This window comes from Pseudomonas sp. CCI4.2, from assembly GCF_034350045.1.
Taxonomy (GTDB): Bacteria; Pseudomonadota; Gammaproteobacteria; order Pseudomonadales; family Pseudomonadaceae; genus Aquipseudomonas.
Window position 1 is genome coordinate 230,687 of record NZ_CP133781.1, and the last position, 55,997, is coordinate 286,683.

Genomic DNA, 55,997 nt, shown 5'->3' on the forward strand with positions numbered 1-55,997 from the left:
GATTGAACTTCTGCAGGCCGTCCGGCCGCTGTCGGGTGCGCAGCTGAGCGACCCCACGAAAACGTTGGTTGTTGCCTGATGTGCAATAGTCATTGTCGCAAACCGCTCTGTTTCATAAACCGAAATGTCCTTATTCTTGCCGGGCTTCCACAGCAGTTGGCCAGAATCATTAAAAGCCGCCAATTATGCCTTACCGCTCCAACCGATTATTGCACCACGTAGACCGTTGCCACTCGATTGTCTACGCGCTATTTGCTCCCCTGGTTGACCGACGTTGATTTTAGAGCTCCTGGATCCGCGTCTTATTTGGCCGCTGTTAATACAGCGGCTTTTTTTTGCGTGCGATTTTGTCCCCAGCGCATAGCCCAAAGCGCCAAATGCCGACCCGATTCCAAAATATCTCTCGCAGAGTAAAAAGAAGATTCCTACAGCGAATTTACCGAAGGATTACGCTCGGACTTTTCTTACGCAGTTCTCGGGTGCAGGACTACAAACAAGTGTGATTAACCTGTTGATGCCAAGTCGGAATTCAACAAGCGTTGAGCCGAAATAGGACAAGGCGTATGCCTTGACACTTTGATACATCACAGGAGCTTCATCATGAATAAGAAAATAAGTGCACTGGTGCTGGCGTTTGGGTTGGTACAAATGAGCGGTCATGTGGCGGCTGAGCCGATGCAAAGCTGGCTGACGCCGTTGAATAAAATGTGTTTTAGTCATAACGGCAATATTTACCGAGGTGTAGCGGCTCCGGGGGAGTTAAAAATAATTTATGGCCCGTATACGGCTAAATGCGCGAATACTTATCATAAGTTCCGGCTGGGATTGGTGCTTGTGAATGTCCAGCAGTTGAAAAATGGAGTATGGGTGGACCGAGCTACAAAAGACATCAGCCCCGCTGCGCAATATGGGTCGGGAACCTTTCGAGTCGTCATCGACAATACTAAAAATCAAACACCCATACCTTACAGCGGCGGAACATTTTCTGTTCCGCTTTAACACCCGATTGTAAATCATGATAGGTGGGTCGTTGCCGCTTAGGTCACGACCCATGCCAATGATCCGTTTGACCTTATGCATGAATATCAATCAGCGATTTATCACTGTCCATCTGCGCCCGTTCCTGCAACGCTCGCAACACCGAAATAGCAGTCATCAAGCTTGACTGAACATCTTTTACGTCGTCGTACCCTTCTGCTATCTTCTGCTTATAAAATGCAAGGCAGAGATCAAAGTGAGCTATTATATTAGTCGGTCGATCTTTATTTATCTCATTACCTAAACTGTTGTGCTCCGTATTGATAGCGTCTAGAAAACCCAAGCTTGAACCGTCCACTAGCCCTTTATCATACAGCTGCTGACAAAGGACACGCATTTTTAAATTACTTGTACTTCGCGGATCAAACGTCGATAAATCAATATCAAAATCGGCTAGTTTCTCTTCGTTAGAGATACTTTCATCTGCCCAATATTGCCTGATTTTTTGCTCAACATCTTTCTCTAGCGACGGCAAATCCGAAGTCCCTCTAAATTTCCTATCGGGAAAACAAACGTAACTGTCCAGGCGCTTACTTACCAGATCAAAATTACTTATCATAAAAACCTCCACACACGACGTCATTGTTCTCGTCTTATCGGAGACAGCCTAAAAAACTTGAACGAAATCGATCTATAAATGGAAATCAAGAATAGTCCTACATGCCCCATCAATAAACTCCCTACAAAATACCTCGCTAATATGACCGAACCTATCCATCTCCTCGTTGCTTTTGATATAAATCCCTATAGGCTTTTTAACCGTCAACGCTTTAGCCAAAGCGCTAAATACTGACTCTATTCAAGCCATTTCCTGCAGCATAAAAGAAGATTCCCACAGCGAATTTATCGAGTGGCTACGCCCGGACTTTTCTTACGCAATTCTCGGGCACAGGACTACAAACATGTGTAATTAAACTGTTGATGCCAAGTCGGAATTCAACAAGCGTTGAGCCGAAATGGGACAAGGCGTGTGCCTTGACACTTTGATAGACCACAGGAGCTTCATTATGAATAAGAAAATAAGTGTACTGGTGTTGGCGTTTGGGTTGGCGCAAATGAGCGGTCATGTGGCGGCTGAGCCGATGCAGAGCTGGCTGACGCCGTTGGATAAGATATGCTTTGTCAATAACGGCAGGGTCTATCCAGGGGTGGCGGCACCGGGTGAGAAGAAAGTTATCTATGGGCCCTACACGGCGAAATGCGCCACGACTTATCACAAGTTTCGGCTTGGGTTATCGTTTGTGGACGTAGAACAACTGATCGGCGGTGCATGGAGCGTCGTCGAGAGAAGAGCCTTTAATCCAGCCAAACAGTATGGTTCTGGGACGTTTCGAATTGTACTAAATAATGAACGCAGTCAAACATCCACTTCCTATAAAGGTGGGACATTTTCCGTCCCACTTTAACATCCTGACTGAAGTCACAAATATGTGGGCCGCTGCTGGTATGCAGCGGCCCACTGCCAACAGCGTATAGAAGCCCATCAATGGCAATGCTACCAGATCAAAGCAACCTCACCTATTGAATAAGATAATAGCCGCACAAGTGTTAAGCGTGCGTATCAATTAGTGTCTTATCCCGAGTTATCTGCGCGCGATCTTGCAACGCCAGCAAAACCAAAAGAGCAGTACTCAAGCTTCTCTGCACGTTTTTCAGATTGGTATTCCCAGCTGATATTTCCGTCTTGTAAAACTCCAGACTTCTGTTAAAAGACGCAAACAGATCTTTTTTCCTGCCTTTATTTATTTCATTACCCTGACTGTTAAACTCAACGTCAAACCCCCCTAGCCAGCTGGCAGTACCCGCATCAATTATCCCGCGATCACAAAGCTTCCACGCAATAGCGCGCATTTCTATATTACTGGTATTTTCCGGATCAAAATTGGACAGATCATATTCAAACCCAGCCAACCTTTCCTCGTTAGAGATGGATTTATCAGCCCAGTATTGCCCAACCTTCTGCTCGATATCTTTTTCTTCGGGAGGCAAATCCGTTTCGACTCTAAAATTTTTATCGGGCATTACTGTATAGCTTTCCAACCGTGCTTTCACAAGGTCATAGTTATCCATCATAAAAAACCTCCACACTCGACGTCACTGTTCCCGTCTTATCGGAGGCCATTTTAAAAACTTTAACGAAAACCACCTCTACTGCAAAGTTTCAGAACCGCCCTACACACTTGCAAATAAACTTCCTACAACAAAACAACTCAGCCGATCAAATGATCGGCTGAGTTAACAACACAACACGCACTAACACGTCAAACTGAATACTTTTGCAAGTTCGCCATCATCTCTTTCAATGCTTCGATCGTGTCTTTGGGATGTGAAGCGCCTTCAAAGTCTCCGATTCTTTCCCAGTTGGCCGCAACGTCTTCCGGACTGAACCCGTCGCGCGGGTCAAATCCGGCGCCCACACTGCGCTCCCAACGGGTTTTGCCGATCCAGCCGCCGCCTACTTCAAACAGGCCAGAGGTTTCTTCGCACTGTTCGCTTCCGAGGAATACAACTAGTGGGCTGATCAGCTCTGGCTTGAGCATGTCGAACACGGCGGCAGGGATGAGGCCTTCGGTCATGCGTGTGCCACCGGTTGGGGCAATGGCGTTAACCAGGATGTTGTTCTTGCGCCCTTCTAACGCCAAGGTACGGGTCAAGCCATACAGACCAAGTTTGGCCATGCCATAGTTGGATTGGCCAAAGTTGCCGTAGATACCGGAGGTTGAAGCGGTAAAAATAACGCGGCCATAGTTCTGCTCGCGCATGTGCGGCCAGGCAGCGTGGGTTACTTTGTAGGCGCCTTCAACGTGGACGCGATACACCAAGTCCCAATCAGCGTCGTCCATCTTTGCGAAGGTTTTGTCGCGCAGGATGCCCGCGTTGTTAACGACTACGTCGATACGGCCGAACGCGTCCAAGGCGTTCTGGACGATTTTGTCGCCGTCAGTCACGGAGTCGTGGTTGGCGATGGCCGTGCCGCCCGCTTCGCGAATCTCAGCTACCACCCGGTCCGCCGCCGACGCATTCGCGCCTTCGCCATGAGCCGAGCCGCCAAGGTCGTTGACCACTACGCGAGCGCCATGCTTAGCAAACAGCAGGGCATGGGCACGCCCTAAACCGCCGCCCGCGCCCGTGACGATGACAACTTTCTCTTCAAAACGCACAGGCTCACTCATGAACAACTCCAGCGGAAGGTAGGCTATGGCATCAGTGTCAATCACCCGACGCCGAGTCACAATCAACACGGTTCGTGCTGAATACTGACTAATAAGGCCAGCAGATGTGTGCGTCTATCTGCCCTAAACCGTTTATTGCCAGACGAATAACGGCGGGAGCGAATTGACTCGCGAATATGGATTATCAGGCACAGAGGATGGTAAATGTGCTGAGACCTTCGCGAATGAATTCGCTCCCACCGGGATTTAAGCGCTGTTCTATGCAGCGCTATTCCTTGTAACTCGGGTCAAGCTTATCGACCTTGCGCAACAACGCCGGCCACGCCAACGCACCGCCCATACCCTGCGCACTTTTAGTGACCCCGGCCATCATCGCTCTGGCACCGGCCAGAATCTGCCCGTGGATGGGAATCAGCTCGGCGCCGCCGTTCTGCGCCAGTACCTGAATGTCGCAGGCACGCTGGAAGGTGAACATCATCAAGAAGGCGTCGGCGATGCTACCGGCACAGGTCAATAACCCGTGGTTATTCAGCATCAGGAAGTTGTTCTCACCCAGGTCGGCTTGCAGGCGCGCTTTCTCCTCATGATTGAGGGCGACGCCTTCATACGGGTGATACGCCAGGCTGGAGAGGATGAAGATTGATTGCTGGCTGATGGGCAAAACACCCTGCTTCTGCGCAGACACTGCAACCCCAGCCGCGGTGTGTGTATGAATGACACACGCTACATCGTGCCGAACTTCGTGGATAGCACTGTGGATGGTGTAACCAGCGGGATTGATCTCGTAAGGACTGTCCATCAATTTGTTACCAGCCTGATCGACTTTGACCAGGCTCGATGCCGTGATCTCGTGAAACATCAGACCGTAAGGGTTGATCAGGAAGTCTTCGGTGCCCGGAACCTTGGCGGAAATGTGGGTGAAGATAAGATCGTCCCAACCGTGCATCGCAACCAGCCGATAGCACGCGGCCAAATCAACCCTGGCCTGCCATTCAGTGGCACTGACTTGATCCTGGACATTTCGGGTGGGCAAAACTTGAGCGACATTCACGGCGTTCACCTCGGCACTATTATTATGTTGGCTTTGTGGATGGTGTGCCGATCAGTCTAGTTCAGAGCCGAGGATCCCCGTAGTTGCATTGGCAGCCAGCTTACTGGCCGAGCGAGTCATCTCAGAGTAAAGCGGACAATAACGGTGCCGCAAACAAGTTGAGCAACCCGGTCAGCACCATCACCAAACCGGCCACCGACCCTTCCTCACCGCCGACCTCGTGTGCCCGGCTGACCCCCGCGCCGTGTGCGCCCACACCAAATAAAGCGCCTCGGGCCAACGCGCTGCGCAACGGCAGCCATTTAAGCAGCACGCCACCCAGCAGTGCCCCAAAAATCCCGGTGAACATCACGAATACCGCCGTGAGTTCCGGCACGCCACCCAAGTCATGAGCCAAGGGCATTGCGAACGGTGTGGTGATCGAGCGCGGCACCAACGACAGGGTGATTGAAGTGTCCAGTGACAGCGCCTTGGCCAGCCAGAATGAACTGCCCATCGAGACCGCGCTGCCAGCCACCATCCCCAGTAATAACGCCGACCAATGCCGCATCAACACGTGCCGCTGTTGCCAGATCGGCACGGCGAAAGCCACGGTTACCGGCCCTAATACCAGCATCAGCCAATGGGTGTTGGTCGAATAATCGGCATACGCGGTGTGCAACGGCACTGCTACCGAGAACACTAACGCCGGAGCGAGAATGAGCGGTGACAGCAAGTAACGCCCCGTGCGTTGATAAACCCAGCGGCTGAAGGCATAAGCAGCAATCGTCAGTGCCAGCCAGAACATCGGCATGGGCTCAAGCCTCATGACGCATCCTCCAGCGACACATCGCCTCGACCGTAAAGGCCGTCACCAGCATCACCAATAAGGTGCTGACACCGATTACCAGCATGATGCGCCAGCCTTGGTTGCGCATCAGCGCACCGTAGTCGAGCAAGCTCATCAGTGCGGGGATAAAAAACAACAACATTTCGGCCAGCAGCAACCCCGCGCCCAATTGCAAAGCGGCGGGCTTGATCCAGCCAAAAGCGAACGCCAGTAACAGCATGGCCATGCCAATGACGCCGCCAGGAATGGGCCAATGCCACCACGCCGCCAATTGACAGCCGAACAAATGGATCGCGAGCAGCACGCCCAGCTCAGAAAATAGACGGCCAAGATGCTGCAAGGTTAAGCGTTTCATACGTGTCTGCCCCTCTCTGACAAGGGTATTTTAAGGACGGCGCTGTCATCCCAAAAGCGAATTGTTAGACTAGCATCCATTCCAAACTGGAATTTTAAGAGTGAAAGGTACGCCTCATGGAATTCAAACAGTTGCGCAGTTTTGTGGAAGTGATGCGTCAGGGTGGTTTTACGCAAGCGGCGAAGACACTGCACGTGAGCCAGTCAGCGGTGAGCAAGCAGGTGGCACAACTGGAGCAAAGCCTCGGCGTGCCGCTGCTGGATCGACTGGGGTCGCAAATCCGACTGACCGCCGCTGGAAGCGTGGTCCTGCAACGCGCGGAGGAAATGCTGCTACTGCGAAACGAATTGCTCAGCGAGCTGGACGACCTGAGCCAACTGGTGCGGGGTGAGTTGCGTCTGGGATTGCCGCTGCTGGGAAGCGACGCACTGTTCGCCCGGTTATTTGCGGAATATCGGCGGCGCTACCCCAATATTTCGATTCAACTGCTGGAAGGTGGCAGCCTCAGCATCGAGCAAGCGGTTTTGAACGGCGAGCTGGAACTGGGGGGAAGTTTGACGCCGAGCAATCCGGGGTTTGCTTATCAGCCTTTTTGCAATGAGCCACTGGACGCCCTGCTGGCCGCCGATCACCCATTGGCCGGGGCGGATCAGGTTCAATTGGCGCAACTGGCCGACACGCCCTTTCTGCTTTATCAGCGCAGCTTCATGCTCAATGATCGATTGATACAAGCGTGCCAGCAATCCGGCTTCACCCCAAAAGAAGGCGGTCGCAGTGGTCAGGCGGATTTTCTGGCGGCGCTGGTGGCTGCTGGCCAAGGGGTGGTGTTATTGCCCAGCATCGTGGCTCGCGCATTGGTGCGACCTGGCGTCGTACGTGTCGCGTTGATTGCCCCGGCTTACCTGCGCTGGGACATAGCCTTCATCTGGCGCCAGGGCGCGTACTTATCAAAAGCCGCGCAAGCCTGGCTGTCCTTACTGCGTGAACAGCCGAATCAAGCCTCGAGCTGAGCTATGAACGCTGCCAGCCAAGGTTCTGCATCCGCTTCGGGGTTGACTGTTTCGCTGGCGTCAAGGCGCAGCATGGGCTGTATTTCACGAATACCCAACTCACCGAACAGTTCGCGGACCTGCTCCCCCCCACCACAGTACGTATCGCCATAGCTGGCGTCGCCCAAGGCAATCACGCCGCCAGGCAAACCGCGCCAGGCCGCAGGCAACACGTCGCGAATCTGTGAATACAGCGCCAGAAAGTTATCCGGTAACTCCCCCAGACCAGTGGTCGAAGTCACCACTAAAAAGGCTTCAGGCGCATAAGTCTGCAATTCGGCAAGCGTGGCGCGAGGGTTGTGCCAGACTGGGTGACCAGCACCGCGAAGGATGCTCTCCGCGTGCCGGGCAACCTCTTCAGCTGAGCCATAGACCGATCCGGAAAGGATAACGACTTTCATACACTGATCCTGTAACACGGTAAAAAGGACGGCATTATGCCCCAACCGGGCACGATGTTTTAGAATGCGGACCTAGCAATCATGTCGGAAGTTTTCAATGATCAATGCAAAGCTACTGCAACTGGTAATCAATGCGTCGAACGACGGCATTGTGGTCGCTGAGCAAGAAGGCGATGACAACATTCTTATCTATGCAAATAAAGCGTTTGAGGCCCTTACCGGCTATCAAGTAGACGACATTCTGTATCGTGACTGCCGCTTTCTGCAGTCAGGTGACCGGGATCAACCTGGGTTAGAACTGATCCGCCAAGCCATCGCCGCAGGGTCGCCCTGCCGAACAGTGCTGCGCAATTACCGTAAAGACGGCACCGCTTTCTGGAACGAATTATCCATTACGCCCGTGTTCAATGCTGCGGATCAACTGACCTATTTCATCGGTATCCAGAAAAATGTCACTGAGCAGGTCGAGGCTCAGCTACGGGTTGTCGAACTGGAAGCCGAGCTGGCATTGGCACGAGCAGAAATCATAGTGCTTAAATCGATAAGCGGTCCTAACTAACAGCTGAACGAGTTGTCTGTTTCTCATTAATCGCACACTAGAGCTTCAACATGCAGCGCGATACCTTGCTGACCCAAGACGAGCTGGAATTCATTCAAAACATGCAGCACAACCCGAAACTGAACGTGCGTGATACGTCGCGTAGCCTGTTGGTCAATGGTGGTGTGCAGATTCATGAATTGTTGACGCGTCTGGCCGCCCACGAGCAGGTAACCCTCCAAGCACAGTTCGAAAATCAGCAAATGACCTTCCCGCTGCACTTGGTGGAAGATGAATTCCACGCCATGCACTTGCAGTTGGGCGCGCCCAGCATCTATGAAGAAAAAGACTCAATGAGCCGCCCATGGCGCTTGAGCTTGCCTGAGCCGCTGCCATTGAGAACCGAGAAAGGCTCACAGTCGGCGATGTGGGTTCACGAGATTTCGTTCAAGGGCGTGCTGGTGGAACACCGCAAGGCGACTAAACCCCCACACTACTTTTCGCTGTGGTTTTGTCCGGCAGGACATGCACCCATCGCTTTGCGCGGCACGTTCGAACGGCTCACAGACCAGGGACTGGCGGCTTACCGTCTGAGTCAACGAAACAAAGAAGGCACCGAGTTGCTGCGTCAGTACATCCTGCAGCAGCATCAATTGGTTCATCCCGCACCGCTTGAGTGACCTCGGCTTGCGGCTTAGACGGACAGTCAAGCCAACCGGCTACGAGTCCAGATGCCCTGCCAAAAATTGCTGTAACCGTCGCTGCATCACAAGCCCGTCACTTCCAAGACACGCAATGGGCGAACCTACCAAACTGTCTTGCGCCAGATCCGATGCCTCGCCAGCCAACAACACCGGGCAATCCAGCATTAACGCCAAGCGCTGCAAGCGTCGAGGCAGATCAGCGGTGGGTGGGTGGTTGGAATACAGCACCAAGACCTGCGGCTGAGTTTTTTCGCATACCAGGCTTAACTCTTCCAGCGGCTGACCCAAGGCCAATACGCTAATTGAGGTACCGGTCGTTCCCAACAACAGACCCGCCACCCACAACTCCAGCTCCCGGCATTCTCCAGGTAGGGCGGCCAGCAACACGGCTGTTTCTCCGGTACCGCGGGACATCTGCAGACGTTGCAGGGTTCGTCCCCGCAGAAACGCATCAAGAAATAGCCATTCACTCGCTTGGCCAAACTGGTCCTGATGCAACAAGAACTCTTGCCACACGGGCATGAAAATAGCTTGGAACACCACGATCATCGGATACGTCGAGAATATTTGACCGTATAACTGCTCCAGACGGCGCTCGTCGAACGCTCGCGTCGCACGGCGCACCTGTGATTGCCATTCAGCCCACTCCTTGAGTGACCCATCTTCCCGGACAGCACCGGGCACGCCTATGACGACGCTGGCTTTGGCGAGGATTTTACCGACCTTACTGACCGCTACGCCGCGCTCGATCCAGCCAAGAATGCTGCGAACTTCTTCAATATCAGCTTGGGAATAGAGGCGATGGCCGCTGTCGGTACGGGTAGGCTGAATAAGCCCGTACCGCCGTTCCCATGCGCGCAAGGTGACGGGATTGATCCCGGTCATGCGCGACACTTCGCGGATAGGAAATAATTCTTCTTGCTTCAAGCCGTCTAGCTGCAGGCCGCCATCTAGAGCGGGGCCGTTAACAGAATCAGTCATGGCAGGCATCAATTGAAAACAATCGAGCATTGTACTCACAACGCTGCCGCTCACAAACAGTCCTGCGGCGACAAGCCTGTGGCTTTATTTCCGATTTAAGGAATAATCCTTGCTTGTCATTTGAATGCAGCCCACCACCCCGGTGCTGCGTTATGCGCGCTCCCTACCCGGGAGTTTCGCCCCGTCTTACGGAGATACACAATGTCTACCTCCCCTGTAACCCTTATGGTTGCTCGCCGTGTCGCCCATGGCCGCTATGAGGAACTGATTGCCTGGTTACGTGAAGGCGAACAATTGGCCACTGATTTTCCCGGCTATCTGGGCTCTGGCGTCCTCGCCCCGCCCCCGGATGGGGACGAATTCCAGATCATCTTCCGATTTTCCAACCGGGACACCATGCACGCCTGGGAGCACTCTGCATCCCGAAGCACGTGGTTGGTGCGTGGCAGCGGCCTGTTTGCTCAACCTTCCGAGCATCGAGTCAGTGGTATCGAAGGCTGGTTTGGTGGCGCGGGTCAGCGCCCACCACCACGCTGGAAACAGGCGGTGGCCATCTGGCTGGCGTTCTTCCCGGTTTCTTTAGTGTTCAACTTCGTACTCGGCCCGCTGCTGGGTGAATTGAATCTTCTGGCGCGGGTGCTGGTTAGCACGCTGGCCCTCACGCCGCTCATGGTGTTCCTGTTTATTCCGTTGTCGACGCACTTACTCGCGCGCTGGCTGCACAGTGCGCCTCATGCACCTATCCGCACGTCTGAAACCGCGCCCGGCCGCTAGATAGTCCACCACGGAATGCCCGGCGCCTCGCCGCACGGGTTGTTCGGTCATAGGCATTGGTATAACTTTGCTCCAGAAGATAGCCAATTGCTGGCTTCGTTGGTTCGAGCACGAAGCCCGTCTATCGGCCTCTGGAACGACCTTTACTGATGCGCGAGTTGCCCATGGTTTTCCCCACCCCACCTGTCCTGATTACTGGCGCCAGCCAGCGAGTCGGCCTGCATTGCGCAAAACGCTTGCTCGCGCACGGGCAGCCCGTCATTGTCAGCTACCGCAGCGAACGCCCTGGCGTGCAGCAGTTGCGCGACTTGGGGGCCGTGGCCATTCATGCCGACTTCACCTCGCAAGCGAGCATTCTGACGTTCATCGAGCAACTCAGCACTCACACCGACAGCCTGCGAGCGATCGTCCATAATGCATCGCAGTGGTTGGTGGAAACGCCAGGAGATGAAGCCGCAGCGTTTGCCCACATGTTCAACGTCCACATGTTGGCGCCGTATTTGATCAATCTGCGTTGCGCCCACTTATTGCACCGTTCACCCACGGCCGACATCGTTCACATCAGCGATGACGTTACCCGCAAAGGCAGCAGCAAACACATTGCCTATTGCGCCAGTAAGGCCGGACTTGAGAGCTTAACGCTGTCATTCGCCGCAAAGTTCGCACCCCGAATCAAAGTCAACGGCATCGCGCCAGCGCTGTTGATGTTTCAACCTGACGACGACGCGGCGTACCGCGCCAGCACCCTGACTAAATCCGCCATGGGCATCGAGCCCGGAGCCGAGGTGATCTATCAGAGCCTGCGATATCTGCTGGACAACCCTTACGTTACCGGCACAACTTTGACTGTAAACGGCGGTCGGCACCTTAAGTAAGTCGCCCCGTGAGGATCCTTGATGACCTTGTCCCTGCCACAGCATTACCGTGAAATTCTTGTTGGCCTGGGTGAAGACCCAGATCGCGAGGGCTTGGCGGACACACCGAAACGTGCCGCGAAAGCGATGCAGTATTTGTGTCGAGGCTACACGCAGAGCATCGAAGAAATCGTCAACGGCGCACTGTTCGCCTCCGACAACGATGAGATGGTGATCGTCAAAGACATCGAGCTGTATTCGCTGTGCGAACATCATTTACTGCCGTTTATCGGCAAGGCCCACGTGGCTTATATTCCCACGGGCAAAGTGCTGGGTCTTTCCAAGATTGCACGTATCGTGGACATGTTCGCCCGCCGCTTGCAGATCCAGGAAAACCTGACCCGGCAAATCGCCGACACGATTCAAGAAGTGACCAACGCCGCGGGCGTGGCCGTGGTGATTGAAGCGCACCACATGTGCATGATGATGCGCGGCGTCGAGAAACAGAACTCGACCATGATGACTTCGGTGATGCTCGGTGCATTCCGTGAATCGAGCACGACCCGTCAGGAATTTTTGCAATTGATCGGACGGAGCAGGTAAGCATGCCTAGACTTGAACCAGGAACCGCGCGGATTCGGGTCAAAGACCTGGGGTTGCGTACTTTTATCGGCATCAATGAAGACGAGATCCTCAATAAACAGGACGTGTTGATTAACCTGACCATCCTCTACGCGGCCCAAGATGCAGTGCGTGACAATGACATTGATCACGCACTCAATTACCGCACCATTACCAAAGCCATTATTCAGCACGTGGAAGGCAATCGCTTTGCGCTACTCGAACGCCTGACTCAAGAAGTCCTTGATTTGGTCATGAGCCATGAGGCGGTGCTGTACGCCGAGGTCGAAGTTGATAAACCGCACGCCCTGCGTTTCGCCGAATCGGTGTCGATCACCTTGGCTGGGCAGCGCTGATTGAAGACATTTACGATCAAAACCATTCAACTTCCTGCCAGAGCCCATCATGACTGACCAACAACGCCTTGAACTCGAAGCCGCATCCTTTCGCCGGCTGGTCGCGCACCTGGACAGTCGCAAAGACGTCCAGAACATCGACCTGATGAACCTTTCCGGTTTCTGCCGCAACTGCCTGTCCAAATGGTACAAGGCCGCCGCTGACGAAAAACACATCGACCTCAGTCTCGACGACGCCCGCGAAGTGGTTTATGGCATGCCGTACGGCGAGTGGAAAAGCAAATTTCAGCAAGAAGCCAACGCGGAACAGAGCGCTGCGTTCGCTAAGGACAAAAAGCATGACTGACTTGAACACCCTGCGCGCCAGCCTTCGCAGCGGCCAACATCCTTTCGCCGATACCTTGGTGTTCATCGCTGAAGGCTATGCTTATCAACCGCAAGCCTTCACCAACGGCAACGTCGAAAACGCCGCCGGGCAGAACGAAGGGTCGTGCAAGATCGTCGGGCTCGCAGTGCTTGAAGGGTTAAGCGACGAAGAAACCCTGCTCGCGTTCGGCGAACACTACCGCTCGGTACAGGCCACGCCAGAGGGCAGCGACCACGCCAACATTCGGTCGTTGATTGTTAACGGGCTGGCGGGTGTGACATTCGCAGGCAAGTCGTTGACGCGCAAAGAGTGAACTCAGGGGCGTTAAAAAACCGGCCTAGGCCGGTTTTTTTGTTGCAGAACGAATCGTCTTAGAACGCAGCGTTCTTCAGACCATCAAGATAACGCTCGACGTCCAATGCCGCCATGCAACCTGCGCCAGCAGAGGTAATCGCTTGGCGATACACATGGTCAGCCACGTCGCCCGCAGCAAACACACCGTCAATGTTTGTTCCAGTGGCATTACCTTCGCGCCCGCCTTGAACCACCATGTAGCCGTCTTTCAACGTCAGTTGGCCTTCGAACAACGAGGTATTGGGCGTGTGGCCGATGGCGATAAACACACCATCCACCTTCAGCTCGTCCCGGGTACCATCGTTGTTGCGCAACGCAGCACCGGTCACGCCCATCTTGTCGCCGAGGACCTCTTCCAGTGTCGAATTGAGCTTGAGCACAATCTTGCCTTCGGCAACACGCACAAATAGCTTGTCGATCAGTATTTTCTCGGCGCGGAAGGTTTCGCGGCGATGCACCAGCGTTACTTTGCTGGCGATGTTGGCCAAATACAGCGCTTCTTCAACGGCCGTGTTACCGCCACCGATCACAGCCACTTCGCGGTTGCGATAGAAGAACCCGTCGCACGTCGCGCAGGCCGAAACGCCCTTGCCCATGAACGCTTCTTCCGACGGCAAGCCCAGATAACGAGCACTGGCACCGGTCGCAATAATCAGCGCGTCGCAGGTGTAAGTCGCGTTGTCGCCCTTAAGGCTGAATGGCTTACCAGCAAGATCCACCGCATTGATGTGGTCGAACACCACTTCGGTTTCGAAACGCTCAGCGTGCTCCTTCATCCGCTCCATCAACACCGGGCCGGTCAGACCGTGAGGGTCACCCGGCCAGTTATCAACCTCGGTGGTGGTGGTCAATTGACCACCCGCCTGCATACCGGTGATCAGCAACGGCTTGAGGTTGGCCCGTGCGGCGTAAACCGCAGCACTGTAACCGGCAGGGCCGGAGCCGAGAATAATCACTCGAGAATGACGTACTTCAGACATGACACGCTCCTATTGACCGGCCATTGTGACGCGTGGTCGGGTCGCCGGCGTACCGGCTGGAATAAAAAGGACCGCACAAGCACTTGGGGAAGGCTTTAAACACGGCGGTCCTGAAAACTGAGGCGGCGACCGGAGCCACTGCCAGGTATTGCCAAGTCGATAAGTTGTTGAGAAGACTATCGAGGAGGCGAAGATTAAGGAAATATGGATTCACAATCCAGCTCATAGGCCACCTCTATACCGACACATCTGTAACAACCGCTGACCTAGACTTTACCTTGCCGCGATTGTTACTGCGAATGTCGCAGCTTCCGCCCGTCTCGCAAAGCCGGTAAGGTCTGCCCGATTCCACTCATCGGAGGCTGCCATGCCTGCCCCTGTACTCTCCGGCCCACAATACCTGCGCGAAGGCCTGAGATTAGTCCTTACCCCTGGTTTGCGGCTGTTCGTTTTGCTGCCATTGACCATCAATCTGTTGCTGTTCGGCGGGCTGATCTACCTCGCCATGCATCAATTTGGTATGTGGGTCGACACCTTCATGCCAGAACTGCCGACATGGCTGAGCTTCCTGAACTACATCATCTGGCCGTTGTTCGTCACGCTAGTGATACTGATGGTGTTCTTCACCTTCACCATGATCGCCAACGTGATTGCCGCGCCCTTTAACGGCTTTCTGGCGGAAAAAGTGGAAGTGGTCCTGCGGGGCACCGATGACTTCCCCACTTTTAGCTGGGGCGAGCTGTTCGCCTTGGTGCCGCGCACCTTCAGCCGCGAGATGCGCAAGCTGGGCTATTTCTTACCCCGCGCCATTGGGTTGCTGATCCTGTCTTTCATTCCTGTGGTCAACGTCATCGCCGCCCCGTTGTGGCTGTTGTTCGGCGTCTGGATGATGGCAATTCAATACATCGACTACCCCGCCGACAACCACAAACTCGGCTGGAACGAAATGCTCGCCTGGCTGCGGCAGAAGCGTTGGCAGAGCATGGGCTTTGGCGGAATCGTTTATCTGGCGCTGCTGATTCCGGTCGTGAATGTACTAATGATGCCCGCAGCAGTGGCGGCCGCGACGTTGTTTTGGGTGCGGGAGGGTGGGAATCTGGCGGTGGAAAAGCAGGTGGCTGGTAAGGTTCGCTAGCCTTTGACTATCAGCACGCGGCACAAATACAGCCTGCAGGAGGGTCCGCCACGTCTTCGACGTTGCGCTGTCGCGCAGCAAACTGGGAAGCACTTTGTGTGCTTCGAGATTGCAGCGTGTCAGGACGGAAGCCTTCCCGAATAAATTCGGTCCCACAGATTTTGGGGCTGCACAGATTTTTGTAGGAGCTGCCGAAGGCTGCGATCAGGTCCGAAGGACCTTCGCCGACAAGTTGGCTACAGATGGCCGCCTGCCCGCAGATCGCCCGTGAATTGAATATCAAATTACGGAAAGAGGCCCCGTGAAACCATGCGGCCGAACGCAGGCGTTGCGCAGGCTGTGACGAGGCAAGGATGCCGAGTAAGCCGTGCGCGGCCAGGGACGGCCGCTCACGGCGACCCCCGGAGCAACGCCGGAGTGAGGGAAGACCGAGCCTAAGCGAGGGCCCGCATGGTGGGGCAAGCGTTTTGGGGGACCTTTTTGCGGTTCGGCGCTCCGACGTTTGAAAAAGGTGCCTCGCTGTAAAAGCGAAACCATAAGCTCAGCAACCACAAAGGCCGGATATACACGCCAACCCCAGCGCCAACCCATTGCTTTAAAAGATTAAAAAATAGTTTGATAAGAGCGAACGTGTTCGCGAGGCGGCGTGACAGGTACACCGCATCAGGCTTCTCGCCAACACGTTGGCTCCTACAGGTTAATTTCCGTTCACTCAGACCAACGTGGTCAACGCTTCACGGCTGAACGGGAGGATGTCTTGCTCGCGGCCTTCGCGTACTTTCTGTGCCCAGTCTGGATCGACCAGCAGCGCACGGCCGACGGCTACGAGGTCGAACTCGTCGTTGCCCAGTCGCTTGAGCAGGTTGTCCAGGCTCGCCGGTTGCGCAACTTTGTCGGTATCGACCATGAACTGCAAGAACTCACCATCCAAGCCGACGCTGCCCACGGTAATGGTTGGTTTGCCGGTCAGCTTGCGTGTCCAGCCGGCAAGGTTGAGGTCCGAACCTTCGAACTCTGGTTCCCAGAAGCGGCGGGTCGAGCAGTGGAAAATGTCCACGCCGGCGTCAGACAGCGGCTTGAGGAATTCGCCCAAGGCTTCCGGGGTCAAAACGAGGCGCGCGGTGTAATCCTGCTGCTTCCATTGCGAAAAACGGAAGATGATCGGAAAGTCAGGACCGACCGCTGACCGCACAGCCTCGATCAACTCGATGGCGAAACGTGAACGGCCTGCCAGGTCGCCGCCGTATTCATCGGTGCGCTGGTTGGTGCCTTCCCAGAAAAACTGATCGACGATATAACCGTGGGCGCCGTGGATTTCAACGCCGTCCATGCCAATAGCTTTTGCATCCCGGGCGGCCTGAGCGAAAGCGCCGATCACCTCCTGGATATCCTGCTTCGACATGCCGTGAACCACGACCTTGTCATCCTTGAGTTTTTCCATCGGGCCGTAAGCCGGTACGTCGCCATCGGGTTCTGTGCCCAAGCGACGCACAGCCCCTACGTGCCACAACTGCGGCACGATTTTGGCGCCTTCGGCATGCACCGCATCAACGACTTTTTTCCAGCCGGCCAACGGCGCTTCACCAAAAAACTGTGGAACGTTCGGGTAACCGTTGGATGCTTTGTGATTGACCGTGGTGCCCTCGGTGATGATCAAACCCACTCCCGCAGCCGCTCGCCGACGGTAGTACTCGATGACCTTCGAATTGGGCACACCGCCCGGAGAAAACGAACGGGTCATAGGCGCCATAACCACCCGAGACGGCAACTGCAAGGTGCCCAGGCTGAAGGGTTTGAACAAAGCTTTAACTGGCATGTAACGCTCCTCGGGAATCAATCGGTAGCAGAAGATCGGGCGTCAGCAGACGCTCAAGCTGGTTCAGAAAAATGTTCAGGGATGCCGCGCTGCTTCTGACTTTCATGCGCATCAGCGCCCCTTCCCAGGCGTTGGCAACAAATTCGGCAAGCGCCGCACAGTCAGTGTTTTCCGGTAACTGGCCGGCATCACGGGCGGCTGTCAGGCTCTGGGCCAAAATCGCCACCGAGCGCTGCAAAATGTTCTCGACCTGGCTGGCGATGGGCAAGCATTCGCCGGCCATTTCAAAACTCAGGCTGCCTATAAAACAATGATGCTCCGGCTTTTCTTGGCGGGAAAAATGCACGATCACGTCGCGGTAGTAACCCAAAATCCGTTCACGCGGGCTTTGTGCAGGGTCGTTCAGGGCCGCTTCATAACGCAGCAGTCTTGGCCCGTACAAGTACTCAAGCGCTTGCACGGCGAAATCTTCCTTGCTGGCGAAGTAGTGATAGAACGACCCTTTGGGAATGCCCGCGGCCTGCACGATATCCAGCACACCGGTCCCGTGGTAACCACGACGGGTCATCAGGTGAGCACCTTGGGCAAGGATCAGATCGCGCTTATCGAGTCGCAGGGATGTGTTCATGGCGCCGAGCATATGACCGGTCGTCTAGACCGCGCCAGCACTATTGATGAGGGTGATTTAGGAAGACAAGTCAGACGAGCAGAAGGGAAAACCACTGCGCAGAAATGGATCAGCTTGCCGGGTTTGAATGACCGCAACCCGGCGAGGAGAGCGCGGCTAAATTACTTCAGCGCTTTTTCAATGGCGTGAATCACTGCGGGATCATCGGGTGGTGTGCGTGGCGAGAATCGGGCGAGTACCCCGCCGTCTTTCCCTACCAGAAATTTCTCGAAATTCCAGGTGATGTCACCCGGAAACTCAGCACCTTCGCCTGCCAACAAACGGTAAAGCGAGTGACGATGATCGCCGTTCACTTCCAGCTTGCTGCCCAGTGGAAAGGTGACGTTGTAGTTCACGTCGCAGAAGCTCTGAATCTCTTCTTCGGTACCCGGTTCTTGACCGGCGAACTGGTTGCACGGCAAACCCAACACGCTGAAACCCTGATCCCGATACTCCTGATAGAGTTTTTCCAGCGCGGCATACTGCGGCGTCAGGCCACACTTTGAAGCGACGTTGACCACCAACACTACTTTGCCCTTGAGAGGCTTGAGAGGCAGGTCCTGGCCATCCAGAGCTTTTAATTTAGTGTCGTGAAAAGCACTCATGACGAACTCCAAATAACGAGCGGACGAAAAAGGCGCCCGCATCAGGCCGTGAAAACGAGCCCGTCGTTTTCACGCAACCTGTCAGGGCGCCTTGCCGGCTAACTGAGCTTAGCAGCACAAATCAGTGGTGATGGCCGCCTTCGCCATGCACGTGACCATGAGCAACTTCTTCCTGGCTGGCATCGCGAATTTCAACGATTTTGACGTCGAAATTCAGGCGCTGGCCGGCCAATGGATGGTTGCCATCAACGGTAACGTCATCGCCGTCCAGATCACGGACGGTCACAATTTGCATGCTGCCATCAGGGCCGGATGCATGGAATTGCATACCGACTTCGAGTTCGTCGACGCCTTCGAACATGCTGCGGCTCAAGGTGCTGACCAGTTCAGCCTGATACTCGCCGTAAGCGTCTTCGGGTTCGATGGACACTTTGAGTTCATCGCCGACGTTCTTGCCATCCAGTGCTTTTTCCAAGCCTGGGATGATATTACCTGCACCCTGCAGGTAGACCAGCGGCGCGCCGCCAGCAGAACTGTCGATGACCTCACCAGCGTCGTTGGTCAGGGTATAGTCGATGGAGACGGCCTTGTTCGCGGCGATCGGCATGGGGCGAGACCTTTGCTTGAGAATTGAAGAACGTGCAAGTTTAACCAAGCGCTCGCCCGAAAGCGAACGCAACTCTGACGGACGGCCCATTGCACAACAGCACACTCATTGATTTTCGTCAGGACGATGATGGCCATTGGATAGCCATTCTTTCGTGTGGACACACCCAACATCTACGCCATCAACCGCCTTGGCAATCTAGAGCCTGGGTGCTTGATCCGTTGAAGCGCCAACAACAAATAGGTAAAAGCTTTGCTTGTGGCTGGTGTGCGCAGAGCCCGGATAACGATAACCTTACGCCGCACTGATTCGCCACGAATTGACGACGTGGTGATCCGCGATGAACACACATGACGTAACCCGATATTTTTGCCTGGCTGCCCCGTACAGCCCTTGCACTGCTCAATCGAGATGTCCGCATGCAAACTTTTTTTATCGCCCCCACTGACTTTGGTGTGGGCTTGACGTCCATCAGCCTTGGCCTAGTGCGCACCCTCGAACGCGCAGGTCTTAAGGTCGGCTTTTTCAAGCCTATCGCTCAACCGCATCCCGGTGACTTGGGGCCTGAGCGCTCGTCCGAGCTTATCGCCCGCACCCATGGCCTCAAGCCGCCCAAGCCGCTAGGGTTGGCGCACGTCGAGCGCATGCTTGGCGACGGTCAGCTGGATGAGCTACTGGAAGAAATCATTAATCTGTATCAAGAAGCGGCCGTCGGCAAAGACGTGCTGATCGTTGAAGGCATGGTCCCTACCCGCCACGCCAGTTATGCAGCTCGGGTCAATTTGCACCTGGCGAAAAGCCTGGATGCCGACGTGATCCTCGTCTCGGCGCCCGAAAACGAAGTGCTGGCCGAGCTTTCCGGCCGGGTCGAGTTACAAGCGCAGCTGTTTGGCGGTCCGAAAGACCCGAAAGTCCTCGGCGTCATTCTGAACAAAGTGCGCACCGACGAAAGCATGGAAGCCTTCGCTACCCGCCTTAAAGAGCATTCGCCGTTGTTGCGCAGCGGTGAATTCCGCTTGTTGGGCTGCATACCTTTTCAGGCCGATCTGAACGACCCGCGCACCCGCGACGTTGCCGACCTGCTTGGCGCGCAGGTTCTGAATGCGGGGGACTACGAACAACGGCGCATGTCGAAAGTCATCATCTGTGCACGCACCGTGCTCAACACCGTGGCACTGCTCAAACCCGGCGTATTAGTGGTGACCCCCGGCGATCGCGATGACATCATCCTCGCGGTCAGCCTCGCAGCCATGAATGGCGTGCCATTGGCCGGTTTGTTGTTGACCAGCGACACCGTGCCAGACCCTCGCATCATGGAGCTGTGCCGTGGCGCGCTTCAGGCAGGCTTGCCCGTTTTGTCGGTGAGCACCGGTTCGTACGACACTGCAAACCAGTTGAATCAGCTGAATAAAGAAATCCCCATTGATGACCGCGAGCGCGCCGAAATCATTACTGACTTTGTCGCCGGGCATTTGGACGCGACATGGTTGCATCAGCGGTGTGGCACACCACGGGAAATGCGCCTATCGCCGGCCGTGTTCCGCTATCAATTGATCCAGCGTGCTCAAAACGCTAATAAGCGCATCGTGCTGCCTGAAGGCAGCGAACCCTTGACCATCCAGGCGGCGGCCATTTGCCAGGCGCGCGGCATCGCTCGTTGCGTACTGCTGGCCAAGCCCGAAGAAGTGTATGCCGTGGCTCAGGCGCAAGGCATCGAACTGCCGCCGGGCTTGGAGATTCTGGACCCCGACTTGATCCGCGAGCGCTACATCGCGCCCATGGTCGAACTGCGCAAAAACAAAAGCTTAAATGCGCCGATGGCCGAACAGCAGTTGGAAGACACCGTGGTGATTGGCACCATGATGCTCGCACTGGATGAAGTCGACGGGCTGGTCTCGGGGGTTATTCACTCCACGGCCAATACCATCCGCCCGGCCTTACAACTGATCAAGACCGCACCGGGTTGCACGCTGGTGTCGTCGGTGTTTTTCATGTTGTTTCCAGAACAAGTGCTGGTCTACGGCGACTGCATCATGAACCCGCACCCAAGCGCCGCCGAGCTGGCTGAAATCGCTCTGCAAAGCGCTGACTCAGCAGTGGCATTCGGCATTGCGCCCAGGGTCGCGATGATCAGTTACTCCAGTGGCGAATCGGCCAGTGGCGAAGAAGTGGAGAAGGTTCGCGAAGCCACGCAACTGGCCCACCGGGCACAAAGCGACCTTCAAATCGATGGCCCGTTGCAGTACGATGCCGCCGCCAATGAAGACGTCGCCCGCCAACTGGCACCAAACAGCCCAGTCGCTGGTCGCGCCACCGTGTTTGTGTTCCCGGACCTCAACACCGGCAATACCACGTACAAGGCGGTGCAACGCAGCGCCGATTGCGTCAGCCTTGGCCCGATGCTGCAAGGGCTGCGCAAACCGGTGAACGATCTGCCACGGGGCGCTCAGGTGGACGACATCGTTTACACCATCGCCCTGACAGCGATTCAAGCCGCTTACCTGTCCTGAGGTCCAACCCTCAACCCCTAAACCAGTGCCGCCGGACCACCCGGCGGCATCCGATATTTTTTCGCGGAGGCCTCGGCCCATATGCTGGATTTTTTACCTGCTCCACTGCGCGGCATCATTGCCTCGCTGCTGTTGGCGCTAAACACCGTTGTTTGCTGCACGCCGCTATTCATCGTCGCCATCGTAAAGTTGTGCCTGCCCTTCCCGGCCGCACAACGGTTTACCGACTGGCTGATGAGCCACATTCACGAGACCTGGATTAGCAACAACAAAGCCTGGATGAACCTGCTGCGCAAGACGCGCTGGCACTTGAGTGGACTTGAAGGGCTGGACTATCAGCACTCGTACTTGATTACCAGCAACCATCAAAGCTGGGTCGACATCATGGTGTTGCAATACGTGCTTAACCGACGCATCCGCCCGCTGAAGTTCTTTCTCAAGCAGGAATTGATTTGGGTACCGGTAATTGGCTTGGCGTGGTGGGCGCTGGGCTTCCCGTTCATGAAACGTTACTCCAAGGCCTACCTGGCCAAGCACCCGGAGAAAAAAGGCAAAGACCTGGAAACCACCCGGCGTACGTGCGACAAGTTTCGCAACAACCCGGTGGGCATTTTCAACTTCGTGGAAGGCACACGCTTCACCGAGAGCAAGCACGCCGAGCAGAAGTCGCCGTTTCGCTATCTGCTAAAACCCAAAGCGGGCGGTATCGCCTTTGTGCTGGACGCGATGGGTGAGCAACTGGAGTCCATCGTCAACGTAACGATTCATTACCCCGGCGGACGCCCAGGCTATTGGGATCTGCTGTGCGGCAACGTCGAAGAGATCGTGGCGCATTTCGAAGAGGTAAAAATTCCGTCGCAGTTCATCGGCAAAAATTACGACCAGGATGAAGAATACCGTCGGGAATTCCAGCAGTGGATTAATACGCTTTGGGATGAGAAGGATTTATTGCTGGATGCGATGCATCGAGATTACCCAGCGAGGGGTAAAGACAGGAATCAGGGGTAATACAAACCTCTGCACACTGTGGGACCGAATTTATTCGGGAAGCAGGCGACGCGGTCTGTCAAAACGACCATGTGCTGCCTTCCCGAACAAATCGGTCCCACAGATTTTTGCGATGCAAAGATCTCCTAACCCTTACTGCTGCTGATACTGCTGCCCAGGAATCGGCTTCAAATTGACCTCAACCCGGCGGTTCTGCGCCCGGCCGTTAACATCAGCGTTGCTGGCAATCGGTTGGTCTGGCCCTACTCCGCCTACTGCCAGGTGAGAAGGATCAATGCCCTGCGAGGTCAAGTACGTGCTGACGCTCTGTGCACGTTGCAGCGACAAATCCATGTTGTGCTGACGGCTGCCGGTGCTATCGGTAAAGCCAACGATCTCGATCATGTTTTGGTTGTATTGCTTCAACGAGCCCGCCAGGTTATTTAGCGGCGCATAAAAGCTTGGAGCAATGGCTGAAGAGTTCGTGGCGAAGGTGATATTGCCCGGCATGATCAGCTTGATCTGATCACCTTGACGCTGCACCTCAACGCCGGTGTTAGCCATGCTCTTGCGCAACGCAGCCTCTTGCTTATCTGCGTAATAACCGTAACCGGCAGCCCCGGCGCCGACCACGGCTGCGCCAATCAAAGCTCCTTTGCCACGATTGCCGTGATCGATGGCAGCCCCCGCGACGGCCCCCGCCAACGCACCCAAACCACCATATTTAGCCGTGTTGCTCACGCCGCCAGAACCGTTGTTCTGAGGTTGATTGCTGTACGGGTTCGGCGACGCGCAACCGGCCAACAAAGCGACAGCGGTAGCGATAATCATCGAACGATACGAGGTAAACATTTTGGCAACTCCTGTTTATCATCTAAGCAGCTTCACGGGGCCGAAACGAACGTCACGCCGCAGCCGTGCGCAATTTGAACATCATTTTAAATAGAAATTCCTTAAGCTCCCCTGAACGGCGCTCACGCACGAAAGAATAGAATTAGACACTCCCACAATCCGATCGAATACATCGTTCAAAATCGCTGCAAAAAAACATCCGCATAAGCCTGACGTGAACAATACTTACCCCTTCGAATCTGACCCTATAGCCTATTTACACGCCGTTCAAAAGCAGCCAAGCTGCGATGGCACAATGCAATCACAGCGTTACCAATTCAAAAAATCGACGTCCGCACAGGCCGAGATACCAAACGGGTCATGAGAGTTATAAGAATAAAAAAAAGGCGTCGAAACACAGTCGGTTCCGATGCAGGCAAGCGTTGCAGTAGAGAGAACCACATGCTCAGGAAAATCTTGACCTCTGATATCGTCGTTGGCATGTACATCCATCAATTCTGTGGTGCGTGGATTAATCATCCTTCCTGGAAAGGCAGTTTCGAAGTAAAGGATGTGCAAGACATCGTGCGAATTCAGCATTTAACCATTACGGAAGTATGGGTTGATTTAAGCAAAGGTAGACCGCCGTCAGCTGCCTCCTCCATCGTGATGACCTGTCCGGCAAGCCCCGTTCCTGTGAGTTTGGACGAAGAACTGTCCGAAGCATTAAAGATCTGTGTAAGAGCCAAAACAGCCGTGATCGCGATGTTTAATGACGCGCGACTGGGCCGGGCAATCAGCCCAAAACAAAGCTCGGAACTGGTCGCCGAAATCACCGACTCGATCCTTCGGCACCCGCACGCACTGCTTAGCCTCTCGCGGTTGAAGACCTCGGATGACTACACCTATATGCACTCCGTGGCTGTTTGCATACTGATGATCGCGTTAGCCCGGCAGTTGAAGTTAGCCCCGGAACAGGTCAAGGAAGCGGGTATCGCTGGGCTCATGCACGATGTCGGCAAAATGATGATCTCAAACGCCATCCTCGACAAAGCCGGAAAGCTGACCGCAGAAGAATTCAACCGCATGAAAGATCACCCTGAAGAAGGGATGACTATTCTCGAAAGAACCGCAAGTTTCGGCGCCGAAGTGCTGGACGTATGCCTGCATCACCACGAAAAAATAGATGGCACGGGCTACCCGCACGGCCTGGCTGGCGACCACATCAGCCTGTTTGCGAAGATGGGCGCGGTCTGCGATGTGTATGACGCAGTGACGTCTGAACGCCCGTATAAAAAAGGCTGGGGCCCGGCACACTCCATTCGTGAAATGGCCACGTGGAAAGGACACTTCGACGAAACCGTTTTCCGGACCTTCGTTAAAACGGTGGGCATCTATCCTATTGGCGCACTCGTGAGTCTAAAGAGTGGTCGTTTGGGGGTAGTCATGGAGCAAAACAGTAGTTCGCTGCTAACTCCGAAAGTTAAGGTGTTCATGTTGATGAGCGACAAGACACCCCTTCCACATGAGATTATCGATCTGGCCAGCATCGACCCATACGATAAAATTGTTGAGGTTGAATCCGCAGAAAAGTTAGGCATTAGCAATACGGAAGTATTGTGGTCAGGTATACCTTGGGGCACAGACGTTTAGTTATGGGTCAAACGTGGGACGCTAATCCGCCACACGACTGACGCCTTCGTGCAGCCATCGGGTTGGCGCTTTGCGTGGTTTGAGGTTACAGCGTGTCAGGACCGAAGCCTTCCCGAATAAATTCGGTCCTACAGATTCTCGCGATGATCAGCCTGAAAGACCTTCGCCAACACCTAGGCTTTACAGATGGCCGTTTATACAGATCCGATGCAGCCAAGCAATTCAGCCAAACAACCCCAACTCCTGAGCCCGTGCAACGGCCTGAGTGCGACGCTCCACACCTAACTTGCTGTTGATGTGGCTGGCGTGGGTTTTTACGGTGTGCAGCGAGATAAACAACTGCTCACTGATTTGCTGATTTGAGCAACCTTGGGCGATGAGTTGCAGCACTGACAACTCCCGGGCGCTGAGTTGTTCCGAGCCGTGCAGCGGTTCGCATGGCGCACGAAAACTGATAGTCGCGCAGGGCAACAAGGCCAACAATTTATCGCGACTGACACTCGGCGCGGCGTGCTGCAGTTGGGCCCGTAGCCATTGCGGGTAATCGCGCACCAGCCAGTGAAACGGCAGAAGTGCTCCGCCGCTGGACGCCTGCAAACTGCGGATGAACAACGCCCGGGCCTCAGGCTCGCGCGAGGTACCCAGTAGCAAAAGGATGTGCTGGATCAGCGCCGCCGTGTAGAGGGCCTGCGCGCCTTCGTCCTGCGCCTGTTGTGCCAGCGAACGCAACCGCTGTTCAGACTCAGGCAGCAGCCCTTGAACACGTTCGAGGGCTGCTCGTTGCAGCTCGATGTGTTGCGGCAGTTGCGGATGACATTCTGGCGCAATGGCAGGCTGATTCCCGCTGTAGGTCTGCGACAACCGCAGCAGCCAGGCTTCGGCAAGGTCTATCCGGCCCTGAGCCAGCCACAGTTCACATTTGACCAAAGTGATCATGGCCAAGTAGTAAATCGGCGGCACATCCCAAATATGCATCAGCCGCTCGGCCTCGGCCAATTCAGCGAAGGCCTCGGCAAATCGGCCACTGCGCCCGTCCAATCCGGCGATGACGCACTGCCCGATCAACACGCTGATGTCACGGCAGGCTCGCGCTTGCGCCACGCCCACCACCAACAGCGCCCGACCCGCTTCAGGCTCCAAGCGCATGGTCAGCAAATGACCTTCATACAACGTCAGCCGTGCCCGAATGGCGTACAGCCGCTGAGCAGGAAGGTCCTTTAGTCGGTTGATGCCCTGACGAACTTCGTCCAGTGCCCGTAATGTTTCACCACGCGCTTGTAATACCCGCGCCCGGTCGTAATGCGCCAACGCTTCGAACAACGGATTGGCGACCCGCTGCGCAGTTCGAGTGCTTCACGGTTAAGCGTGCGCGCGCGCTTGGCGTCGCCATCGACCACCGCCAGATTGGCCAGCGTCGATAAGCACATCAGGCGTTGGCCGTAGCGCTTTTGCGGCAGGCTCTCCAAGGCTTCGGTGCAATACAAATGGGTTTTGGCGCTGTCGCCGCGACCACGCGCGATGATGCCACTGAGCGCCAACCATTGGGCGAGCATGGATTTTTGCGCGGTGGCCGAGGGTGCGGGCAAGAAACGACTGAGCTGATTGGCCAGCTCTTCAGCCGCGTCCAACTGGCAGGCAAGACCCAATGCCCAGCTGTAGAGCACGATCAAACGCGGCGTACTGACCAGCAAGCTGTCGGGCAGGTCCATTTTCCAGCGCAGCAACATGCCAACGTTTTGTTCGGCCAGCAGTTGCTCCTCCGACAGGTTTTGCACCAGGTTGGCGGCGACTTCAGGGTGACCCGCACGCAGCGCTTCCTCTACCGCCTCGTCCAGCAATCCTTGCTCGCTGAACCAACGGCACGCATTCAGGTGCAGACGAGTTTGCAGCGGGCTAGATCCGATATCGGGCCGACTGCGCAGCAGGTCAGAAAATAGATGGTGGTAACGGAACCAGCGGCCATGCTCATCCAGCGGGACCAAAAACACCTGATGTGCTTGCAGGTAACCCAGCATTTCTGCGCTGTCGTGGCGATCGCGCGCAGCGTTGCACAGCTCACTGCAAAATCGTTCAAGGCACGCGGTGTCGTATAAAAACGCTTGAGCATCGGGCGGCAAACAATCGATTACCTCTTCGAGCAGGTAGTCGCGAATCATCCCTTCCCCGCCGTGTAACGCTTGGGGCAACGCGCAGGCATCGCCCACTTCAGAGGCAGCCAACAACCAGAATCGCAGCCCGGCAACCCAGCCTTCGCTGCGGCGCACCAGGCTTTCTAAAATGTCACTGTTAAGCGAACTGCAGGACTGGTCGAGCACCGCCAGCGACTCGGGGTCGGTCAGGCGCAAATCCTGCTCATTGAGCTCAAGCAGGTGCCGCGACAAACGCAACCGTGCCAAATGCCACCCTGGCCGTTGACGGCTGGTGACCATGACAGTCAGTCCGTCAGGTAAATGATTGAGAAAAAACTGCAGGCAACGATCCAAAACCGCGCCTTGCGCCAGATGATAATCATCGAGCACCAATAACAGCGGCTGGTTAACTGACAAGTGAGTTGTCAGCTCATCTAAAAGGCCGTCGAGCCATTCTTCGAAAGCGAACGGTTGATGTCGCTGGCGCATCTTTAGCAGGCCCAACGACTGACTCCCCAGCAACGGAAAAAACTGTTGCAAGCCTGCAAGCAGGCGCTCAAGAAAGCGCCCCGGATCACTGTCGCGATGGCTCAAACCCAACCACAGACTTTGCCATTGGGCAGGCAAACCTTGGCAAAACTCCACGGCCAACGAACTCTTGCCAAAACCCGCTGGAGCGCTGACCAGTAATAACCGTCCCGCCAGGCCCGCACTTAAGCGCTCACACAGACGCGGACGCAGTACATAACCTTCGGGCAACGGTGGACGAAAAAAACGACCCTCCAGCGCTGGAACAGCGTGGCCGGCAACTCCTTGCAGACGGGACAAATCAGTCATAGCCGGCTCTTGTTTTTAAAGTGCTGTTATCGGCAATACGGATGTCCGCAGACTAGCGGGTAAATCGATATTTTTGTAGTTGTCGGTCAAAGATATCCAAAATGACAAAGACATTAGTTCCCTGCTAACCAGTCACGCATAAAAAAACGCCCCGTCAGCGGAGCGTTTTTTATGTTAACAACGTACGGATTAACGCACGCCGGACTGACGCAACGCCGAAGGCGAAAAGTCGCTGGCACTGGCTTCGAACTTAAAGTTGTAAGCCTGCTTCTCTTCGTTCTTCATGCCCAGCGCCAGGTAACGGCCCGACTGCAGGTCATACAAGGTTTCCAGGGTGTACCACGGCACTTGCATGTTGTAGTAACTTTGAGCGTGCGCTTCAGCCACTCGCCACAGTTGACCACGGCCATCGTAATGGTCGATGACCGCAGCTTGCCAACTGTCTTCATCAATGAAGAAGTCACGCTTGGCGTAGATATGGCGCTGGCCTTCTTTCAAGGTAGCGGTCACGTGCCAAACGCGGCGCAACTCATAGCGTGCCAAGTCCTGATTGATGTGACCGGCTTTGAGAATGTCGGCGTATTTGAGTGCTGGATCATCAAGCTTGTAGCTGTCGGACCCGATGTACATTTCCTGTTTGCCCATCAGCTTCCAGTCGTACCGATCCGGGGCGCCGTTGTACATGTCCAGGTTGTCTGAAGTGCGCAAGCCATCGGCCGCAGTACCCGGACCGTCATACGACACTTGCGGTGCGCGACGAACCCGACGTTGACCCGCATTGTAAACCCAGGCAGACCGCGGTTCTTTAACTTGGTCGAGGGTTTCGTGAACCAGTAGCACGCCGCCGGCCAGACGCGCGGGAGCGGTCACTTCCTGTTTGAAATAGAACAAAATATTGCTGGCATCGCCTGCCTTCTCATCTTCGTCCACCGGCTTGGCGCTGGCTTCGTCGCTTGCTGACTTTTTCAGGTTGTCGCGAAACACAAACTGATCGCGGAAATAAACCAGACTGAACGAGCCGTTGGCTTGAGGCGTCGCCTGAGTCACTAAACGCTGAACACTGCCGCCGCGATAGCGGGTGATGTGGTTCCAGATGACTTCGACGCCGGTTTGTGGAATCGGAAACGGCACTGCAGTTTTGAAGTTCTCAAGACCATTGCCGCCGGCCACCAGTTTGGTGTGCGTCGCGTTGGTTTTGATCGCGGCAAACACATCATCCGGCACCGTCGCGCCACGGTGCGAAGGGAACACCTTCATTTTGTAGGTATCCGGGTAGCGCTTGAACATCGCTATCTGCCCCGGTGCGAGCTTGTCTTTGTATTGATCAACGTTTTGCGCGGTGATGACGAACAAGGGTTGCTCGCTGGCATAGGGGTCAGAGAGGAAACCTTTGCTGTCCACCGTGCCTGCGTTTTTTGGCAGCGGGCTCCAGGCCGGAATGGTCCCGGCGGCGTTACCCGCTTTTTCAGCGCCCATCGGCGTCAACGTAGTGCCCAGCTTAGCGGCTTCCGTATCAGAAACCGCAGCCATGACGCCTGTCGCCAGCAACGAGAGACTCAGTACTCCGATTTGCAGCAGACCGTTTGTTATTTTCATAGTGGTAGTCGTCCTGAAAAACCGTCTTCTTAGAAGTTCACGCCGAAACTGAGTGCCACGAAATCCCGGTCATCCACGGTGCTGTAATCACCGCCAAAGAAGTTGGTGTAAGACAGGTTGGCGGTGTAGGTGTTTTGGTATTCAGCGTCCACAGCCAGGCTGATGGCTTTACGTCCTTCTTCGAAGTTACCGCCAGGGCCGGGCGAGTAACCTTTCACGTCATGGGACCAGGCCACGCTTGGTTTAAGGTTGATGCCGGCGAATACGCTGTTGTAATCCCAAATGGCGCGAGCGCGATAACCCCAGGAGTCAGAAGTCGTGTAGCCGTCGTTTTCGCAGTATTTCGATACATTGTTTTGCGAAGCGCCAGCCAACGTGCTGGTGTTAAGCGCAACACATTGGCCATTGGGTAACGGCCCCGGACCGTAACTCGGGTCACGGCCATAACGAACTTTATCCGGGCTGTCCAAACCGCCCATGTGCGTCCAACCTATTTCGCCGACGACGGTCAGTCGTTCGGCGCCCATCACCTGATCGAAGAATTGAGTGAAGGTGGTCTGCAGTTGGGTGATTTCCTTACGGCGATAGCCAGGCTGGTCGGCACCCGGCGTACCTTGCAGAGGGGAAACGTTCGGGTTCAACGGCGACAGGCCGGAATACAAAATGTCGGTAGTGTTGATTTGCACCGGAGCATTAGGACGGTAGCTGACTTCGCCTGCCCACGCAGTGCCGGTAGGCAAGGTAGTGGAGAAACTCAACCCGTATAGGCGGATATCTTCCGGGTACTCAACGTAGTAGCTGGAGTTCGCGGCCACGACCACAGGCAGCAATGTCGGCGCCAAACCGGCAGCGACCTGCACCGGAACACCGTTGCGCACCAACGAGCCGACCAAGTTGGCCGGGCTGTAGACACTGGCCGGAGCGCCTTTGCCGCTGAAAATCGGCAGACGGCTATGGTAGTTCATGAAGTACGCGCCGAACTCAGTGTCCAGCGGCTCGTAGTTATAGTGCGTGGCCAGACCAAATTGACCACTGTCTGAAGGCGTCCGGTCGGCACCACGAGCAACAACAGCGCCCTCGTCCGGGTTACCGAATTTAACCCCCTGTTGCGCCAGCGAGTTTTGGATTGCGCCACGCAACGGAGCGGGCAAGCCCGCATTGGTAAACGCGCGGTTCAGGTTGTTTTGCGTGCTGAGCACCGCGAGGTTGCTGTCACACCCCTTGGCGATCACGTCCGGTTGCGAGAAAAACGTGCCGCAGTTGTCGACCACCGTGTTGTCCCAGCCGATCTGATAAAAGCCTTCAGCCGACAGGTTCTCGGTAATGCTTTGCGACAGGTAAAACATGTTGACCGGAATCAAGCCTTCCTTGATTTCCGCGCCAGGTCGACGAAATGCCGAGACATCAATGGGGTTAATCGAGTTGATGCCGCCGCCAATAAAGGTGCTTTCACCCCAACTGACCACCTGCTTACCCAACCGTACGGTCCCAGGCTCATTGCCAATGGCATAGTTGTGGTAGACGAAGGCGTCGAGCAACTCTGCACCCGACGATTTTGCCGCTTCGTAACGGTGGTCGTTGTCGATGTTCTTGAAGTGCAAGTCGTCGTCTTGAAGCTTGAAGTCGTACCAGTATTTGCCTCGTAAAAACACACCCGTGTCGCCGTACTTCAACTCCAGGTCATGGATGCCCTTGAAGATCTTCGAGAATGTGTCACCCGCTTTAAAGTTCAGGTGACCGTCATCGGAAGTCTGTGATAAGCCCGTGCCGCCGTTGTTGGAACCAATGAGGTGTCGGTCGGGATTTTGGGTCGACCAACTGGCGCCTATGGACAGCGACGAGTCGAACTGACCTTCGATGTCACCGACGTTGAAACTAACGCCGAAGGCGGGACCGGCGAGTGTAGAGGCAAGTCCGACAGCCAGAGGCAACTTAGCCCGGCGCCAGAACTGGTTTGCTGATGTCATCGACGCTACTCCATGTGTTTTTTGTTATGGCAGAGGCTCATTCAAGAACCACTCGATGGCGCTCGAGTGTTAACGCGCATCGGGCAGCCCTAAGGCTGTAATACGAATGCGCATTTTCAAATCCGCTCTTGATGACCGCTGTCATGACTATATCCAGCAGGAGAAACCACTTGATCCCTCTAAAGTGTGATTTGTAGCGTCCACGCCTCTGGCACAGCTATTTCGACCCATCAGTCGAATTTCGCACGGACACAAAAGCGTAACGACCAGAATTGGCACGCCGAACGCGTGCCTGGAGGCTTGCCGTGCTCAGAGAGCACGGCAAATGGACACTTAGAGTGTCGAGAGGAAGGTACTGTTGGTCTTTTGCCACTCGATAATATCGAGACGGATGCGCTTCTTGTCGAGCTTGCCCACGCTGGTCTTGGGAATTTCAGTAACAAGGGCTATTTGACTGGGGATTGCCCACTTGTTGATGTGCCCCAATTCGACGAAGGGTTTCAAGTGATCCTTCAACTCCCTGGCGCAAATGCTGTGCCCATCGCGAATGACCAACAACGCAAACGGCCGCTCGCCCCACTGCGGATCGGCAATCCCCACCACCGCGACTTCGCGTATCGCCGGGTGACGACTGACCAAGTCTTCAAGGGCCAATGACGACACCCATTCCCCACCGGTCTTGATCACGTCTTTGATCCGGTCACGGATATCGATCACGCCCATGCTGTCCAGTGTGGCGACGTCGCCAGTGTGTAACCAGCCTCCGGCCCACAGCTGCGCGCCTTTTTCCGGTTCACGGTAATAGCCTTCCGTCAGCCATGGCGCACGCAGGACCAACTCGCCCTGGGTCTCGCCATCAGCAGGTAGAAAATTACCCGCCTCGTCGATGATGGCCGCGTCGACCAACACCCCCGGCACGCCGGCTTTTATTCGGTAGGTCGTGCGCTCGTCGTCGCTGCCCGCGAGCATTTCTTCATTCAAATGCGCCACGGACACCAACGGGCAAGTCTCGGACATGCCGTAAGCCGCCGTTAGTTGAATGCCTTTGGCCTTGGCCGCTTCATAGGTGGTGCGATTGAGCGCACTGCCACCGATGATGATTTTCCAGCCGGTGAAATCAGCGTCCTGCGCCGACTTGGCGTTGAGGACCATCTGCAAAATGGTCGGCACACAGTGGGAGAACGTCACCTTTTCCTTGCGCCACAACGCCACCAATAACTCGGGATCGTAACGACCCGGATAAACCTGCTTGAGCCCGAGCATCGTCGCTGCATACGGAACGCCCCACGCATGCACATGGAACATCGGGGTGATGGGCATGTAGACATCGTTGGTGCCAAGCAAGCGCACACTGTCGATGCAGCCCATGATCGTCGCCACCCCCAGGGTGTGCAGCACCAGTTGCCGGTGCGAGAAATACACGCCTTTGGGGTTACCGGTCGTACCGGTGGTGTAGAAGGTGGTCGCGACAGAGTTCTCGTCAAAATCCTCGAATTCGTAGTGGGTACTGGCCGTCGCCAACAACGCTTCGTACTCACCGATCAGGTTGGGCAAGTCAGCGGTTTTCTCGGGAGCATCGGTCAGCAACAGCGTTTTTTCGACACAGGTCAGCTGTGGCGCCAGCGCGTTGTAGAGCCCTACGAACTCGCTGTTGACCAGCACGAACTTATCCACCGCATGGTTCATGGTGTAGAGGATTTGTTCCGGCGACAGCCGCACGTTAATCGTGTGAATCACCGCCCCAATCATCGGAATAGCAAACATGCACTCCAGATACCGGTGACTGTCCCAATCCATCACCGCCACCGTGTCGCCCGCCTTCACCCCGGCGCTCGTTAAAACATTGGCCAGACGCGCAATACGTTCGTTAAGAGTTGGGTAGCTGTAGCGCAACGTATCGCGGTAAACAATCTCGCGAGTTTTTTCGTAGCGGCTACCTGACATCAACAACCGCTTGATCAGCAACGGGTATTGATAGGCACCATCAGCTGGCGCAATGACGCGAGTCTGCAACATACGAGTTCCTTTTTATAAGTGCACAGGCGTGGCTGAAAAATATGCACTGTAGAGACGTTGCTCGCCAGCTAAATCAGCCGAAGGGATGATTTGAGGGGTTGATGTGGATAGCGGCCTGTGGCCACTTCGAATGCCGGATGTTGGCGCAACACAACCTTCTGTAGAGCCAACGTGTTGGCGAAGCGGTGTGTCGGCCATACCGTCGATATTCAAACTGTGGGAGCGCGAAGCGGTCCCACTGGGCAGACTCGTTTTCAACTAAAAAAACTGAGTCGTAGGTTTTACGACTGCTGCGCAGCCGATCGCGGGCAAGCGCGCTCCAGAGTGTTCCGCAGCTAGGTGTTTACGGGCTTAAGCGCCTAAGTTTGGGGCCGCTTTGCTGTAGTTATTATCCTTAGGAAATTACCCACGCTCGTGCCGGAATCCCCCTACGACCTATGTCAGCAAAGACGTATATATATCTATTTTTTGCTACCGGACACTTCCCGGGTCCTTCCTCTCAGAAGCCCCGTCAATGTCCAATGCCCCGAAATTCAGCCTCAGTGTTCAAGGAAATGAACAGCGCGACTTGCTCGTTTTAGCCTTCGAGGCTGAGGAAGCAATCAGCGCCCCGTATGAGATCGTCGTCGACGTTGTGACCGAAAGACCGCCTCGGGAGTTGGCAAGTCTGCTTCATAAACAAGCTTATCTATCGTTCGGTGATCAGGGGTTGCACGGTCACATCTACTCGATCGCTCACGTGAAGACTGGTAGGCGGCTAAGTCACTATCAGATAGTCATCGTTCCGTTTCTTCGCTACCTGCAACACGCAAAAAATAGTCGGATTTACCAGGGGCTCACGGTCGAAGAAACGATCCGCGACGTGCTCAAAGGCCACTGGCTGCTGAAAGGGCTGCACGTGCAATTCAACATTGGTCCTGAAAAACCAATCCCTCGTGAGTGTTGCGTCCAGTACCAGGAAACCGACCTCCACTTTCTAAGCCGCTTGTGCGAAGAGGAAGGCTACTTCTACTACTTCGAACACTCGCCGGACGGTCATCAGCTGATTTTTGCCGACCAGGAAACCGAGTTTTACCGTAAGCACACGTCGCCATTGATGGTTCCGTTCATCCCTATAAATGGAATGGCCGCAGCACATCCTGTGATTCAGGATTTCAGCGTACGCGTTGAAACACGCACCAGCCGTGTAGTTCATCGCGATTACGATTTCGAAAAAGCGCACTTCTTGTTGGAGTCAGTCAAGGATTCGGAAGTATTTTCGAACCTGGAAGACAATATCTATCCTGGCCAATTTTTTAAGCTTCCAGACGGCTCCGTGCGAGTAAACCGGGCGCTAGAGCGGCATCGGGCGGATTTCAAACTTGCTGAAGGTCAGAGTGATCAACCGCTATTACGCAGCGCTATGCCCTTCCGGATGGAGGCACATTCCGACCCTGATTGGAACGCAACCTGGGTGCTCCGCTCGGTACACCACAGTGGACGAGCCCCTCACATCCTTGAAGAGTACGCTGAAGCTGATAGCCGTCTAGAACCCGGCCGTATCGCTCAGGGCTATCGCAATACCTTCACGGCTATTCCTGAAAAAGTCCAATTTCGACCAGCCCTCAAACATCCAAAACCGACAGTACTGGGTGCGCAGACAGCGGTGGTAGTTGGCCCCGAAAATGACGAAACTCATTGTGATCAGTATGGCCGGATAAAAATCCGCTTCCATTGGGAACGTAATGACAGTGACACCCCCCCTCCAACCAGTCGCTGGGTAAGGGTACGCGGTAGTTTTAGTGGCGACGGATTCGGCATCGTTGTCCTCCCTCGGGTGGGCATGGAGGTCGTGGTCGACTTCATGAACGGTAATCCGGATGACCCGATTGTCATCGGGTGCGTTCCAAACAACGTCAATCCCACACCGTATGAATTGCCGGCCAACAAAACCAAAAGCGTTTTCCGTAGCCGCAGCTCTCCCGATGGAACCGCTGGTAATGAACTCCACCTGGATGACAAAAGCGGCGATGAACTGATCTACCTCCACGCCCAGCGCGACATGGAGCAGTTGGTTCAGAACGATTTGCGAATCGAAGTCGGCAATGAACGCCTAGAAACAATTAAAGGCAAGAGCACAACGGTGATCAAGGGCGACGAACATCGCACGGTCACACAGGATCGCAAAGTGAACCTCGCGGCGGGCGACAACCTGAACGTAGCCAACAACAGCCACACCCGCGTAGGCCAAGTGCTGGTGGTCGAAGCCGGAGTCGAGGTTCACTTCACGGGCGGCCAAAACCTGGTATTCGATGCAGGCGAAAGCTTTTCGATGAAGGCCGGAGGTCATCATCTCCTCATGAATTCAGCAGGAATTTTTACCAGTACCGCCATTCTTCCCGGCGGTGTGCCGATACCAGGGTCCCCCGTGAATCCTCTGTCGCCAGGCGCGGTAAATCCTCTGGTCGCAGGACATTTTGACGTTTCACGCCAGGATCTGACAACGCGTGCGACACCTCTAACAGCCAGCTCCCGCGCATCGGCGTCCGCCACCCCAAAAGCCTGCGATCTCGACAACCTGTTCTCCGATTGACCTACCGGAATCTCACTATGCAAACCTTTCAATTCCCGATCCGCAAGGCGGATGGCAAACCCTTTGCTGACGCCGAGCAACTGCATCAACTGTTGGAGAAAGAAACGTCGGGGTTCTACTTATTGAGCAAAAGCGGCTTCTGGCACGGCGGTATTCATATCAGCAATGAAAGCGCCCCGCACTGCGTCCACAACGAACCGGTGCGCTGCATCGCCGACGGTGAAGTGGTCGCTTACCGCTTGAATGCCGACTACCTCGATTCCCAGTTCGAACAGGACGCAAGTTGCCTGCAACTGAAATACTCCACCTCGTTTTGCTTGGTCCGCCACACTTATCAGTCACCGCCCAATCCCGAAGAAGGTCCCGACCACGGCAAGCAAAACAGCCTGACCTTTTACAGCCTGTACATGCACCTGCTGCCCTTTGAGCGCTATCCGAATGATGACCCGACCTACGCCAACCGCGTGCAAGTCGGTTTCGGCGACCGCGCAGCCCGCAATGTGCCCTTGGGTGAACCCGGCAGTAAAAAGATCGGGGTGATCCTCGCTGGCAGCGTGTTCGACATTCTTGAAGAGCGAGAAGGCGCCGAAGGCTATCGCTTTGCCAAAGGCCGCCTTGTCTGGGCACCACCCGACGGTCCATTCAAACCCGGTGCAGAACTCTGGTTCGCCAGCCACCAACACGGGCAACCCATCACCCCAGATAACTGTCGGTTGCTGTTGGCCAAGGTGCTGCCACCTGCGCGAGCCCGACCTGTGTATTGGCAAGGCATGGTTGAAGCCCGCGTGCGGCAGTTCCACGGGTTGGACATGCATCGCGCCCCAGAGAATAACGAACCGGGCGCCCGCTACGGCGTGCGGGAACAGTTACCCTCGGGCTATACCTTTCGTTTTGATAACGCACACACCGTGTTGGTCAACGCACCGGATGGCACCCGACGGCCCATGGCGCGCTGCACCATTGCCCCGACCACCATCAGAGGCGAGCCTCTCATTCAAGCGTTTTGGGCCTACGTGGATGACATTGAGCTGGAGTTTCCGCGCACTGAGCCGGTCGGTCTGGACAGCGTTATCGTTCCCGAAAAACCGATCCCGATCAAAGCTGGCGCCCCGGTGGGTTACCTGGGGATGTATGAAACACCCGCCAAAACCGGCAAGACATCCAAACACCAAGTGCACGTGGAAGTTTTCACCTGCGACCCGAACCTCGACGCTTTTCTCAGCAACGAAGCGGGCCTTAAACAGGGCAAGCAATACCTTCACGTACCCAAGTTGCAAGCGGACATCGTGGCTCAGGACACCGAAAGCGAACTCCGGAGATTTCTGTTTCAAGACCATGTGTTTGACCTGAACAAGCTGCCGGTCGTAAACGACAAAAACGGTGCTCCCGCCTACAAGATCAACGTTCAGGAAAAGGTCGCCACCCCCAAGGCGCCGATCCGTAACTTTGAAGCATTGATCAGTAAACAGGGTGTACAGGACGGCACGACCAAGGCCCAGATCGTCAGCCAATACAACCTTAAGGCGCTTGGCTTCAAGGTCGTCGAGCAAGGTGCCAATACTTGTAGCCCGCTGATTTCAGGGAAGGTATGTAATTTCTATAGACACCTGCACGCGTTGGCCGATGTCAATCACGACGGAGATGTCAGCGCCGAAGAACTGCGGCTGACACTGAGAAACCCCGCGTTCAGAAATCGCTGGTCAAAACTCATCACCCACCACCACACCGAATGGCAAACCACCGCCGACGCTGCCAACTGGCAAGCGTTTCGGGACCGTCTGAGTCACGACCCTGAGTGGCTGCGGCATGAGAGTGAGCGGATTAATAACTTGGTGTTTTGGGATGAAGTGGCGGAGAAGGTTGGGCTGCCGGTGGATGGGTGGGTTTCGTATTTTCATCCGGTAGAGTTTGTTGGGGCTATCTCACCGATGCGTCGATACGAGTTTACTGTCGATTTTTTAGAAACAGTGTTAGGGAAGACGGGGGATTGGTTTACTGGTGTTGGCGGAGACAAAACCTTTAGGGAAATATTTAAAGCAAACTACCCTAACCTATTTAATTTTGACAAATATAAATTTGTCGAACTATTAAATAAGGCGCTCAGCAAATATGGTATCAATAGCGGCTATCAACGAGCCCATTTTATTGCGCAGTGCTTTCATGAATCTGCACACTTTGAAACAACAATAGAGTTCGCATCAGGTGAAGGATACAATCCTGGCCGTCATACCGCAGCTGAAAAAAATGGTAACTCCGTGATCGGGGATGGTCCACGATATAGAGGGAGGGGATTAATCCAACTAACATGGAAAAATAATTATCAAAGATATTCCGATTTTAGAGGTGTAGACTTTGTCGCCAATCCAGACGAAATTGGAGCAGATATGTTTAACGCAATAGACGTATCTTGTTGGTATTGGAGATACAGTGGTGCGATATACTCCAAGCATAATTCTCGCGGAGATATCAATATTTTAATTGATAACGAAAACAGCAACGTTGAATTAGTGACTCTTGCAGTGAATGGTGGGCGCAATGGATTGCAAGAAAGGGAAAAAATATTTAAGTTGATAAAACAAGAATGGAGCTTAGAGTGAATACTGTAGCAGGGATCATTCAAGCTTTGAGAGCAAATGGGGGCGCAGTGCTGCGACTAAGTATCGTATTCACTCTTTTCATCAGTCGATTTGCGATTGCGGGAAATACACCGATGGTCTCTAACTTGATCGTTGACTATCCAAATGTCAGGATATTATCCTGCGATATTATAACGTGTGAACCGTTGAAATTATCCAACGTTTTTTTGGATGAATGGAATGACAGCTCCCTATCTTTGGTTGATATCAATCTTGATGGTCACTTAGATATTATATTGACGCGTACTGGAGACGTGAATTTATGCTCTGTCGCCTATAGCGTTGATCGTCATGCCCGAACACTGTCAGCAATAAACATTGACTCTTTATGCAACTATCGACTAGAACATGAGTATCTTATAAGTACTTATCGCACAGGTGCCAAATGGTTTGAAGATATTTATCGCATCAAAGATGGGGTCTTCCATATCTATATAAGAGACGAATGCTTAGATTGCGACTACATCAATCGTACACTGTATACGGCAAAAGGAAAGCAGGAAATGTTAGTTACCAGTGATGATAACTTTCAGGAACGCTTATTAAAAAAGGCTAAAGTATTATCCGAAAGGGCTAGCCTTTACTCTTCTCCTAGCAGCAAACATCGCACTAAAGCATACTTAATAATTGGTGACGAGATATTTCTTAGTGGTTATTTTTCAGAGAAGGCTGAATCGTGGTTCTATGTACGGTATGAAAACATCAATGGCCGTTCAATATCACGCTGGATAAAAGAGAGCGACTTGGAAATTATTAATTAATTTTGGATTCCGAGAAGGTCGAATGTAGAAGACAAGCTCAAATATATTGCTGAGTTCATTCTGGTTATTATTCTTGTTGCCGGTGCATGCTGACGACGAACTTTATGTAGCCCCGGCGAGGATCCTTATTTCAGTTGCCGATTGGATCGTAATTTAATTTGCTAATAGCTCCATATATTTAAAATGGTGAATAGTGTTTTTACTTAAAGCAAACTACCAATAATATGGAATCTTCCTTAACGGTTGTTTTGGGGGGTATGGAATTTGTTCTTATTTCTGACCTATTACGCATCAACTGAGTAAATTTAAGTTGCTAAAGATTGCGAAGTCGTTTTGACCTCGGAAGGATTTCTTAGAGGCAGGCTGGGTGTTGGTGAAATCTTAAGAATTAAACATTAGCGGGTGGTTGAAGTGTGATGATTTACATGGGTGCTAATGTTAGATCATTACAGATGAAATTTCTCATCAACCAAAAACCATTTAGCCTACCCCGTCCTGGATCAGCCGCTGAGCAGGTAGACGCTATCACCAAAGCAATCAACGAATTTACGAGTAGCTGCGCCTTGCGGAAAGCAAACTTGTCAGGATCTACGGCGAGAATAACATCTTTGAAAAATTTTAAGCTCATCTTAACTTTATTACTGAGTTTTTCCATTACCCCCATAGTTCTAGGATCGAACTCTGAGGAGCATCATTATACAGGCGAACTGCACCCGCCTGTAATAGCTTCACGCGGCGACGACAAGATAGTGGTTTTCTTATTTTAACAAATTTAAAAATTTAATCACTTCACACAATGTTGCTCAGGGGGACATCTATTATTACTTCCCTTTATCCAATCAGCTTCGGCATGTATGGAAATTAGAAGCCGATGAAATCATTTCAGTCTTTTTCTATACTTGGAAGGCATCCGGAATAGGGGGGAATCACTTTTCATCATATCTAAAGATGTGAGATCTGGCAGATCATATGAAGGGTTCTATTATTCCGTAACTGAGTTTCCTTTAATAAAAGAAAACGGGCACTTGGGGCTTGCCTTCTTTCCAGGAGACCACCAAGATGAAAAACTGCAAAACTGCTTTGACGGTATGGATTTAGAAAACAACAAACGAATTTCCTGTAGTCTTAAGGACGCAAGTAGCATCAAAGCATATCTTAAATTACAGGACGCGCGACAATTGGAAGTCAACAAAAAATGATAGCGGACGTGGTTGCGAACTACGCCTGCGAATAACTACTATAGGAAAGGATTGAGTGGAAATCGGTTTCATACACTGCACCGCCACTTATTTGAAAACGGTAAGAGTTATTTTAATGCATACGCATAATAAACGGCGCTGACGGAGCGCCGATTCGAACATTACGTTTAAAAATTCGAAGAATAATGTTACTCAGCATGAGAGAGACGGTCTATTTTCCCAACGAAACAACAGCCGGGATTTTACGACTGCTGCGCAGCCGATCGCGGGCAAGCGCGCTCCTACATGCGGCCTGGCCCTAGTCCGACTTGCCTGTGAATGGACCCGTCCCCCCTCAATGCACCGAAGTAAACGCCAACTTAACCCCCAACGCGACCAAGACCACACCCATAGTCCGGTCGAACCAATGACCCATCCGTGCAAACCCTGCGCGCACGCGTTCCTGGCTGAACAACCGCGCTACCAAGCAAAACCACACCCCGGTGGCGAGGGCGAGGTAGAGGCCGTAGCCCGCTTGCACCAGCAGCGGTGTGTGCGGGTTGATGACGACGGTGAACAACGAGAGGAAAAACAATGTGGCTTTGGGGTTGAGGCCGTTGGTGACGAATCCGCTGGTGAAGGCACCGCGGGCGGTGCCTTCGCCCACGGGCAGTTTGATCGGGGCGTCGGTGGCGCTGGCGGGTTTGGCGCGCAGGGCTTTGATGCCGATGTACAGCAAGTACGCGGCGGCGGCCCATTTGAGGGCGTTGAACAAGACGATGGATTGCGAAACGATCAGGCCGATGCCCAATAGCGAATAACCCACGTGCAGGAAAATCGCGGTGCCGACGCCCATGGCGGTCCAGGTGCCGGCTTTGCGGCCGTGGGTGACGCTTTCGCGGACCACGACGGCGAAATCCGGGCCGGGGCTGGCGACGGCGAGCAGGTGAATCAGGGCAACGGTTAAAAATTCCGTCCAGTACATGGGAGCCTCCGCATCGAGCGTAAATTTTGTGAGCAAACAGTAAAGCGTTCGCCACAGTACGCCTTCACTGCTCGGTGCCATAGGTACAGTTGCGCAGCAATGGAGCGAAGCAGGTGCGGGCAATCAAACCCGCGCCCTGCCCGCACAATCAGTCGGTGTTGCGTTGGTTATGGCTGGAAACGAACTGACGGAAACGCTCAGTCGGCAGGCCTTCAAACAGCTCAGCCGGGGTGCCTTGTGCGTCAACCAACCCGCCGTGCATATAAATGACCCGGTTCGACACATGGCGTGCAAAGCCCATTTCGTGAGTCACCACCAACATCGTCCGGCCTTCTTCGGCCAATGAGCGCATGACCCGCAGCACTTCGCCCACCAGTTCGGGATCGAGGGCTGAGGTGGGTTCGTCGAACAGCATGACTTGCGGGTTCATCGCCAAGGCCCGGGCGATGGCCACGCGCTGTTGCTGGCCGCCGGACAAATGCGCGGGGTAGTAATCGCGGTGCTCATACAGGCCGACCTTGTGCAGCAACTGTTCAGCGTCTTCGATGCACTCGGCACGCGGGCGTTTGAGCACACGCATCGGGCCTTCGATGACGTTTTGCAGCACGGTCATGTGCGACCACAGGTTGAAGTTCTGAAACACCATGCCTAAGCGGCTGCGCATCCGTTCAACCTGGCGGGCGTTACTGGGCAGCAGGCGGCCATCGCGGTGACGGGCCATTTCAATCGCCTCGCCGTCCAGGCTGATAGAGCCTTCGTCTGGGGTTTCCAGCAAATTGATGCAGCGCAAAAAGGTGCTTTTGCCCGAGCCGCTGGCACCGAGAATCGAGATCACATCGCCTTTGTGCGCGTCCAGGGAAATGCCCTTGAGCACGTGGGCTGAGCCGTAGGATTTTTGAATGTTGCTCACCGACAGGGCGGTGTTTGATTGAGACGTCATGACCAGCTCCGCAGCGAATTAGGGATGAGTGGGTGATGTAACGGCCGTCTTTGATTTAGGCGTTTTCGGCGAAGCCCCGGCAGGTCGTTCACGAAGATGAGGCGAAAGACGGTGCTCGATCCAGGCCACCGCACGCACCACCAGAAAGTTCAGGACCAGATAAATCAACGCGGCGCAGAGGAACACTTCCATGGTCCGGTAGGTGCGTTGGATGATTTGCTGAGCGACGCCGGTGACGTCCCACACCGTGACCAGACTGGCCAGCGCGGTGGACTTGACCAGCAGAATTGCTTCCGTTGAATACGCCGGCAGCGCCTGACGCAACGTCACCGGCGCAATAATCCGATACAACAAGGCCCACGGCGACATGCCAATGGCCTGCCCCGCTTCGATCTGCCCATGGGGCACGCTGAGCAGACCGCCCCGGATGATTTCAGCGGTGTAGCCGGCCGTACACATGGCGAGGGAAAGTACCGCGCACCCGTAGGGAGATTTCAGCACCACCCACATGAAACTGTCGCGAACCGCCGGAAATTGACCGAGGCCGTAATAGATCAGGAACATCTGGATCAGCAGCGGCGTACCGCGAAAGATCATGATGTAGAAACGCGCCGGGTAGCTAAGGATGGCCCAGCGGCTTACACGCATGGCGACGATGCCTAGGGAAAGGGTCAGGCCCAGCACCAGCGAGCAGAAAAATAACGTCAGGGTGGTGGGCAGAGCGGCCAGCAATTTGAGCATGGTGTCGGCGAGAAAGGCGAAATCGATCATGGGATATTCTCCTGCCTCAAGACTGTGTAGGGCTGCGGCGCTGGGTACGGCGCACGCGAGCTTCAGCGATATTGAAAATGCGACCCGAGAGCCCGGTGAGGACCAGGTACAACGCGCCGCCAACGATGTAGAACGTAAAATATTGCCGGGTCGAACCGGCCGCGACTTGGCTGGCGCGCATCAACTCAACTAAACCGATCACCGAAATCAGCGCCGAATCCTTCAGGCTCATTTGCATCACGTTGCCCAGACCCGGCAGCGCGTAACGCATGATTTGCGGGATCAATACCCGCCTGATGCGCATGGCTTTGGTCATGCCAATGGCCAACGCGGCTTCCAGCTCACCCTTGGGCACCGCAATGAAGGCGCCGCGATAGACTTCCGCCTGATACGACGCGGAGATCAGTCCTACTGCAATGGCGCCCACCAGAAACGGTGGGACATCGATGTAACCGTCAGCCCCAAACCAGTGGCCGACCGCAGACACCACGGTTGCGCCACCGAAATAGAACAAATAGATAACCAACAGCTCGGGAATGCCACGGAACAGAATCGAGTACAGATCCCCCAAGCCCCGAAACACGCGTCGACGGGATAGCTTCGCCGCGGCAATCACACCGCCGATCAATGCGCCGATCAACAATGCCGCCAGCGTCAACAACAGTGTGGTGCCAGCGGCCTTGAGCAACGCCATGCCCCAACCCGTCTCACCGAAGCTCAGCATCTGCAAGAGATTCATATACAGGTTCCTGCGAGTCGCTTATTTGAATCCCGGCGCCGTTAAGGCGCCAGGTACGCCAGCTTCACGATTTCGGAGTCAAATCCAGCTTGAACCACTTTTCGCTGAGCTTTTTAACTGTGCCGTCAGCCAATGCTTCTTTCAGCGCAGCATCAAACTGGGCTTTCAAATCTGCATCTTTCTGACGGAAACCCAAGGCTTCGCCATCGCCCCAAATCGGGCCGGCAATCTGTGGACCGGTGTAGGCGAGGTTTTTGTTTTCCGGCTTGTCCATCAGTGAGTTCAAGAAGGTCACGTCGTCGAAATCCACATCGATTCGACCCGCCTGCAAGTCTAGAATCGCTTCTGCCGAGCTGCTGTATTCACGAATAGTGGCGACGTCTTTGAACTGTTCATCAATGAACGGGGTGTAGACCGTGCCCGATGCAATACCGATGATTTTGCCCTTCAGCGCAGCCCGCAAATCTTCAACACTGGCGCGGACCTTTTTAGCATCGGTACCCAATGTGATGCCGTCTGCCTGACCGGTTTTACCCGGCAGCAGTTTTGCGTCCAAGGCGACGAAGCTCGCCGGGGTGCTCGCATACGGAATCGAGAAGGCCATGACTTGTTGGCGCTCTGGCGTGATCACGATCGCGTCCATCAGCACGTCGAACTTGCCCGAGTTCAGGCTGGCAATCATCCCATCCCAGTTCTGCACGACCACGTTGCATTTCAGTTTCATCCGCTGGCAGAGGATGTCCATCAGCTCAGGCTCGAAACCCCCAATCTTGCCGCCCGGCAGCGTCAGGTTCCAAGGCTCGTACGCGCCTTCGGTGGCGATGTTCACCGACGTCCAGTCTTTGGCATGCACAACCGGCATAAACGCCAGTGCCGCTGCACTCACAGCTACAAATCCAAACCAACTGATTTTCTTCGACATCGTCATCCTTCCCGCCTAAGCCAAATGAGAACGTGGTGCATAAAACACCACAACCTGTGGTCCCCTATGCTTGTACATACAGGTACTAGCAATTTAAACGCCAACTCTGAGAAAAACCGTCTCAAAAAGTAACCAGGCCCCAGGCCTGACAGGTCTTGAGACCGCTTTTGACTGTAGCTCGTTCTGGGAGAGTCTCGGGAAGCGCACTAAATCGGGGACCGAACGTTACTTTCCGAACCAAAAGTGTGCCATGGGGATGAATTGCACCCATTTGTAGGAGTCAGCTTGCTGGCGAGAGTTTGACGCGATCTGTCTGACAGGTCTCGTCGCCAACGAAGTTGGCTCTACAAGGCATTGAGGGTAAGGTAACTGCCGCCGTTTCTGCCACCCTTTCACTTTCGCCAGGAGCCCAGAGCACATGAGCAGCCAATACAAAGCGGTTTTTCTCGACCACACCTCCCTTGACCTTGGCGACCTCGACTTCAGTGCGCTGCGGGAAAACTTCAGCGATTTGCAGTTGCACAGCAGCAGTACGCCGCAGCAGATCATCGAGCGTTTGCAGGGTGCGCAGGTCGCGATTACTAACAAGACCGTGATCGACGCCAACGCATTCGCTGCGTGCCCGGACCTGAAACTGGTGTTGATTACCGCTACCGGTACCAATAACGTCGACTTGGCAGCGGCCCGGGAACACGGGGTAGTGGTGTGTAATTGCCAGGGTTATGGCACGCCGTCCGTGGCGCAACACACTTTAATGTTGCTGCTCGCGCTGGCCACACGCCTGCCGGATTATCAGAGCGCTGTGCAGCACGGTCGCTGGCAGCAAGCGAAGCAGTTTTGCCTGCTGGACTTCCCGATCGTCGAACTGGAAGGCAAAACCTTGGGCTTGTTGGGCCATGGCGAGCTGGGCGGCGCAGTGGCGAAGCTGGCTGAAGCTTTTGGAATGCGCGTTCTGCTCGGGCAAATTCCCGGCCGCCCTGCCCGCCCGGACCGCGTGCCGCTGAACGAGCTACTGCCGCAAGTGGATGCATTGACCTTGCACTGCCCGCTCAACGAGCACACTCAAAACATGATCGGCGCCCACCAACTGGCACTGCTCAAGCCCCATGCGTTCGTAATCAACACCGCGCGCGGCGGCCTGATAAATGAGCAGGCGCTCGCCGATGCGCTGCGCAACGGTCACCTTGGCGGCGCCGCTACTGATGTGCTTACGGTTGAGCCACCGGTCGATGGCAATCCTTTATTGGCGGGTAACATTCCTCGATTAATTGTGACGCCACACAATGCCTGGGGCAGTCGCGAGGCGCGCCAACGGATTGTCGGCCAGCTCATTGAAAACGTTCAGGCGCACCAGGCAGGAACGCCGCGACGTGTCGTCAGCTGACACGCTGGCCCACGAAAACGTTTAGACTTCGCCCCTTTTGCAGGAGCTAAAGATGGACCCGCGCAGCGAAGTACTACTCCGTCAGGCCGATTTGTTTCAGGGCTCGTTGCTGCTGGCGGGTTTGCCTGCCGATGATCTGCTCGGGAAGTTGCCGAACGCCCACGGTTGGTGCTGGCATGCTGGCGACCAAGCAAGCCTTGATGCAGGCTTTGAAGGTCGCACTCACTTTGGCGTTCACGCGCCGGAGCAAGCGTTCGACGCCGCCGTGGTGTTTTTGCCGAAAGCGCGGGACTTGGCCGATTACGTATTGAACGCACTGGCGTCGCGCTTGGCCGGGCGCGAGCTGTACTTGGTCGGTGAGAAGCGCAGCGGAATCGAAGCCGCGGCCAAGCAATTAAGCCCCTTCGGTAAACCGCGCAAACTCGACAGCGCTCGCCACTGCCAGCTGTGGCTGGTCACGGTAGAGCACGCGCCCAAAGCCGTGGAACTCGAAAGCCTCGCCCAGCATTACGAGGTCGAGATGGAAGACGGCCCGCTGAAAGTGGTCAGCTTGCCGGGTGTATTTAGCCACGGTCGGTTGGATCGCGGCTCTGCGCTGCTGCTGCAACATTTGGACAAGCTTCCCAGCGGCAACGTCCTCGACTTCGGCTGCGGCGCGGGCGTGTTAGGCGCTGCGGTCAAGCGTCGTTATCCACATAACACCGTTACCCTGTTGGACGTCGATGCATTCGCGACCGCCAGTAGCCGCCTGACGTTGGCGGCCAACGGACTGCAAGCCGACGTATTAACCGGTGACGGTATCGACGCCGCACCGATGGGGTTGAGCACCATCCTGAGCAATCCGCCGTTCCATGTCGGGGTCCACACTGACTACCAGGCAACGGAAAATTTGTTGCGAAAAGCACGCCTTCATCTGAAAACCGGCGGCGAACTGCGCTTGGTTGCCAATAGCTTTCTACGCTACCAACCGTTGATCGAAGAGCATTTGGGCGTCTGTGCAGTAAAGGCAGAAGGCCAGGGTTTTCGCATCTACCGCGCCAAACGTGCTTGAAATAAGCACTTGCCGAATCTGAAGTGTGTAGGCAGAATCCGCTCCGTCCTAGGGGAGTAGTCTCCCACGAGCCTTCATGCTCGTCCGGCACGTATCAACATACTTGGTCAGCAGACCATGGTGCGTGCGACCCAGATCCGCTCAGACGGATCGGTGGTTTGACAAGACCTATGACACGAACACCTTACCCAGGGCGGGGAGGCTGTACGTGTCATAGCCGTGTCTACCCGCCCTTAGGAAAAGCCTGATGCTGGAATCCCTGCTAGTCCCCACTGCTGTTGTTGCCTTGGCCGAAATCGGTGACAAGACGCAATTGCTCGCCCTGATTCTCGCTGCACGCTTTCGTAAACCTTGGCCGATCATTGGCGGCATTGTCGCTGCCACCCTGGTGAACCACGCAGCAGCCGGTGCGGTAGGCGCATGGTTCGGCAGCCTCTTCTCAGATGCCACGTTGCACTGGATTCTGGCCGCCAGTTTCGTCGCCACCGCGCTGTGGACCTTGGTCCCGGACAAGATGGACGACGACGAAGGCAGCTCAGCCCGCAAGTTCGGCCCCTTCGTCACGACCCTGATTGCGTTCTTCATCGCTGAAATCGGCGACAAGACGCAGATCGCCACGGTAATGCTCGCCGCGCAGTATTCTCATTTGTGGTTGGTCATTCTGGGCACCACAGCGGGCATGTTGATTGCCAACGTTCCAGTGGTATTGGCCGGCAACTTCGCCGCCGACAAACTGCCCCTGACCCTGATTCGTCGCTTGGCAGCGTTTGCGTTTTTCATACTGGCAGCCTTTGCCGTTTTCAAGGCCATGCAGGTCAGCGGCTGGGTCTGAGGCCTCGAACAACAACGGCGATTGATTCATCAATTCCGGCTTGAAAACCTTGTAGGTCGGCGCAGGGGGCTCTAAAGCGGCGTCAAACACTCGGGCGCATTGAGCTTGGGGTCGTTGACCAAGTTGGCCAAGCCGCGTTCGCGCAATGCCGATTGAGGGCTGGCCAATAGCGCTTGCAGCGTCTGGATCGGCGTTTCCGGGTTGAGCCAGGCGGCCTGCCCTTGGGCATCGAGAATCAACGGTCGACGCTGACTGGCGGCGGCCTGCGTGACCACGGCGACGCTTAGGTAGGTGTGTTCCTGAACCGGATACGCCTCCCAGATTCCGGCAAAAAACAACGTCGAACCTTCACCCGGCGTCAGCCAAAACGGCCGCTTACGCGTGGTGCCGCGCCATTCGTAGAAGCCGTTGGCGGGCAGCAAACAGCGGCGCTCCCTGAAGGCCTGGCGAAACATCGGCTGTTCAGCAAGGGTTTCAGCGCGGGCATGGGCCGGCGTACGAGAAAGGTCCGTCAGCCACGGCGGCGTCAGGCCCCACCGTGCACGGGCGACTTCTCGCTGGCTGTCCGTCCCCCGCAGCATCAACACCGAGTCGGTGGGGGAAATATTCCATTGCGCCTTTTGGTCAGCAGGAAAACCGGGCAACGCCGCAAACGCGGGATTCCAGCGAAACAGCGCATAACGTCCACACATGAGGGCAGTACATTCTCTTTTGAAAGCGGGACCCAACGGGTGTCAGCACACCAGCACGTCAGGAAAATTGTCAGGTTCATCCCCCGACAGCGGCATGGCGGCATTGTACGCGGCGATCAGTTGCCGTGCCTGATCGGCCTGATCATTGTCCACCGACAGCCCCAACAAACCGAATACGGGCAATTCACCGACGCCGCCAAGCAAGTGGCGACCGGTCAGATGGGCCTGCACCCCTTCACTGGCGAGCATGCCTTGGAGCAATTCGCCTTCCATCAGGTTTTCCGGCTCATAGACTTTCTGCATCATTCATTCTCGCTGCGCACGTCCAGGTTCCATTCTTCGCCATCGGTTTGCAGGTCGAACACAATCGGTCGGCAGCACACCGGGCAATCTTCAATATAGCTCTGATCGCCGCCGGATAAATCCAGTACGGCCTCCACCGATTCGCCACAATAAGGGCAGTCGTAAGCCTGTATTTCCTGCATCGCGGTCTCCGAGAAGAGTTATGCGTATAATCGCCCTCAATTTGAAGGCGGGTTCATTTTAACCAGCGGGTTTGACAGCATTTTTCAGACCCAGCCTACCTCTACACTAGCGATTTCCAACAAGAGAGCATGATGGGCGAATTCGATGCCATCCGACCTTACGACGACGCCGAAGTCCCAGCTGTACTGGCGCGTCTGCTTAGCGACAAAGCACTTCTTGAAATCCTGACGCACTTTCGGTTCCCCCGTCTGGCCAGTGCATTCGGCTGGATACTCACGCCCCTTATAGCGCATCGGCTGCGCCGCGAGTTCGACGGGGTGCATTCGGTGGCAACGTTGCAAGACAAGGTCGAGGTTTACATCGACCATACTATTGAGCGAGCTACTGATGGTGTGACCTACACCGGCGTCGAACAGCTCAAGTCCGGCATCGCTTATTTGTTTCTGACCAATCACCGCGACATTGCGATGGACCCGGCGTTTGTCAATTACGCCGTGTACCACGCCGGCTTGACTACGCCGCGCATCGCCATTGGTGACAACCTGCTGCAAAAGCCCTACGTCAGCGACCTGATGCGACTGAACAAGAGCTTTATCGTGCACCGTTCGATTACCGGACGCCGGGAAAAGATGGCGGCCTACCTGATGCTGTCGGCGTACATCAATCACTCGATTCGCAACGACTGCCAATCGATCTGGATCGCCCAGGCTGAAGGCCGCGCCAAGGACGGTGATGACCGTACCGAATCGGCGATCCTGAAAATGTTTCACATGAGCCGCAAAGACGAGCCGTTCGCCGACGTGATTCAGTCGCTGAACCTGACGCCAGTGTCGATCAGCTACGAGTACGACCCGTGTGACCATGCCAAAGCCCGCGAGCTGTATATCCGCGCAACCACCGGGAGCTACACCAAAGTGCCCGGCGAAGATGATGTCAGCATCGCTCTGGGCATCACCGGCTACAAAGGCCGCGTGCACGTGAGTTTCGCAGCACCCATCACCGAGACATTCGATGACACCAAGCAATTGGCCGTCGAAATGGACCGGCGAATCCTCGGCGGGTATCGGCTGTTCCCTGTGCACTATCTGGCGTATGCGCAGTGGGCAGATGCAGACCCGACACTCGCGGTGCCGCCTGCTGCACAGATTTTCCCTGCTGATGAGTTGGCCCGAGCCCAAACGGAATGGCGCCGTCGAGTGGACACCTGCCCTGTGGAGCATCGGCCTTATTTGGTGTTGCAATACGCAGTGCCAGTGCGTAACCAATACCGGGTCAAGGCCGGTTTGGCGCTGTAAGCGTTCCGCCAATAACAAAAATGGCGCCCCACGGGGCGCCATTTTTTGTAGTTCGATGGTGTCGCCAGGCCTCACAGCCGTGTGCTGATCCACGACACCAGTAACACCCCCATCAGGCAGCCGAAGCCAAAGCGGTAGTTGAACCGATTCAGGCGTAACGTCGAGATGTCCATCAGGTGCTGGGGTTCATCTATGGGGGCCCGCTCAGTCAGCGAGGCTAGATGCTCGACTTCCCGCTGCTCCCGCCGACGTGTCAGTTGCAGAAACCAAGCGGCGGGGACCGTCGCCAACAAGGCAACGCTGTTGACGCAGTGCGCCAAGTCAAACACGAGAACAGCTTCAAACGACTGCAGCGACATGAGAGCCTCGAGGGCCAGTGATCTGGCGCCGGACGGTGCGGAGGACTGCTCGTATTTCGTGTTTTGCCAAGCTGCGGCATTGGGACGAAGGACGATTCTTATTTTTAATTTATAGCTGGTCACCTTAACGTAACCTGAACCAACCACTGTATGGCTCCTCGATACTTGCCTCGATACCTACAGTGAGCCCGATATGTTACATGCACAAAACCAGGACCGCTTGTACCTGATCGCCCAGAGTGATGAACAAGAAGCGTTGATCGACGCACTCGCCTTCAACGTACAAGACCGCCATTGGCTGGTCTACTGCGCCTTGGGCGGGCACCAGCACCACGACCTGCCGGATCTGGACCTGCAAGCCGGATTGAATTTTTTGGGATTTTGCCAGGAAGCGGCGTGAGTGTCAGGACGGAAGCCTTCCCGAATAAATTCGGTCCCACAGACTCTGGCGATACGCAGATTCTGTAGGAGCCGAAGGCTTCGCCAACAAGTTGGTATCTACAGAGACGATTACTGACCCAGCATCTGCCCGACCGTCGGGTCCTGGAACAATCGTGTCAGGGCGTCGCTCAACACGTCGCTGACCAATTTGGTGTTGGTTTCCTGATTAGGTGCCATGCCGAAGCGCTGGTCCAGCGACGCGGCGTAGCGACCGTTGTAGCTTTTCCCGTTATTAACGACATCAGCGCGAAAGGTCGCGGAGATCGTTGCTTCAGTCACGTACAGGCCTTCTTTAGGCGATTGATACTTCAGGTCTGCGAGGGTCACGGTCAACTGAGGTACGTTGCCGCTATTTCCACTCGGGGTGTAGCCAAGCAAACGCACGGCAGCTTCGGCTTGCTGCTGCAATTTAGGCAGGATGTCATTTGGCTGGACGCTGACCGCGCTGGTTTCCGGGTATAGGCCACCGCGAGTGCCCAAGGTGGGCGATGCGCGACCATCCACGACACGAACCACTACCGGTTGGCCATGACCTACCGCAGCGAGTTGGCTCGTGAGTTTAGGTTGCGGGCTAAGTTGTTGCGGGCTGTTGGCACAGCCGACCAACGTCAAACTGCTTACAGCAAGTAAACCGAACAACAGGCGATGCAACATACTCATCTCTCCAGAGGCCAAAAACAATAAATGGCGGGCAGTATAGCGGTGCCGACAGCCGGCTCACTAGCTGAAAATCAGACCTGACACCACCTGTATCAGTTCCTGCGGATATGTCCTGTCAAAACGCTCTTTGAGCTGCAAAACCGTAGGTGTCATGCAGCTGTCACTTGCATCAGGCACGCTCTGGGCTAGCACTCAACAGGAGCACTGCCATGAATTTTCTCTGGTCTCTGTTTGCCTTGCGCCACACCCATCGTCATTTCGTGTATCTGGACGCCTCCGGGATGTGTCAGGTTTTTCGCCATTGCGCCACACCACCTAAGACTGCCGGGTGGGTGGAAGTCTATGAGGTGTGCCCAAGCTGGCTGAACCACCCATTGCCCGACAACGCCCGCGCCGCGAAGCCCGAAACACATTTCAGTCGTCACCCCGCGATGGCTAACTGACCCAGCGGCTAATTAAAGTCAGTTAATAAGATCAATTCCTGCCGTTTCATCGCTATAATCTTGCCCCGATTATAAGGACGTCTCCTGATCGGGCCTCGCAGCATCGCTAATGCTCTGTATTAGCTCCCCCGCACCGCCCACAGAGAGCCGCCCACACAGGTCATTTGCCAGCATTCGTGCTCGCTGATCCGGTGTCGAACCGCTCGAATCGCTTCGAAGCTTCTCGCCCGTCAGTGTCACTTCTGTTTAGTATTAGGCCTGCCAGAACCTACCGTAACGTCGGTTCTTTTTTGAGGTTCACGTCTCCAAAAGAGCGTGAAAAAAACGGGTTTTCACTACTTCATAAGAGTGTGGCGAGCAAATGAATAGTTCTGCGTTTTTACATGCACCGTTAACGTCTGATCCAGCCCTGCTAAACGGGGCCGACCGCTGCTGCGCAGTCTCCCTGACCGGAGCCTGAAGCCTGTCCACTACGGATTTGGTTGCACAAACGGATGCCTTGACGATAGTCGAATTGCCAGTCGAGCCTGAAAGTGAGTTCATATGGACTCAAAGCCCGAATGGTGGCGTCCGCTGAGATGCAAAAAATTGCGAAGAATCGGACATGGCGATCCTGGCCATAAGTTACTTGGGGCACTCTCGGATTCACGCCCCGGCAACGACCGGCAGCTGACCTCGGGATCGTATGCCGTCAATTTGGTGCTGCAGATTTTGGAGACGCGTTAATGGCGCATAACGAAACAGTCGATGTGGTACTGGTTGGGGCGGGCATCATGAGTGCCACCCTGGCGGTGCTGCTTAAAGAGCTCGACCCCAGCCTCACGCTGGAAGTCGTTGAGCTGATGGATTCCGGTGCTGCGGAGAGTTCCAATCCGTGGAACAACGCCGGTACCGGCCACGCGGGTCTGTGTGAGCTTAATTACACACCGCAAGCAGCCGATGGCTCCATTTCCATCAAAAAAGCTGTGCACATCAATACCCAGTTTGAGGTCTCGAAGCAGTTCTGGTCATACATGACCAAGAAAAGCACCTTCGGCTCCTCCAAGTCGTTTATCAGCCCAGTGCCGCACCTGAGTTTCGTCCAGGGCGACAGCGGCGTGTCGTTCCTCAAGGCTCGTTTTGAAGCGATGCACACGCATCATGCGTTCTCAGCCATGGAATACACCGAAGACAAGGCCAAACTGGCGGAGTGGATGCCGCTGATGATGCCAGGCCGTCCGGCCGATGAGCCCATTGCGGCCACCCGCGTCATGAACGGTACCGACGTCAATTTCGGCGCTTTGACTAACCAGTTGCTCAAGCACTTGTCCAGCACCCCGGATGTGCAGGTCAAATACTGCAAGCGCGTCACCGGTCTGACCCGCAAAGGCCAGGGCTGGAGCGTCAGCATCAAGGACGTCAACACCGGCAATACCCGTGAAGTCGAGGCCAAGTTCGTGTTCCTTGGCGCAGGCGGTGCGGCATTGCCGCTGCTGCAAATGTCCGGCGTCGAAGAAAGTAAAGGTTTCGGTGGGTTCCCGGTTAGCGGCCAATGGCTGCGTTGCGACAATCCGGAAGTGGTCAAACACCACCAAGCCAAGGTGTACAGCCAGGCCGCCGTGGGCTCGCCGCCGATGTCGGTTCCGCACCTGGACACCCGCGTCGTCGACGGTCAGACCTCGTTGCTGTTTGGACCGTACGCGGGTTTCACCACCAAATTTCTGAAGCACGGGTCATTCATGGACCTGCCGTTGTCGGTTCGCGCCGCCAACATTGGCCCGATGCTGGCCGTCGCTCGTGACAACATGGACCTGACCAAATACTTGGTCAGCGAAGTGATGCAGTCGATGGAACAACGTCTTGAGTCGTTGCGCCGCTTCTACCCGCAAGCCAAGGCCGAAGACTGGCGTCTCGAAGTCGCCGGTCAACGGGTCCAGATCATCAAGAAAGACGCGAAAAAAGGCGGCGTGCTGCAATTCGGCACTGAGTTGGTATCGTCCAAAGACGGTTCACTGGCCGCCCTCCTCGGCGCCTCTCCAGGCGCCTCGGTCACCGTGTCAATCATGCTGGATCTGATTGACCGCTGCTTCCCGGACAAAGCTCACGGCGAATGGGCCGCCAAGCTGAAGGAAATTTTCCCAGCACGTGAAACGGCGCTGGAAACTGACGCGCAGCTTTATCAACGCATCAACGACCAGAGCAACGAGAGTTTGGAATTGGTTGAGATCAGCAACGAGACCGAAAGCTTTGCTTGATCGTATCCACCATAAAAAAACGCCCTGAGGGGCGTTTTTTTATGGGCTAAACAACAGTATCAGCCGCGAGCCTGCTCAATCAGCTCAATGTATTCCTCGGCGTTACGTTGATCTTTGACCAACGCCACGAAATCCTGACCGTGCTCATCTTTGCCATCAAGGTCTAAACCCGCCGCAAGGAAAAACACCAGAAACCGCTCAAAATCGTTAATCCGCAGGCCACGGTAGGCCTTGATCAGTTTGTGCAGCGAGGGCGAGGTGGCATCGACCGGTTCGAAATCGAGGAACAATTTGATTTGTTCATCGCCGATCTCATCGCCAATCACCTGCCTTTTATCTTTACGCATTGCTGCTGACTCCAACTGATTCGCGGATAGTTCACGGGCGGGCAGTTTAACCCTCGCCCACCTCGGCGCTCAACGCGCATGTAGCTCGGTGGTGTGTAAATCGGCCCAGACATGCCCGTTGGCGTAACTCAGAAACTGGCAGTACACCTTCTCGTTGCGCAGCAAATCGATCACGGCCCGGTAGTCGGTCATGGGGTAATACAGCGATAACGTATGGCTTTGGTCGTCGAAGGTGGGCTTTTTTAGGCTTTTGCTTTCGCCATCGAAATGCAGCAGAACCTCAGACACCGTTGCGCCTTTGTTCATCGACCGACCTTTCAGGCGCAATAACACAGGTGATGTCACCGGTATCGGTTGCTGCGTGGATTCGCGTTGGCTGCCAATGACCACCGAGTATTCGGTGATTTGCAATAACTGCTGCTGCGTGGGGTTGCCTTCACGCAGGGTTTGATCGTCGGGCGGCAAATACTGAGCGTGCATCGGTATCG

Annotated in this window: 54 protein-coding genes and 2 pseudogenes (1 of these 56 cut by a window edge); 26 read left to right on the top strand and 30 right to left on the bottom strand. The window is 55.0% G+C overall.

Annotated features, from left to right (window positions below; translation table 11 throughout):
- Nucleotides 1-600 precede the first annotated feature (600 nt).
- Nucleotides 601-999 carry a hypothetical protein gene (locus RHM65_RS01005; RefSeq protein ID WP_322167798.1) on the top strand — a complete coding sequence of 133 codons (399 nt, stop codon included), beginning with the start codon at nt 601-603 and terminating at the stop codon, nt 997-999.
- A 73-nt stretch (nt 1,000-1,072) separates the two neighbouring features.
- Here RHM65_RS01005 and RHM65_RS01010 read toward each other — a convergent pair whose 3' ends face one another.
- The gene (locus tag RHM65_RS01010) at nt 1,073-1,597 is read right to left on the bottom strand and encodes a hypothetical protein (protein WP_322167797.1); all 525 of its coding nucleotides are present in this window, start codon (nt 1,595-1,597) and stop codon (nt 1,073-1,075) included.
- A 448-nt stretch (nt 1,598-2,045) separates the two neighbouring features.
- Here RHM65_RS01010 and RHM65_RS01015 point away from each other — a divergent pair, with 448 nt between their 5' ends.
- The gene (locus RHM65_RS01015) at nt 2,046-2,444 is read left to right on the top strand and encodes a hypothetical protein (RefSeq protein WP_322167796.1); all 399 of its coding nucleotides are present in this window, start codon (nt 2,046-2,048) and stop codon (nt 2,442-2,444) included.
- A 142-nt stretch (nt 2,445-2,586) separates the two neighbouring features.
- On the opposite strand, the gene RHM65_RS01020 is transcribed toward RHM65_RS01015, so the two are convergent.
- From RHM65_RS01020 to RHM65_RS01040, 5 genes are all read right to left on the bottom strand, one after another.
- Nucleotides 2,587-3,111 carry a hypothetical protein gene (locus tag RHM65_RS01020; RefSeq protein WP_322167795.1) on the bottom strand — a complete coding sequence of 175 codons (525 nt, stop codon included), beginning with the start codon at nt 3,109-3,111 and terminating at the stop codon, nt 2,587-2,589.
- Nucleotides 3,112-3,299: 188 nt separating this feature from the next.
- Nucleotides 3,300-4,211 (bottom strand): SDR family oxidoreductase, encoded by a 912-nt coding sequence (locus tag RHM65_RS01025; protein ID WP_322184163.1) that lies wholly within the window; start codon nt 4,209-4,211, stop codon nt 3,300-3,302.
- A gap of 268 nt (nt 4,212-4,479) precedes the next feature.
- Nucleotides 4,480-5,262, bottom strand: coding sequence for a class II aldolase/adducin family protein (locus RHM65_RS01030; protein WP_322167793.1), 783 nt, complete (start codon nt 5,260-5,262; stop codon nt 4,480-4,482).
- 121 nt (nt 5,263-5,383) lie between these two features.
- Complete coding sequence (locus RHM65_RS01035) at nt 5,384-6,070, bottom strand: LrgB family protein (protein ID WP_322167792.1); 687 nt, start codon at nt 6,068-6,070, stop codon at nt 5,384-5,386.
- Complete coding sequence (locus RHM65_RS01040; RefSeq protein ID WP_322167791.1) at nt 6,060-6,446, bottom strand: CidA/LrgA family protein; 387 nt, start codon at nt 6,444-6,446, stop codon at nt 6,060-6,062. The genes RHM65_RS01035 and RHM65_RS01040 overlap by 11 nt, the downstream gene beginning before the upstream one ends.
- A 116-nt stretch (nt 6,447-6,562) precedes the next feature.
- Here RHM65_RS01040 and RHM65_RS01045 point away from each other — a divergent pair, with 116 nt between their 5' ends.
- Nucleotides 6,563-7,456 (top strand): LysR family transcriptional regulator, encoded by an 894-nt coding sequence (locus RHM65_RS01045; protein WP_322167790.1) that lies wholly within the window; start codon nt 6,563-6,565, stop codon nt 7,454-7,456.
- Here the strand turns inward: RHM65_RS01045 and RHM65_RS01050 are convergent.
- A complete protein-coding gene (locus RHM65_RS01050) occupies nt 7,441-7,896 on the bottom strand; it encodes a flavodoxin (RefSeq protein WP_322167789.1) in 456 nt (151 codons plus the stop codon). The two genes, RHM65_RS01045 and RHM65_RS01050, sit on opposite strands and share 16 nt — an antisense overlap.
- Before the next feature lie 97 nt (nt 7,897-7,993).
- Here RHM65_RS01050 and RHM65_RS01055 point away from each other — a divergent pair, with 97 nt between their 5' ends.
- Nucleotides 7,994-8,455: a PAS domain-containing protein gene (locus tag RHM65_RS01055; protein ID WP_322167788.1), complete on the top strand. Its 462-nt coding sequence runs from the start codon at nt 7,994-7,996 to the stop codon at nt 8,453-8,455.
- A gap of 50 nt (nt 8,456-8,505) precedes the next feature.
- Nucleotides 8,506-9,114, top strand: coding sequence for a hypothetical protein (locus RHM65_RS01060; RefSeq protein WP_322167787.1), 609 nt, complete (start codon nt 8,506-8,508; stop codon nt 9,112-9,114).
- Nucleotides 9,115-9,153: 39 nt separating this feature from the next.
- On the opposite strand, the gene RHM65_RS01065 is transcribed toward RHM65_RS01060, so the two are convergent.
- Entirely contained in the window at nt 9,154-10,119 is a 966-nt protein-coding gene (locus tag RHM65_RS01065; RefSeq protein WP_322184165.1) for a MerR family transcriptional regulator, read from the bottom strand.
- Between the two features lie 201 nt (nt 10,120-10,320).
- Here RHM65_RS01065 and RHM65_RS01070 point away from each other — a divergent pair, with 201 nt between their 5' ends.
- From RHM65_RS01070 to RHM65_RS01095, 6 genes are all read left to right on the top strand, one after another.
- On the top strand, nt 10,321-10,893 hold the full coding sequence (locus tag RHM65_RS01070) for an antibiotic biosynthesis monooxygenase (protein WP_322167785.1): 573 nt from the start codon (nt 10,321-10,323) through the stop codon (nt 10,891-10,893).
- A gap of 164 nt (nt 10,894-11,057) precedes the next feature.
- Nucleotides 11,058-11,768, top strand: a complete 711-nt coding sequence (gene folM, locus RHM65_RS01075; RefSeq protein ID WP_322170750.1) for a dihydromonapterin reductase — start codon at nt 11,058-11,060, stop codon at nt 11,766-11,768.
- Between the two features lie 21 nt (nt 11,769-11,789).
- Entirely contained in the window at nt 11,790-12,350 is a 561-nt protein-coding gene (gene folE / locus RHM65_RS01080; protein WP_322167784.1) for a GTP cyclohydrolase I FolE, read from the top strand.
- Nucleotides 12,351-12,352: 2 nt separating this feature from the next.
- Nucleotides 12,353-12,724: a dihydroneopterin triphosphate 2'-epimerase gene (gene folX / locus RHM65_RS01085; protein ID WP_322167783.1), complete on the top strand. Its 372-nt coding sequence runs from the start codon at nt 12,353-12,355 to the stop codon at nt 12,722-12,724.
- Between the two features lie 49 nt (nt 12,725-12,773).
- Nucleotides 12,774-13,070, top strand: a complete 297-nt coding sequence (locus RHM65_RS01090; RefSeq protein ID WP_322167782.1) for a DUF1244 domain-containing protein — start codon at nt 12,774-12,776, stop codon at nt 13,068-13,070.
- The gene (locus RHM65_RS01095; protein ID WP_322167781.1) at nt 13,063-13,404 is read left to right on the top strand and encodes a HopJ type III effector protein; all 342 of its coding nucleotides are present in this window, start codon (nt 13,063-13,065) and stop codon (nt 13,402-13,404) included. Before RHM65_RS01090 ends, RHM65_RS01095 begins: the two co-directional genes overlap by 8 nt.
- 58 nt (nt 13,405-13,462) lie before the next feature.
- Here the strand turns inward: RHM65_RS01095 and trxB are convergent, their stop codons facing one another.
- On the bottom strand, nt 13,463-14,425 hold the full coding sequence (trxB, locus tag RHM65_RS01100) for a thioredoxin-disulfide reductase (RefSeq protein ID WP_322167780.1): 963 nt from the start codon (nt 14,423-14,425) through the stop codon (nt 13,463-13,465).
- Nucleotides 14,426-14,792: 367 nt separating this feature from the next.
- Between trxB and cysZ the strand changes: the two genes are divergently transcribed.
- Nucleotides 14,793-15,560, top strand: a complete 768-nt coding sequence (gene cysZ, locus RHM65_RS01105) for a sulfate transporter CysZ (protein WP_322167779.1) — start codon at nt 14,793-14,795, stop codon at nt 15,558-15,560.
- A gap of 712 nt (nt 15,561-16,272) precedes the next feature.
- Here the strand turns inward: cysZ and RHM65_RS01110 are convergent.
- The 4 genes from RHM65_RS01110 to RHM65_RS01125 form a co-directional block, all read right to left on the bottom strand.
- Nucleotides 16,273-17,376 (bottom strand): NADH:flavin oxidoreductase, encoded by a 1,104-nt coding sequence (locus RHM65_RS01110; RefSeq protein WP_322167778.1) that lies wholly within the window; start codon nt 17,374-17,376, stop codon nt 16,273-16,275.
- Nucleotides 17,366-18,004 carry a TetR/AcrR family transcriptional regulator gene (locus RHM65_RS01115; RefSeq protein ID WP_416194756.1) on the bottom strand — a complete coding sequence of 213 codons (639 nt, stop codon included), beginning with the start codon at nt 18,002-18,004 and terminating at the stop codon, nt 17,366-17,368. The genes RHM65_RS01110 and RHM65_RS01115 overlap by 11 nt, the downstream gene beginning before the upstream one ends.
- Nucleotides 18,005-18,165: 161 nt before the next feature.
- Nucleotides 18,166-18,648: a glutathione peroxidase gene (locus RHM65_RS01120; protein WP_322184167.1), complete on the bottom strand. Its 483-nt coding sequence runs from the start codon at nt 18,646-18,648 to the stop codon at nt 18,166-18,168.
- A gap of 121 nt (nt 18,649-18,769) precedes the next feature.
- Nucleotides 18,770-19,255 (bottom strand): peptidylprolyl isomerase, encoded by a 486-nt coding sequence (locus RHM65_RS01125; RefSeq protein WP_322167775.1) that lies wholly within the window; start codon nt 19,253-19,255, stop codon nt 18,770-18,772.
- On the opposite strand from RHM65_RS01125, the pseudogene RHM65_RS01130 reads away from it, so the two are divergent.
- The 3 genes and pseudogenes from RHM65_RS01130 to RHM65_RS01140 all read left to right on the top strand — a co-directional run bounded on the left by RHM65_RS01130 (nt 19,224) and on the right by RHM65_RS01140 (nt 22,773).
- A pseudogene (locus RHM65_RS01130) lies at nt 19,224-19,563 on the top strand (DUF3565 domain-containing protein). The gene RHM65_RS01125 and the pseudogene RHM65_RS01130 sit on opposite strands and share 32 nt — an antisense overlap.
- 111 nt (nt 19,564-19,674) lie before the next feature.
- Nucleotides 19,675-21,765 carry a phosphate acetyltransferase gene (gene pta / locus RHM65_RS01135; RefSeq protein WP_322167774.1) on the top strand — a complete coding sequence of 697 codons (2,091 nt, stop codon included), beginning with the start codon at nt 19,675-19,677 and terminating at the stop codon, nt 21,763-21,765.
- A gap of 81 nt (nt 21,766-21,846) precedes the next feature.
- On the top strand, nt 21,847-22,773 hold the full coding sequence (locus RHM65_RS01140; RefSeq protein WP_322167773.1) for an acyltransferase: 927 nt from the start codon (nt 21,847-21,849) through the stop codon (nt 22,771-22,773).
- Between the two features lie 132 nt (nt 22,774-22,905).
- Here the strand turns inward: RHM65_RS01140 and RHM65_RS01145 are convergent, their stop codons facing one another.
- Nucleotides 22,906-23,604 (bottom strand): OmpA family protein, encoded by a 699-nt coding sequence (locus RHM65_RS01145; RefSeq protein ID WP_322167772.1) that lies wholly within the window; start codon nt 23,602-23,604, stop codon nt 22,906-22,908.
- A 441-nt stretch (nt 23,605-24,045) separates the two neighbouring features.
- Between RHM65_RS01145 and RHM65_RS01150 the strand changes: the two genes are divergently transcribed.
- The gene (locus RHM65_RS01150) at nt 24,046-25,236 is read left to right on the top strand and encodes an HD-GYP domain-containing protein (protein WP_322167771.1); all 1,191 of its coding nucleotides are present in this window, start codon (nt 24,046-24,048) and stop codon (nt 25,234-25,236) included.
- A gap of 222 nt (nt 25,237-25,458) precedes the next feature.
- Here RHM65_RS01150 and RHM65_RS01155 read toward each other — a convergent pair.
- The 4 genes and pseudogenes from RHM65_RS01155 to RHM65_RS01170 form a co-directional block, all read right to left on the bottom strand.
- A pseudogene (locus RHM65_RS01155) lies at nt 25,459-28,202 on the bottom strand (LuxR C-terminal-related transcriptional regulator).
- Nucleotides 28,203-28,391: 189 nt separating this feature from the next.
- Entirely contained in the window at nt 28,392-29,798 is a 1,407-nt protein-coding gene (locus RHM65_RS01160) for a DUF1329 domain-containing protein (RefSeq protein ID WP_322167769.1), read from the bottom strand.
- 29 nt (nt 29,799-29,827) lie between these two features.
- Nucleotides 29,828-31,765, bottom strand: coding sequence for a DUF1302 domain-containing protein (locus RHM65_RS01165; protein ID WP_322167768.1), 1,938 nt, complete (start codon nt 31,763-31,765; stop codon nt 29,828-29,830).
- Between the two features lie 333 nt (nt 31,766-32,098).
- The gene (locus tag RHM65_RS01170) at nt 32,099-33,781 is read right to left on the bottom strand and encodes a fatty acid--CoA ligase (protein WP_322184169.1); all 1,683 of its coding nucleotides are present in this window, start codon (nt 33,779-33,781) and stop codon (nt 32,099-32,101) included.
- 514 nt (nt 33,782-34,295) lie between these two features.
- On the opposite strand from RHM65_RS01170, the gene RHM65_RS01175 reads away from it, so the two are divergent.
- From RHM65_RS01175 to RHM65_RS01185, 3 genes are read left to right on the top strand one after another with little or no spacing between them, the layout of a single operon-like run.
- On the top strand, nt 34,296-36,353 hold the full coding sequence (locus RHM65_RS01175) for a type VI secretion system Vgr family protein (protein ID WP_322167767.1): 2,058 nt from the start codon (nt 34,296-34,298) through the stop codon (nt 36,351-36,353).
- Between the two features lie 17 nt (nt 36,354-36,370).
- Nucleotides 36,371-38,950: a glycoside hydrolase family 19 protein gene (locus RHM65_RS01180; protein ID WP_322167766.1), complete on the top strand. Its 2,580-nt coding sequence runs from the start codon at nt 36,371-36,373 to the stop codon at nt 38,948-38,950.
- Nucleotides 38,947-39,750, top strand: coding sequence for a hypothetical protein (locus RHM65_RS01185; RefSeq protein ID WP_322167765.1), 804 nt, complete (start codon nt 38,947-38,949; stop codon nt 39,748-39,750). Before RHM65_RS01180 ends, RHM65_RS01185 begins: the two co-directional genes overlap by 4 nt.
- Before the next feature lie 1,533 nt (nt 39,751-41,283).
- On the opposite strand, the gene RHM65_RS01190 is transcribed toward RHM65_RS01185, so the two are convergent.
- The 5 genes from RHM65_RS01190 to RHM65_RS01210 all read right to left on the bottom strand — a co-directional run bounded on the left by RHM65_RS01190 (nt 41,284) and on the right by RHM65_RS01210 (nt 45,285).
- The gene (locus tag RHM65_RS01190; protein WP_322184172.1) at nt 41,284-41,913 is read right to left on the bottom strand and encodes a LysE family translocator; all 630 of its coding nucleotides are present in this window, start codon (nt 41,911-41,913) and stop codon (nt 41,284-41,286) included.
- A gap of 148 nt (nt 41,914-42,061) precedes the next feature.
- Nucleotides 42,062-42,853 carry an ABC transporter ATP-binding protein gene (locus RHM65_RS01195; RefSeq protein WP_322167763.1) on the bottom strand — a complete coding sequence of 264 codons (792 nt, stop codon included), beginning with the start codon at nt 42,851-42,853 and terminating at the stop codon, nt 42,062-42,064.
- Between the two features lie 18 nt (nt 42,854-42,871).
- Nucleotides 42,872-43,624: an ABC transporter permease gene (locus RHM65_RS01200; RefSeq protein ID WP_322167762.1), complete on the bottom strand. Its 753-nt coding sequence runs from the start codon at nt 43,622-43,624 to the stop codon at nt 42,872-42,874.
- A gap of 16 nt (nt 43,625-43,640) precedes the next feature.
- Nucleotides 43,641-44,363 (bottom strand): ABC transporter permease, encoded by a 723-nt coding sequence (locus tag RHM65_RS01205; protein ID WP_322167761.1) that lies wholly within the window; start codon nt 44,361-44,363, stop codon nt 43,641-43,643.
- Between the two features lie 64 nt (nt 44,364-44,427).
- Nucleotides 44,428-45,285, bottom strand: coding sequence for a transporter substrate-binding domain-containing protein (locus RHM65_RS01210; RefSeq protein ID WP_322167760.1), 858 nt, complete (start codon nt 45,283-45,285; stop codon nt 44,428-44,430).
- 418 nt (nt 45,286-45,703) lie between these two features.
- Here RHM65_RS01210 and RHM65_RS01215 point away from each other — a divergent pair, with 418 nt between their 5' ends.
- The 3 genes from RHM65_RS01215 (at nt 45,704) to RHM65_RS01225 (ending at nt 48,552) form a co-directional block, all read left to right on the top strand.
- Nucleotides 45,704-46,669 (top strand): 2-hydroxyacid dehydrogenase, encoded by a 966-nt coding sequence (locus tag RHM65_RS01215; protein WP_322167759.1) that lies wholly within the window; start codon nt 45,704-45,706, stop codon nt 46,667-46,669.
- A gap of 52 nt (nt 46,670-46,721) precedes the next feature.
- Nucleotides 46,722-47,720, top strand: a complete 999-nt coding sequence (locus tag RHM65_RS01220; RefSeq protein WP_322167758.1) for a class I SAM-dependent methyltransferase — start codon at nt 46,722-46,724, stop codon at nt 47,718-47,720.
- Between the two features lie 247 nt (nt 47,721-47,967).
- Nucleotides 47,968-48,552, top strand: a complete 585-nt coding sequence (locus tag RHM65_RS01225) for a TMEM165/GDT1 family protein (RefSeq protein WP_322167757.1) — start codon at nt 47,968-47,970, stop codon at nt 48,550-48,552.
- Nucleotides 48,553-48,623: 71 nt separating this feature from the next.
- Here the strand turns inward: RHM65_RS01225 and RHM65_RS01230 are convergent, their stop codons facing one another.
- The 3 genes from RHM65_RS01230 to RHM65_RS01240 are packed head-to-tail and all read right to left on the bottom strand — an operon-like array spanning nt 48,624 to nt 49,729.
- The gene (locus RHM65_RS01230; RefSeq protein ID WP_322167756.1) at nt 48,624-49,244 is read right to left on the bottom strand and encodes an SOS response-associated peptidase; all 621 of its coding nucleotides are present in this window, start codon (nt 49,242-49,244) and stop codon (nt 48,624-48,626) included.
- A 42-nt stretch (nt 49,245-49,286) separates the two neighbouring features.
- The gene (locus RHM65_RS01235) at nt 49,287-49,547 is read right to left on the bottom strand and encodes a DUF2007 domain-containing protein (RefSeq protein ID WP_322170744.1); all 261 of its coding nucleotides are present in this window, start codon (nt 49,545-49,547) and stop codon (nt 49,287-49,289) included.
- Nucleotides 49,547-49,729, bottom strand: a complete 183-nt coding sequence (locus tag RHM65_RS01240; protein WP_322167755.1) for a CPXCG motif-containing cysteine-rich protein — start codon at nt 49,727-49,729, stop codon at nt 49,547-49,549. Before RHM65_RS01240 ends, RHM65_RS01235 begins: the two co-directional genes overlap by 1 nt.
- A 132-nt stretch (nt 49,730-49,861) precedes the next feature.
- Between RHM65_RS01240 and RHM65_RS01245 the strand changes: the two genes are divergently transcribed.
- Nucleotides 49,862-51,025 carry a 1-acyl-sn-glycerol-3-phosphate acyltransferase gene (locus RHM65_RS01245; RefSeq protein ID WP_322167754.1) on the top strand — a complete coding sequence of 388 codons (1,164 nt, stop codon included), beginning with the start codon at nt 49,862-49,864 and terminating at the stop codon, nt 51,023-51,025.
- A gap of 71 nt (nt 51,026-51,096) precedes the next feature.
- Here RHM65_RS01245 and RHM65_RS01250 read toward each other — a convergent pair whose 3' ends face one another.
- Complete coding sequence (locus RHM65_RS01250) at nt 51,097-51,384, bottom strand: hypothetical protein (RefSeq protein ID WP_322167753.1); 288 nt, start codon at nt 51,382-51,384, stop codon at nt 51,097-51,099.
- Nucleotides 51,385-51,577: 193 nt separating this feature from the next.
- On the opposite strand from RHM65_RS01250, the gene RHM65_RS01255 reads away from it, so the two are divergent.
- Nucleotides 51,578-51,784, top strand: a complete 207-nt coding sequence (locus RHM65_RS01255; RefSeq protein WP_322167752.1) for a hypothetical protein — start codon at nt 51,578-51,580, stop codon at nt 51,782-51,784.
- 110 nt (nt 51,785-51,894) lie between these two features.
- On the opposite strand, the gene RHM65_RS01260 is transcribed toward RHM65_RS01255, so the two are convergent.
- On the bottom strand, nt 51,895-52,479 hold the full coding sequence (locus RHM65_RS01260) for a YajG family lipoprotein (RefSeq protein ID WP_322167751.1): 585 nt from the start codon (nt 52,477-52,479) through the stop codon (nt 51,895-51,897).
- 215 nt (nt 52,480-52,694) lie between these two features.
- Here RHM65_RS01260 and RHM65_RS01265 point away from each other — a divergent pair, with 215 nt between their 5' ends.
- Both RHM65_RS01265 and mqo read left to right on the top strand, forming a co-directional pair.
- Nucleotides 52,695-52,928 (top strand): hypothetical protein, encoded by a 234-nt coding sequence (locus RHM65_RS01265; RefSeq protein ID WP_322167750.1) that lies wholly within the window; start codon nt 52,695-52,697, stop codon nt 52,926-52,928.
- 725 nt (nt 52,929-53,653) lie between these two features.
- Complete coding sequence (gene mqo, locus RHM65_RS01270) at nt 53,654-55,162, top strand: malate dehydrogenase (quinone) (protein ID WP_322167749.1); 1,509 nt, start codon at nt 53,654-53,656, stop codon at nt 55,160-55,162.
- A 59-nt stretch (nt 55,163-55,221) separates the two neighbouring features.
- On the opposite strand, the gene RHM65_RS01275 is transcribed toward mqo, so the two are convergent.
- Nucleotides 55,222-55,509 (bottom strand): PA4642 family protein, encoded by a 288-nt coding sequence (locus RHM65_RS01275; RefSeq protein WP_322167748.1) that lies wholly within the window; start codon nt 55,507-55,509, stop codon nt 55,222-55,224.
- 69 nt (nt 55,510-55,578) lie between these two features.
- On the bottom strand, nt 55,579-55,997 hold the 3' portion of the coding sequence (locus RHM65_RS01280) for a hypothetical protein (protein WP_322167747.1). The gene runs 88 nt beyond the window's last position; 419 of the gene's 507 nt are visible here — the last part of the coding sequence; its start codon lies off the right edge, out of view — the gene reads right to left on this strand; it ends in the stop codon at nt 55,579-55,581.

What these genes read in the sequence shown, in the direction of transcription:
- RHM65_RS01110 (WP_322167778.1), bottom strand. Translation starts at nt 17,376, where the DNA reads ATGCCAGTTAAAGCTTTGTTCAAACCCTTCAGCCTGGGCACCTTGCAG.
- RHM65_RS01090 (WP_322167782.1), top strand. Translation starts at nt 12,774, where the DNA reads ATGACTGACCAACAACGCCTTGAACTCGAAGCCGCATCCTTTCGCCGG.
- RHM65_RS01165 (WP_322167768.1), bottom strand. Translation starts at nt 31,765, where the DNA reads ATGACATCAGCAAACCAGTTCTGGCGCCGGGCTAAGTTGCCTCTGGCT.
- RHM65_RS01180 (WP_322167766.1), top strand. Translation starts at nt 36,371, where the DNA reads ATGCAAACCTTTCAATTCCCGATCCGCAAGGCGGATGGCAAACCCTTT.
- RHM65_RS01150 (WP_322167771.1), top strand. Translation starts at nt 24,046, where the DNA reads ATGCTCAGGAAAATCTTGACCTCTGATATCGTCGTTGGCATGTACATC.
- RHM65_RS01255 (WP_322167752.1), top strand. Translation starts at nt 51,578, where the DNA reads ATGTTACATGCACAAAACCAGGACCGCTTGTACCTGATCGCCCAGAGT.
- RHM65_RS01240 (WP_322167755.1), bottom strand. Translation starts at nt 49,729, where the DNA reads ATGCAGGAAATACAGGCTTACGACTGCCCTTATTGTGGCGAATCGGTG.
- trxB (WP_322167780.1), bottom strand. Translation starts at nt 14,425, where the DNA reads ATGTCTGAAGTACGTCATTCTCGAGTGATTATTCTCGGCTCCGGCCCT.
- RHM65_RS01215 (WP_322167759.1), top strand. Translation starts at nt 45,704, where the DNA reads ATGAGCAGCCAATACAAAGCGGTTTTTCTCGACCACACCTCCCTTGAC.
- RHM65_RS01005 (WP_322167798.1), top strand. Translation starts at nt 601, where the DNA reads ATGAATAAGAAAATAAGTGCACTGGTGCTGGCGTTTGGGTTGGTACAA.
- RHM65_RS01275 (WP_322167748.1), bottom strand. Translation starts at nt 55,509, where the DNA reads ATGCGTAAAGATAAAAGGCAGGTGATTGGCGATGAGATCGGCGATGAA.
- RHM65_RS01260 (WP_322167751.1), bottom strand. Translation starts at nt 52,479, where the DNA reads ATGTTGCATCGCCTGTTGTTCGGTTTACTTGCTGTAAGCAGTTTGACG.
- RHM65_RS01120 (WP_322184167.1), bottom strand. Translation starts at nt 18,648, where the DNA reads ATGAGTGCTTTTCACGACACTAAATTAAAAGCTCTGGATGGCCAGGAC.
- RHM65_RS01200 (WP_322167762.1), bottom strand. Translation starts at nt 43,624, where the DNA reads ATGATCGATTTCGCCTTTCTCGCCGACACCATGCTCAAATTGCTGGCC.
- folM (WP_322170750.1), top strand. Translation starts at nt 11,058, where the DNA reads ATGGTTTTCCCCACCCCACCTGTCCTGATTACTGGCGCCAGCCAGCGA.
- RHM65_RS01095 (WP_322167781.1), top strand. Translation starts at nt 13,063, where the DNA reads ATGACTGACTTGAACACCCTGCGCGCCAGCCTTCGCAGCGGCCAACAT.
- RHM65_RS01065 (WP_322184165.1), bottom strand. Translation starts at nt 10,119, where the DNA reads ATGACTGATTCTGTTAACGGCCCCGCTCTAGATGGCGGCCTGCAGCTA.
- RHM65_RS01115 (WP_416194756.1), bottom strand. Translation starts at nt 18,004, where the DNA reads ATGAACACATCCCTGCGACTCGATAAGCGCGATCTGATCCTTGCCCAA.
- RHM65_RS01170 (WP_322184169.1), bottom strand. Translation starts at nt 33,781, where the DNA reads ATGTTGCAGACTCGCGTCATTGCGCCAGCTGATGGTGCCTATCAATAC.
- RHM65_RS01015 (WP_322167796.1), top strand. Translation starts at nt 2,046, where the DNA reads ATGAATAAGAAAATAAGTGTACTGGTGTTGGCGTTTGGGTTGGCGCAA.
- RHM65_RS01125 (WP_322167775.1), bottom strand. Translation starts at nt 19,255, where the DNA reads ATGCCGATCGCCGCGAACAAGGCCGTCTCCATCGACTATACCCTGACC.
- RHM65_RS01040 (WP_322167791.1), bottom strand. Translation starts at nt 6,446, where the DNA reads ATGAAACGCTTAACCTTGCAGCATCTTGGCCGTCTATTTTCTGAGCTG.
- RHM65_RS01205 (WP_322167761.1), bottom strand. Translation starts at nt 44,363, where the DNA reads ATGAATCTCTTGCAGATGCTGAGCTTCGGTGAGACGGGTTGGGGCATG.
- RHM65_RS01220 (WP_322167758.1), top strand. Translation starts at nt 46,722, where the DNA reads ATGGACCCGCGCAGCGAAGTACTACTCCGTCAGGCCGATTTGTTTCAG.
- RHM65_RS01140 (WP_322167773.1), top strand. Translation starts at nt 21,847, where the DNA reads ATGCTGGATTTTTTACCTGCTCCACTGCGCGGCATCATTGCCTCGCTG.
- RHM65_RS01250 (WP_322167753.1), bottom strand. Translation starts at nt 51,384, where the DNA reads ATGTCGCTGCAGTCGTTTGAAGCTGTTCTCGTGTTTGACTTGGCGCAC.
- folX (WP_322167783.1), top strand. Translation starts at nt 12,353, where the DNA reads ATGCCTAGACTTGAACCAGGAACCGCGCGGATTCGGGTCAAAGACCTG.
- RHM65_RS01265 (WP_322167750.1), top strand. Translation starts at nt 52,695, where the DNA reads ATGAATTTTCTCTGGTCTCTGTTTGCCTTGCGCCACACCCATCGTCAT.
- RHM65_RS01230 (WP_322167756.1), bottom strand. Translation starts at nt 49,244, where the DNA reads ATGTGTGGACGTTATGCGCTGTTTCGCTGGAATCCCGCGTTTGCGGCG.
- pta (WP_322167774.1), top strand. Translation starts at nt 19,675, where the DNA reads ATGCAAACTTTTTTTATCGCCCCCACTGACTTTGGTGTGGGCTTGACG.
- RHM65_RS01195 (WP_322167763.1), bottom strand. Translation starts at nt 42,853, where the DNA reads ATGACGTCTCAATCAAACACCGCCCTGTCGGTGAGCAACATTCAAAAA.
- mqo (WP_322167749.1), top strand. Translation starts at nt 53,654, where the DNA reads ATGGCGCATAACGAAACAGTCGATGTGGTACTGGTTGGGGCGGGCATC.
- RHM65_RS01190 (WP_322184172.1), bottom strand. Translation starts at nt 41,913, where the DNA reads ATGTACTGGACGGAATTTTTAACCGTTGCCCTGATTCACCTGCTCGCC.
- RHM65_RS01145 (WP_322167772.1), bottom strand. Translation starts at nt 23,604, where the DNA reads ATGTTTACCTCGTATCGTTCGATGATTATCGCTACCGCTGTCGCTTTG.
- RHM65_RS01055 (WP_322167788.1), top strand. Translation starts at nt 7,994, where the DNA reads ATGATCAATGCAAAGCTACTGCAACTGGTAATCAATGCGTCGAACGAC.
- RHM65_RS01020 (WP_322167795.1), bottom strand. Translation starts at nt 3,111, where the DNA reads ATGATGGATAACTATGACCTTGTGAAAGCACGGTTGGAAAGCTATACA.
- RHM65_RS01175 (WP_322167767.1), top strand. Translation starts at nt 34,296, where the DNA reads ATGTCCAATGCCCCGAAATTCAGCCTCAGTGTTCAAGGAAATGAACAG.
- RHM65_RS01210 (WP_322167760.1), bottom strand. Translation starts at nt 45,285, where the DNA reads ATGTCGAAGAAAATCAGTTGGTTTGGATTTGTAGCTGTGAGTGCAGCG.
- RHM65_RS01035 (WP_322167792.1), bottom strand. Translation starts at nt 6,070, where the DNA reads ATGAGGCTTGAGCCCATGCCGATGTTCTGGCTGGCACTGACGATTGCT.
- cysZ (WP_322167779.1), top strand. Translation starts at nt 14,793, where the DNA reads ATGCCTGCCCCTGTACTCTCCGGCCCACAATACCTGCGCGAAGGCCTG.
- RHM65_RS01060 (WP_322167787.1), top strand. Translation starts at nt 8,506, where the DNA reads ATGCAGCGCGATACCTTGCTGACCCAAGACGAGCTGGAATTCATTCAA.
- RHM65_RS01225 (WP_322167757.1), top strand. Translation starts at nt 47,968, where the DNA reads ATGCTGGAATCCCTGCTAGTCCCCACTGCTGTTGTTGCCTTGGCCGAA.
- RHM65_RS01045 (WP_322167790.1), top strand. Translation starts at nt 6,563, where the DNA reads ATGGAATTCAAACAGTTGCGCAGTTTTGTGGAAGTGATGCGTCAGGGT.
- RHM65_RS01160 (WP_322167769.1), bottom strand. Translation starts at nt 29,798, where the DNA reads ATGAAAATAACAAACGGTCTGCTGCAAATCGGAGTACTGAGTCTCTCG.
- RHM65_RS01025 (WP_322184163.1), bottom strand. Translation starts at nt 4,211, where the DNA reads ATGAGTGAGCCTGTGCGTTTTGAAGAGAAAGTTGTCATCGTCACGGGC.
- RHM65_RS01070 (WP_322167785.1), top strand. Translation starts at nt 10,321, where the DNA reads ATGTCTACCTCCCCTGTAACCCTTATGGTTGCTCGCCGTGTCGCCCAT.
- folE (WP_322167784.1), top strand. Translation starts at nt 11,790, where the DNA reads ATGACCTTGTCCCTGCCACAGCATTACCGTGAAATTCTTGTTGGCCTG.
- RHM65_RS01245 (WP_322167754.1), top strand. Translation starts at nt 49,862, where the DNA reads ATGGGCGAATTCGATGCCATCCGACCTTACGACGACGCCGAAGTCCCA.
- RHM65_RS01050 (WP_322167789.1), bottom strand. Translation starts at nt 7,896, where the DNA reads ATGAAAGTCGTTATCCTTTCCGGATCGGTCTATGGCTCAGCTGAAGAG.
- RHM65_RS01235 (WP_322170744.1), bottom strand. Translation starts at nt 49,547, where the DNA reads ATGCAGAAAGTCTATGAGCCGGAAAACCTGATGGAAGGCGAATTGCTC.
- RHM65_RS01010 (WP_322167797.1), bottom strand. Translation starts at nt 1,597, where the DNA reads ATGATAAGTAATTTTGATCTGGTAAGTAAGCGCCTGGACAGTTACGTT.